We start from the raw sequence: 55,992 nt of genomic DNA, 5'->3' as shown, positions 1-55,992 counted from the left end.
GCCGTCGGCTTCGCGGTACTGCTTGAACGCCGGCAGCGACGCCGCCTTCGCATCGGCCTTGGTCTCGCCCGCGGCCGTCGCGGTCTGCGACAGATCGCGCAGGCCCACCGCTTCGCGCAGACGCTTCATCATGCCCACGCCGTAGCGCTCGCGCACGCGGCGCGCGCCGTCGATCAGGGTCGCTTCGATGTCCTGCGGACGTGCCATCAGGGCTTCGTACTTCTCGCGCAGCGGCGTGATCTCCGCGTCGATGCGCTCGAACAAAGCCTGCTTGGCTTCGCCCCAGGCGATGCCGTCGGCGAAGGCGCGGCGCATCGCCTGCGTTTCTTCCTCGCTGGCGAAGGCCTGGTAAATCTGGAACAGCGCCGAGCCTTCGGTGTCCTTCGGCTCGCCCGGCAAGCGCGAGTCGGTGACGATCGAATAGATCAGCTTCTTGAGCTGATCGCGCGGCGCGAACAGCGGAATCGTGTTGTCGTAGCTCTTGCTCATCTTGCGGCCGTCCAGGCCCGGCAAGGTCGCCACGTTTTCTTCGATCAGGGCCTCGGGCAGGACGAAATGCTCGCCGTACAGATGATTGAAGCGCTGGGCGAAATCGCGCGCCATCTCGATGTGCTGGATCTGGTCGCGGCCGACCGGCACCTTGTGCGCGTTGAACACCAGGATGTCGGCCGACATCAGCACCGGGTACATGAAAAGGCCCGCGTTGATGCCGGCGTCGTCGTCTTCGCCCTCTTCGCGATTCTTGTCGACCGCGGCCTTGTAGGCGTGCGCGCGGTTGAGGATGCCCTTGCCGGCGACGCAGGTCAGGAACCAGGCCAGTTCGGGAATCTCGACGATTTCGCTCTGCCGGTAAAACCACACCGTGGCCGGGTCCAGGCCGCAGGCCAGCCATGCCGCGGCGATTTCCAGGGTCGAGCGCTGCACGCGCTCGGGTTCTTGCACCTTGATCAGCGCGTGCAGATCGGCCAGGAAGTAATAGCTCTCCACCTGCGGGGTCCGGCTGGCGGCGATGGCCGGGCGGATCGCGCCGACGTAGTTGCCGAGGTGCGGGGTGCCGGAGGTGGTGATGCCGGTGAGAACGCGGGTCTGGGTCATGGGGATCGCTGGGCGGAGCGTGATCGGCCAGTTTAAAGGGAAAGCCCGCGCCGGCGCAGGCAGCCGGGCGGCGGCGGGTACGCGCGGTCGGCGGGGCCCGCCGGCCGGCCAACCCGGCCCGCGGGCGCTTAACCCCACCGGCCGCGGCCCGGCGTTTGCAGATTCCGAACCCCAAGGAGATCGCGCCATGTTCCGCTCGCTAGTCCTGCTCGCCGGCGCCGTGCTGACCGCCGGCGCCTGCACCCCGAGCTACGCCCGCCCCCTGGTCGATGTCGCGGTGATCGACCGCGACAACGGCGACTGGCTGCAGAACTGGTCGCACCGCGGCCAGCAATGGATCGCCGGCACGCCCGGCCACCGCTATTCGGTGCGCCTGACCAACAGCAGCGACCAGCGCGTGCTGGTGGTGCTGTCGGTGGACGGCGTCAACGCCGTCAGCGGTCAGACCGCCAGCCCGTCCCAGGCCGGTTACGTGCTCGAAGCCTGGCAATCGACCGAGATCAACGGCTGGCGCAAGTCGATGGACGATGTCGCCCAGTTCGTCTTCACCGACCTGCCCGACAGCTACGCCGCGCGCACCGGCCGGCCGGACAACGTCGGCGTGATCGGCGTGGCGGTGTTTCAGGAACGTCAGGTGTATCGCCCGGTGTACGAGCAACCGCGCCCGTATCCCTCGCCCTATCCGTACCCGCCCTACGCCCGCGGCGAGCGCGAGAGCGACGCCTCGGCGGCCAAGGCCGAGCGCCGCGCCGGCAACGCCGCGGCCGCGCCCGCACCGGCCGGCGCCGCGCGCGAACAGGACATGGCCGCCGACAGCGCCGCCGCGCAATCGATCGGCACCGGCCACGGTGCGCGCGAATGGTCGCCGGTGTCGCAGACCCAGTTCGTCCGCGCGTCGCGTTCGCCGGCGCAGGTGATCCAGTTGCGCTACGACGATTACCCCAACCTGGTCGCGCGCGGCGTGGTGCCGCGTTATCGCGATCCGTACTACTCGCGCAATGTCGAACCGCGCGCGTTCCCGAACGGCTTCGTCGCCGATCCGCCGTCGCGCGGTTGGTAAGCCGCGACCATCGCACGCGCAGAAAAAACGGGCCGGATGCGAATCCGGCCCGTTTCTCTTCACCTACTCCTCGTGCCTCGCCAGCGCGGCGGTCCACACGCCGCGCGGCGATCTTTCCCGATTCACCCGGCCGCGGGCTGCACCGCGGCCGGGGCATCGGTCACCGCGTTCAGTTCAAGGTCTTGCCGAAGTCGCGTACTTCCTTCTCGGCGCGGTCGCGTTCCCAACCGTAGCGTTCCTGCAATTTGCCGGCGAGGTATTCGGAATTGCCCTCGGCGACATCGAACACGTCGTCGGTCAGGTCGCCCCACTTGGCCTTGGCCTTGCCCTTGAGCTGGGTCCACTTGCCGGCAATGATGTCTTTGTTCATCGTAGAACTCCTTCGTTGGGGGATGCGGATTTCGCAAGATGCGCCGATGCGTGCGCGCACTCGCAAGATTCGTGATGGCGAGGATCGGAATCGAAACCCGCCCGCACGTACCCGGCTTGCTGCTTGCCGATATCGCGATGCCAGTGTCGCAACGCTCCCATTCGCATCCGGTCACGATTGCGTTAGCCGCGGCTTGATGTCGATGAACACTTTGAATTCTTCAGCTTGAGGCTGTGCGCGCGATCGCATTGCGCATCGTCGTGCGAAACTTTCAGGCAAAAGAAAAGGCCGGATCGCTCCGGCCTTTTCCTTGCAGCGAAATCGTTGCGACTTATTTGCCGTCGCGTACGTCTTCGGCCTTCTGCTCGACCTTTTCACCGGCCTTCTTCACGTCCTTGCCGGCGCCAGCCACGGTGTTGCAGGCAGTCAGGGTGCCGATCGAGAACAGGGCGAGCAGCAACAGGGCAGTCAAACGCTTCATAGGAACTCCTTGGTCGGTTGCGGGTACCAGATGGGCCGCGCCATTCGTCGCGTCCTGGGCACCGATCAGACGCGAGCGGATGTGAAGCCTGCGTGCAGCGCGCCGCGGAAACCCAACAAAACAAAGGCTTGCGCGGCAATCCCTGGGATCGGCGTCAGCCGCGATTCATCGCCGCGAGCCGATCCACGCATGGCGCTTTCAATCGCGCATCAAGGTCGATTTGCCGAACAGGCTTTCGACCAGATCCACCGACAGCTTCGCGGTGCGGTTGCGCTTGTCGAGGATCGGATTGAGTTCGACGATGTCCAGCGAGGCCAGGCGTCCGTTGTCGGCGATCATCTCCATCACCAACTGCGCCTCGCGATAATTCGGCCCGCCCGGCACCGTGGTGCCCACGCCCGGAGCGATGCTCGGATCGAGGAAGTCCACATCGAAGCTCACGTGCAGATGGGTGTTGTCGTCCACGCCTTCCAGCGCTTCCTCCATCACCCGCTTCATGCCGATCTCGTCGATGTAGCGCATGTCGTAGACATCCAGGCCGTGTTGCTTGATCAGCTGCTTCTCGCCCGGATCGACCGAGCGGATGCCGATCTGGCGGATGTCTTCGGCGCGCATCGCCGGCGCCGGGCCGCCGAGCGTGGTCAGCGCTTCCGGACCGATGCCGCACAGGCACGACACCGGCATGCCGTGGATGTTGCCCGAGGGCGTGACCTGGCTGGTGTTGAAGTCGGCGTGCGCATCGAGCCACAGCACGCGCAGCTGCTTGCCGGTTTCGCGGCAGTGGCGCGCGATCGCGGTGATCGATCCCAGGCCCAGGCAGTGATCGCCGCCGAGCAAGATCGGCATGCGCCCTTCGCGCAGTTCCGCACCGACCGCGTCCATGACCAGGCGATTCCAGGCCACCACTTCGGGCAGATGGCGATAGCCGCCGACCGGTTTCTGCCAGGGATTGCGCGGGCCGTCCAGATTGCCGCGATCGAGCACATCGACGCCGCGCGCGGCCAGGGCCTCGCCCAGGCCGGCGATGCGCAGCGCTTCCGGTCCCAGGCGCGCGCCGCGATGGCCGGCGCCGACGTCGGTGGGGGCGCCGATCAGCGAAACCCGGGGATACGTACGATTCATAAGAATTCCTCTGGCCGCGCTGGCTGACGGATGAGCACGCGGCATCGATAGGTGAACGCGGCGGATGCCCGCGGCATCGCGCGATCGCCGCAACAGGGCCGCGCATTGCGCTGCGGCCGCCGACGATGCGGCCATTCTAGTGCCTAAGCGCGGGGCTGGCCTACATCGGGGCCTCCCAACCGGTTACAGCCGCCGTCTTCACGTACTCGGCAGTTCGATCACGGAAAACATCGAGGACGCTTGCGCACTTCTGAATTGCGTGAAGCCGGCCTCATCGCTGTTGAGGTCGAGGAGCGAGTGCCTGGTGAGTGCGTGAAGACGTCGCGGTCTGCGGCGTGCAGCAAGAAATGCAAACGCGGACATGGCGATCAGGCCAGTGCTCGCACAAGCGCGGGCAAGGTTGATCGAAGCGGGCATTGGCGAAGATTGCAGACAGGCGATCGCAGACCGGGATCGCCCCATCGGGCCAGTACAGCCCGAACGTACGTGGTGCCGCTTGTCCGAATCGAACGGACGACCGCTCGCTTACAAGGCGAGTGCTCTACCAACTGAGCTAAAGCGGCAAGGTACGTATCGCGGCCACGCGGTGGACCGGTGGCGCCGGCGCATTCTATCGCGCCCGGGTCTCATCGCGACAGCGCGACGCGAGCTCGACCGCGCCGGTCAGCCCAGGCCGGCGCAGGAACGGCCGCGCCAGCGCGAGGCGCCGGCGGCGCGCCGCAAGGCCTCGCCGTTGGCGGTGGTGGTGGCGACGTCGATCCAGGTGGCGCCGCTCGCGCTCTCGCCCAGCGCTTCCACGCGCACGGCGAAACCGGCGGCGCTCAGTTCGTTGCCGCGTTTGCGCGCCGATTCCTCGCTGCGGAAACGCCCCAGGGCGATGGCGTTGGCTTCCGCGCCGCTCATCACGAACAGATCGTTGAAGCCGGCCGCGCGGATGCGTTGCGCGGTGGCCTGCGCGGCCTCGGCATTGGCGGTCGGCATATACACGCGCCAACCGCGTGAACTCTTGCTGCTGGCGCCTTCGCTGCGGCTGGCCATTTTTTGTGCCAGCGGCTGCAGTTTCGCCCGCGCCGCATCGGCCGCGGCGGCATCGGCGAAGGGGCCGACGCTGAAGCATTGCGCCTTGGCCGCGGGTTCGGGCGCGGGCAGCGGCGAGGTCGGCGGCACAGTCGCGGCGATGGCCGCGGCGGGCGGCGTGGCCGGCGCGGCCGGTTTTGCTGCCTCGGGTGCCGGCGCGGTGGTCGCGCCCGGAACCGGCGCGCTGTGCGCGGGAGCGCTCGCGACCGGCGGGGCGGCGGCGGTCTGCGCCGCTGGCGCGGCCGAACTCGCCGTCGCGGCCGTGGCCGGGCGCTCGATAAGCCGGTCTTCGCCGACGATCTGCAGACGCGCCACGCCCATCGGCAGTTTTTCTTCGACCGGCGGCGGCGGCGCGGGACGCGCGATCCACCACGCGGCGACGCCGATGTTGAGCGCAAGCAGCAAGACGATGAGGGCGCGGACAAGCATGTGCGGATTCTAGCCTGACGATTCAGCGCGGAGTTTCGACGCCGGCCCAGATCGCGAGGCCTTCCAGCACCAGCGTCGGCGAAGCGATCGGCGTGGGCAGCGCGGCGGCGAGCGCGTCGCTGCCGCCGCCGTGCAACAGCAGGCGCGGCACCGCGCCGAGTTTCAACTTGCCCGCCAGCAGGCTGCGCTCGATCAAGGCCAGGGCGGCGCCGTCGCAGCCCGAGGCCAGCGCGTCCTCGGTGTCGGCGGCGAAGGCCATGCGCTCGCCGCCGAGTTCGGGCAATTGCGGCGCGCGCGCGTGCAGCGCTTCGCGCATCAATGTCGGCGACGGCGCGATCAGGCCGCCGTGGTGCTGGCCGTGGGCGTCGATCAGATCGATGGTCAGTGCGGTGCCGACGCCGCAGATCAGGGCCGCGCCCTGCCCTTGCGCATGCGCGCCGAGCAAGGCGAGAAACCGATCGACGCCCAGCTTGCGCGGCTCGGCATAGGCGATGCGCACCTCGCCGAAACCGGGCAGCGCGAAGCGCGTCTGCGTGCGCGCGATCGAGATCCGCCCGCAGCGCGCGCTCAGCGCCTGCAGCACGGCCATGCGCTGGGCCGGATGGGCGACGCTGGCCAGATAGGCCACGTCGATGGGTTCGCTCGGCAGCGCCTGCGCCAAGGCCGCGGCGATGTCTTCTTCGCGATGCGGCAAGGCCAGCGCCGGGCCGGGACGGCCGTCGGCGCGCAGCGGCGCGCACTTGAGCCGGGTATTGCCCAGGTCGAACAACCATGCGTTCATCGCGCGTCCTCGCCGCTGCGGCGCACGCTGACTTCGCCGGCATGGAAGCGGCGTTCTTCGCCGGAGGGCAGACGCACGCGCAAGGCGCCGTCGTCGGCCAACCCGACCGCGTGGCCTTGGTGTTCGGCGTCGGCGCCGTGCACGCTCACCGCCTGCCCGGCCAATGCATCGAAAGCCGCGTAGCGCTCGATGAAGGGCGCCAGGCCGGCGCTGTCGAATTCGTCCAGCGCCGGCAGCAGCGCATCCAGCAGCGCCGCGGCGACCGCGTTGCGCGACAGCGCGCGCGGGCCCGCCAGGCTCGCCAGATCGCACCAGGGCTGGTCGATCTGCGTGGCCGCGGCGGCCGGCATGCGCACGTTGAGGCCCAGGCCGATCACCGCGCGCGCCGGGCCGGCGTATTCGCCGCCGCCTTCGATCAACAGGCCGCCGAGTTTGCGCAGGCCGGCGCGGTCGAGCACGACCAGATCGTTCGGCCACTTCAGCCGCACCGCATCGAAACCCAGGCCGTGCAGGGCCTGGACCGCGGCGATGCCGGCGACCAGGCTCAATCCGCCCAACCGGGCCAGGCCGCCGCCGAAGGAACGCGCCAGCGACAGATAGACATGCGCCGCCAGCGGCGAGGCCCAGACCCGCCCGCGACGGCCGCGGCCGCCGGTCTGGCGTTCGGCCAGCAGCACCGCCGCGCCCTGCGCGGGCGTGGCCCGGCGCAGCAGTTCGCTGTTGGTGGAATCGATGCTCCAGGCGACGTCGAGTTCGGCCAGCCGTTCGCGCGCGCCGGTGTCCAGGGCCGCGGCGATCGCCTCGGCGTCGAGCAGATCCAGCGGTTGCGACAGCGCGTAGCCGCGGCCGGGTTTGGCTTCGATCGCCACGCCGGCTTCGCGCAGGGCTTCGATCCGCTTCCATACCGCGGCGCGGGTCTGCCCGGCCGCGCTGGCCAGAGCGTCGCCGGTGGCGGGGCCGGCGATCAGGCGTTGCAGCAGCGCGCGATCGTCCATCAGCTCCGGCGCCAACGCTGCAGCAGGCGCGCCCGGGCGAAGCGCGATTCGGTGCCGGCGCGCAGCCGCGCCAGATTGCCGCGATGGGTGAACACGATCAGCGCCGCGGCCGCAAGCGAAAACCACAGCCGCGGCATGCCGGCATCGGTGATCCAGGCCAGCAGCGGCAGACTCAGCGCCGCGATCACCGTGGCCAGGCCGACGTAACCGCTGGCCAAGAGCACCACCGCCCAGATCGCCACCAGCACCGGCAGCGCGAACGGCCACAGCACCGCCAGCCCGCCGACCAGGGTCGCCGCGCCCTTGCCGCCGCGAAAACCGTGCCAGATCGGCCAGACGTGACCGAGCGCCGCGGCGAACGCGGCCAGATAACCGTGCGCGGTCACCGACCAGTTCGCCGCGACCGGCGCGAAACGCAGCGCCAGCCAGGTCGCCAGCACGCCCTTGCCGATATCGATCGCGACCACGCCGAGGGCGAAGCGCAGCCCCTGGGTGCGGAACGCGTTGGTGCCGCCGGCGTTGCCGCTGCCGTGCTGGCGGATGTCCACGCCGCGCAATTTTCCCAGCAGCAGGCTGCCCGACAGCGAACCGATCAAGTAAGCGGCCACCAGCAACAGCACCGACAGCGGCGCCACGGCGGTGGCGACGGACAACGGCGGTGTGAGAGCGGCGAACGGCATGCGCGGATTATGCGGGACGGCACCGGGTTTGCAGCGTCGCGCCGGCGGGACCGGGCATTGCGCGCAAAGGTATTGCGCACCGCGATCGCCCGCTTACGCCGCCGAATCCGCCACCGGCTGCAACGACACCAGCAAGGCGCCGCGCCCGGCATGCGCGCCCAACGCCGGCCCGGTCTCGACCACCCAGGCCTGCTCCAGGTCCATCCGCCGGCGCAGCGCTTCGAGCAAGCGCTCGCCGTCCGCGCGCGCATCGCAATGGCCGACGATCGCGCGCCAGCGCAGCCCGCGCGGACTGCGTTTGGCGATGTAGCGCGCGAACGCTTCCGGCGCGCCGGCCTTGGCGAACAGGCCGCCGCTGACGCCGAGGCGGCCGTCGGGCTTGAGCCTGGCGACCGGGGTCAGGCCGGTGAAACGCACCAGCGGCCCGGCCCAGGGCGGAATGCGGCCGCCGCGCACGGCGTGCGAGATGTCGCGCGCCATCGCCCAGGTGGCGGTCAGCGGGCGCAGGCGTTCGAGTTCGGCAAGGATCGCCGCCAGCTCGATCCCGTCCGCCGCCAGCTCGGCCGCGCGCCAGGCCAGCAAGGCCTGCCCGCCGGCGGCGTTGAAGGTGTCGAACACCTGCACCCGCCCGGCACCGTCGGCGCGCGCGGCGGCCTGTTCGCCCGACTGCAAGGTGCCCGAGACCGCGCGCGACAGGCCCACGTACAACACCTGGGCGCGATGGCCCAGCAGGAATTCGAAGACCCGGCGGAAATCGCCGGGCGGCGGCTGGCTGGTGCGCGGCTGCTCGGCCTGCGGACGGGCGGCGCCGGCGGCCATGCGGCGGTAGAACTCGCCGGTGGCCAAGCCGACCTTGTCCAGGTAATCGCGGCCGTCCACCGACACCCGCACTGGCACGGTGTGCAGGCCGTAGCGTTCGGCCAGTTCCTCCGGCAGATCGGCGGCGCTGTCGGTGACCACCGCCACCCGCTGCACCCGCTCCACGCTGCGTTGCTGCGCCAGCATGTCGTCGGCTTTCATGCCTTCGACCGCACCATGGCCGGCGCACACGTCGAACAAGGCCTGCGGCGAGGCGACGTGGCCGTGCACGCGCAGACGCGTGCTGCCGCCGGCCAGCACCAGCGAGTCGGCGCCGATCGCTTCCAGTGCGTCGCGCAAGGCGTCGCGCGACAGCTCGGTGCCGATCAGCAGGCACTCGCTGCACCAGCGCCGGTGCGGGTCCACCGTGTCGTGCTGGATCGGAATCTGCGCATCGCCGGCGCCGTGCGCATGGCCGGCGCAGGCTTCGTTCGCGGCTCCGGCGGCGCCGTGCACGCGCAGTGCGCGCGGCCCGCCATCGACGAATTCGGCGATGCCTTCGAGCAGATCGACGAAGCCCTGCGCGCCGGCATCGACCACGCCGGCCCTCTGCAGCAAGGCCATCTGCTGGGGCGTGCGCGCCAGGGCGATGCGGGCCCGCGCCAGCGCGGCGACAAAGCCCGGACGCGGGTCGCCGTCGGCGCTGGCCCGGGCGGCCTCGTCCAGGGCGTCGGCGAAGGCGTTGATCACACTCAGGATGGTGCCCTCGACCGGGTGCGCGAGCGCGGCCCGGGCATTGCCGGCGCCGTGGCGCACCGACGCGGCCAGGGTGGTCGCGTCCAGTTCCGGCTGGGCGCGCGCGTGCTCGGCGACCCCGTACAGGAACTGCGCCAGGATCGCCCCGGAATTGCCGCGCGCCCCGTCGATGGCGTCGTCGCCGATGCGCCGCAGCAGTTCGCCGATATGCCGGCTGCGCCGGCTCAACGCCCCGTTCAGCAGGCTGCCGAGGGTGTGCGCGAGGTTGTTGCCGGTGTCGCCGTCGGCGACCGGGAAGACGTTGATCCGATTGAGGGTGTCGCGGCCGGCGATGACCCGGCGGGCGCCCGCGATCAGAGCCCGGCGCAGCGCCGGGGCGGTCAGCGGAAGACGGGCGGTCGGCATGGCCGCAGTCTGGCGCAAACCTGAGCAGGCCCTTGCTGCGCCGCAGCACGTCCGGCCCGGCCGAGTCGCCGGATTCGGTATGCAATTCGCGTTATAGTCGGCAATCGCTCACGGCCTGTCGGGCCGCGCCGACCCCCAAGGATTCCGCCATGTTACGGATCTGCATGTGCCTGCTGTTCGCTTTCGCCAGCCTGGCCATTACCGAGGTCAGTGCGCGCGAGGTCAACAAGCTCAGCCCCAACGACGCCTGCTCCGACAGCGCCGCCTCCCGCAAGGACACGGCGGTACGCAGCACCGGCCGCAACACCGCTCCGGCGACGGCGCGCGACACCAAGGCCAAGCCGAGCATGCACAGCGACTCCGACAACACCAATCGCTTGCAGTCGCCGCGCTGGCACAATTTCCTGCCGGGCATGTTCCGCTGATCGACCGGCCTTAAGCAAACCGGCCCGCCCGTCTCCACCAACGCGCTTCGCAGATTCCCTTGTTCGAGTTCCTGCGCCGTCTGCGGCGCCCTCCCGCACCTGTCGACGACACCGTCTGGCGCGACGCCGTCGCCGCCGTGCCGTGGGCGCAAGCGCTGGATGAAACCCGCCGCGAACGCCTGCGCGCGCTGACCGCGCGATTCGTGCACGAGAAGACCATCAGCCCGATCGGCGAACTGGAACTGGGCCCGGCCCAGCGCGCCCAGCTCGCCATGTTGTGCTGCCTGCCGCTGCTGGAATTCGGCGAAGAAGGTTTGCGCGGCTGGTCGCAGTTGATCGTTTATCCCGATGCGTTCCGGGTCAATCGCAGCCACACCGACGCGGCCGGGGTTCTGCACGAATGGCAGGACGAACTGATCGGCGAATCCTGGGACGCCGGGCCGTTGATCCTGTCCTGGGCCGATGTCCAGGCCGACTGCGAAGACCCGCGCGCGGGCTTCTGCGTGGCCGCGCACGAGATGGCGCACAAGCTCGATGTGCTCGATGGCGTGTTGGACGGCACCCCGCCCTTGCCGCGTCCGTGGCAGCGCGAATGGGCGCGGGATTTCCAGCGCGCTTACGACGATTTCATCGAACGGGTGGACGATCGGCGCGAAACGCTGATCGATCCTTACGCCGCCGAAGCGCCGGAAGAATTCTTCGCCGTGGTCACCGAGTACCACTTCAGCGATCCGGCGGCGCTGCGCGAGCAGATGCCGACGATCGCCGGGCATTTGCAGCGCTTTTATGGGCCGTCGCCGTTCGCTTGATCGGCATCGCGCACGCCACAAGGACTTTTGTGGGAGGGCAACTTTTGTGGGAGGGGCTTCAGCCCCGATGCTTTTCGATCAGGCCTGTGGAAAGTTCAAAGCGAACTGAGAGAAAAGCATCGGGGCTGAAGCCCCTCCCACAAAGGCAGCGCCAGCGCGCAGAGGTTCTTACAACCCCGGCGGCAACTTCACTTCGAACCGCGTGCCACCCAGTTCCTGCGACGGCGTGACATCCAAAGTGCCGCGGTAACCGCGCACCAAGTCCTGCACGATCGCCAGACCGATGCCGTGACCCTGCACGCGCTCATCGCCGCGCACGCCGCGCTGCAGGATCGAGGCGACTTTCTCCGGAGCGATGCCCGGGCCGTCGTCGTCCACCGCCAGCAGCAGGCCGGGACGGCGGTTAGCCGCGACTTCGCCGGGCTTCACCGTCAGCAGCACCCGCGAGTTCGCCCACTTGAACGCATTCTCCAGCAGGTTGCCGAGCAGTTCCTGCAGATCGCCCGGCTCGCCGTGGAATTGCACGCCGTCGGCCAGGTCGAATTCGCACAGGATGCCCTTGGGCGCGTAGACCTTCTCCAGGCCGCGCACGATCTCTTCCGCATGCGGCTCGATCGCCACGGGCGCGGCGAACAAGGCGTGACCGCCGGAGGCCGCGCGCGCGAGCTGGTAAGACACCAGATCGTTCATGCGCCGCAGCTGGATATCGACGTCTTCGCGCAGCTCCGGATCGATCGGCACCGGGCCGTTCTGATCGTCCAGGCGCGCGCGCAGCACCGCCAGCGGGGTTTTCAGGCTGTGGGCGAGATCGGCCAGGGTGTTGCGCTGGCGGTCGAGGTTTTCGCGCTCGCTCTCGATGAAAGCGTTGATGCTCTCGGTCAGCGGCTCCAGCTCGCGCGGGTGACGCTCGCTCATGCGCGAGGCCAAGCCGCGCTGCACGCGCTTGAGTTCCTCGATCACGCGCTTCAGCGGACGCAGGCTCCACTGCATGATCAAGGCCTGCAGCAACAGCAGGATCACGCCGGCGCCGCCCAGATAGCGCCACAGCGCCTGGCGGAACACCGCGACCTGATGGCGCAGCGCGCTGGTGTCTTCGAGGATGTAGATCGTGTACTGGAACTCGGACTTGGAATCGCCGTCCACGCTCCAGATCAGGCCGCGGCCGTAGCGGTAAGCCTCGCCGGAACGGCCGCTGATCTCGGTCAGCGGCAGCGGGCCGTCGAAGGTTTCCTGCGTCGGCTTGAGCATGCCGCCGTCGGGCAGCACCGGGCCTTGGGCCGAGACCGAGTCCCAGTGGTCGTTGGGCAGGATCACTTCGGCGTACAAGCCGCTGCCGGGCCGGTCGAAGCGCGGATCGGGCGGGTCGTAGGGCGGGATGATTTCGCCGCCGCGGCCGAAATCGGTGTCGGCGGCGTAGGCCAGCGCGTAACTGGTCAGGCGCTGGCGCAGGTTGTTTTCCGCGGTTTCCAGGAAGGCGCGGTCCAGCGCGACGCCGGCCAGGGCCAGGAACGCGAGCAGGCCGAGGCTGGCGGCCAGCAACTGGCGCGCGCGCAACGACCGGGGCTGTCCCCAGCTCATGGCGTCGGGCGGGCCGTCCGGCCCGCATCGGTGGGAGGCGCGGGCCTCATGGATCGGTGGAACTCCTGGAAAACGCTCGCCGCGGGGGGATGCGGCCTAGTAGATCGCCGCCGCGCGAACGCTGTCAAACCTCATCGGCGGCGACGGCCGAGGCTCAGTCGCCGCTGCGCGGGATGGCGAAACGGTAGCCGCGGCCGCGCACGGTCTCGATCGGCTTGAGCGCGCCGTCCGGGTCGAGCTTCTTGCGCAGACGGCCGATGAAGACTTCCAGCACGTTGGAGTCGCGGTCGAAGTCCTGCTGGTAGATGTGCTCGGTGAGGTCGGCCTTCGAGACCAGCTCGCCGGCGTGCATCATCAGGTACTCCAGCACCTTGTACTCATAGCTGGTCAGATCGACGTTGCCGCCGTTGACGCTGACCGTCTGCGCGGCCAGATCCAGCATCACCGGGCCGCATTCCAGGGTGGGCTTGCTCCAGCCGGCGGCGCGGCGGACCAGCGCGTTGAGGCGGGCGAGCAGTTCTTCGACGTGGAAGGGCTTGACCAGGTAATCGTCGGCGCCCTGCTTGAGGCCTTCGACCTTGTCCTGCCAGCTCGAGCGCGCGGTGAGGATCAGCACCGGGAATTTCTTGCCCTCATCGCGCAGGGCCTTGATCAGTTCCATGCCGGACATCTTCGGCAGGCCCAGATCGATGATACCCAGGTCGAACGGCACCTCGCGGCCCATGTACAGGCCTTCCTCGCCGTCTTGCGCGGCATCGACCGCGAAGCCCTCGCGCTTCAGGCGCGCGGCCAGGGTCTCGCGCAACGGCGCTTCGTCTTCGACCAGCAGAATTCGCATGGGCACTCCCTTGATGATATGCAGCCCGACAGGATCGTTTTGTGGACTGTCGGTGCGAAGGTTAGTCGTTGTCGTTGTCTTCGCGGCGTGTAGGACGGTCGTCGTCGCGGCGTCCCCGCTGCTGCGGGTCGTCCATATAGATCTTGACCCGGCCGGTGGAGTCCACCACCTTGACCCGGTTTACGTCGCGACCGTCGAAAGGGATGCGTTCGGCGCTGAGCACCTGGCCGCCGCCGCTTTCGCGCTCGAACCGGCGGACCGAGTTGGACAGCGAGCTGCGGTCCTCGCGGCGCTCGTGGCCGCGCCAGGGGCGGCCGCCGTCGTCGTGCTGCGCCCAGGCGCCGCCGGCCGCCGCCGCGCAGGCGACAAGCAGCAACAACGACAGGACGCGGGCGGACCGGATGCTCATGACGTTCTAGGATGACCCCAGCGGAACAATAATGTGGCGAAGTTGCAGCGTGCAGGCATTTTCGAAACGTTGCGGTGAATCCGATCTGAACTTTTCCGCCTCATCCCAGCCGCCATTCAGGCCGGCCGGACCCCGGTCACACGTTGCGACCGCGGCCGCCGAGGCGATGGGTCCCTCAAAAGATCTCGCCGACGCAGCAGCGCAGCGAGCCGCCGCCGGCCTCGATGGCGTCGAGCTCGACCGTGGACACCGCGAACCCGGCGCGGGCCAGCGCCGCGCGCGTGGGCTCGCTCAGCGCCCGCCCGGCGGCGGCGCTCATCCACAGGCCATAGGTCGATAAAGCGATCGAATTGGCGACGAAGGCCGCATGTTCGGCCGCCGACAGAACGATGCCGTTGGGCGCGTAGAACCCGGCGATGGCCTCGGCCACGGCCGGATCGGCGAATCCGCCCGGGCATACCAGCGCGGCGCGCCCGGCCAGCACCGCCAGGATCACGTTGGTGTGGTACTCGCCCGGCGCCAGCTCGAACATCAGGGTCGCGCGCAGGCCCAGGGCGCGGTGCATCAGCCGCGCGCCCTGCTCGTCGCAGCGCTCCGACAAGCCGGCGAAGCCCAGGCCGCGGGCACGGTCGATCACCAGCGCGCCGGTGAGTTCGCAGGCATGCGGCTGCGTGGACAGGTCCACTTCCGGGTAGCCCAGCACCTCGCCGAAGAAGGCGCGGATGTCCTCGCGCCCGGCTTCGCGCTCACGCACCGGATGGCGCATGCGCCCGACCACGTAGCGTGGTTGCGCGCCGACGGCGGCGTCGCCGCGGCCGGTGGCGAAGACGTTGTTCGGGAACAGCGCGTCCGGGGTGTCCGGGTCGCCGGCGAAACAGATCGTCGGCAGCGACAGCGACAAGGCGCGGTGCAGATCGCGGTGCTGGGCGCTGGCGCGACCGGGGTCGAAGGCGGCGGCCTGGGCCATGTAGCGGTTGTCGCCGGCCGACTGCTCGGCGCGGGCGAAGCCGTCGGGCGCGACCAGGAACGCCGCGCGCGCGGTGGCGGGGCCGAAATCCGAGGTCAGCGTGCGGGCATGGTCGAAGAAGCTGGGCAGGTCGCGGGTGATCATCGGCTTCGGCTCATGCGCAGGGGCGACAGGCGCCGCCGCGGCGGCCCTGGCGATCGCGGTGGGACGGCGGGGTTGCGGCAACAGTAGTGAAACAACGATCGCAATGCGGGCTCGCGCCCGCCGCCAAGCCTGCGGGCGCGGCCTCAGGCCGCATCGCGCGCGGCGAAGGATTCGGTCACCGCCAGCGCCTGCTCGATCAGCGCCCAGTCCGCGCCGGGCTTGTGCGCGCCTTCGCTGAGCACCTGCCGGAAGGCGCGGCCGCCGCGCTCGCCGTGAAACAGGCCGAGCATGTGCCGGGTCATGTGCTTGAGGAACACGCCGCGTTCGAGCTGGCTTTCCACGTAGGGCCGCAGCGAACGCAGTAGCTCGGCGCGACTGCGCAACTCGCCGCCGAACCAGGCGGTATCGAGCCGGTGCAGCACGTAGGGCTCGTGATACGCGGCGCGGCCCAGCATCGCGCCGTCGGCGTGATCCAGGTGCGAGGCGGCCTCTTCCGGCGTGGCGATGCCGCCGTTGACGATCACTTGCAAATGCGGACGTTCGCGCTTGAGCCGGTAGGCCCAGTCGTAGCGCAGCGGCGGCACTTCGCGGTTTTCCTTCGGCGACAGGCCCTTGAGCCAGGCGTTGCGGGCGTGCACGACGAACATGCCGCAGCCGGCCGCGGCGACCTCGTCGATGAAGGCGAGGAAGCCTTCGAAGCGATGATCGTCGTCCACGCCGAGCCGGCACTTCACCGTCACCGGCACGTCGCAGGCCGCGACCATCGCCGCGACCGACGCGGCCACCAGCGCCGGTTCGCGCATCAGGCAGGCGCCGAAGCGTCCGGCCTGGACCCGGTCGGAGGGGCAGCCGCAATTGAGGTTGATCTCATCGAAACCGCGCTCGGCGCCGATCCGCGCCGCCTGCGCCAGCAACGCCGGCTCGCTGCCGCCGAGCTGCAGCGCCACCGGATGCTCGACCGGGTCCATTGCCAGCAAGCGCGCGCGATCGCCGTGGATGACCGCGTTGGCGTGGACCATTTCGGTATACAGCCGCGCATGCGGGGCCAGGACGCGGTGGAAGACGCGGCAGTGGGAATCGGTCCAGTCCATCATGGGGGCCACCGACAGGCGCTCGAACACGGCCTGACGCGGCGGCTGGGAGATAGATGGATCGGGAGCGGTCATGGAGGCGGGAGTGACGCGTGGAGGCTAATTCTCGCCGATAACGGGCTAAGGCGCCTGCTCGAAAGTGAATCGGCCCCGTTTCTGATCGTGGTCGGTGCCGGCACGGACGGCCGACATGCGCCGGTGATCGCCCGGGCCGATCTGGTGGGTTTTACGCAAGCTGTTCCGACAAACCCCGCTCGCCGGCCGGCCATGAAACGCCCGCCTCCGCCGTACGTGAGCTGCGCACCTGCCGGGTCGTCGGCAAGTCCAAGGAGCGTCAGCGACGCGTCTGTGGCAATGAAGAGCAGGCATGGCTCCAGCACTTTGCAGTCCGCGACATCCGCGCCGAGATCCCCATGGCGGACATCATCCGCTTCGCTCTCCTGACCGCACGGCGCCAGGAAGAGATCACCGGTATTAAGTGAGCGGATCTGGACCGCGACAAGGACATCGCCTGGCTCAACGACGTGAAGCATCCCCGCAAGAAGATCGGCAACCGCCGCGCGTTCCGCCTGCTATCCGAAGTTTGGCAAATTATGGCCGGAGACAACCAATAACTACCTCCGTCCCCAGTTCCCTGCGGCGGGCGCGCAGCGGCCTGTTTCCCGGTGCTCCTGCCGAGCTCTTCGGCAGCACCGACAACGGCGCGAACTGGACGCAGTTGCCTGGCGAATTCGACGGCGCCGAGCGGCTCTCGCAGATGCCCGATGGTCGCCTGTTCGCGACCTGCCCCTTCGAATTCAGGCCTCCAGTGATCAGGGCGCGAGTTGGAAGATCCTGCATTCCAGCCGCCAGTAGACCCTGGAACCACCCCACCCCACCGACGACCCGCCGCCACCTTCCGGTTACAGTCCTCGCCTTGACCACCCAGGCGACACCCAGGTAATGGAGATCTTCAGCCTCGCCATCGCTGGCTTCTCGATCGTCATCGCGGCGGTGCTTTGGCTGACCTACGTGGCGTTCCTCGAGATCCCCGGCAAGTCGGCCCACTCGATCCTGTCGTGCACCGTCCTGCTGGGCGCGCTGGTCGCACTGCAACTGGGACACCTGCTCTATTTCACCGGCGGGCCGGCGCCGCTGGCCACCGTCGCGTACCGGACCGCGCTGTTCGTGGCGCCGACGTCCTTCTTTTTCTTCGGGCGCTGGGCGCTTCTGCCGGACGAGCCGTTCCGGCCGGCGATGTTGCTGCACCTGTTGCCGATCGCACTGCTGCTGATCCCGCGGCTGGACGTGTCGCTGCCGATGCTCTTCGCGGTCGGCGCGGGCTACGCGCTGTGGCTGGGCCGCCTGGTCTACGGTCTGCGCGCCCGGCGCAAGCAGTTCCGCTTCGAGTTCTTCTGGTTCGGCGTCATGTCCGCCTTCGGCGTCGGGGTGCTGGTGCTCGGCTTCGCCATCCCCTACATCGACCAGGCTTGGTTCTATCACTTCTACTGCAACGCTATCGGCGCGGCGTTCGCGATCATGGTTGTCGCGCTGATCGCCAACCCGGACCTTATCGCCGACCTCAGCGAAGCGGCGCGGCTGCGCTACGGCAAGTCGACGCTGCGGGACGTGGACGTCGACGGCCTGCTCGCCCGGCTGGCCGGGCAGATGGCCGATCCGAAGGTCTACCGGAATGAGGCTCTTACGCTGAGCACGCTGGCCGCGGATCTCGGCGTCTCCGGCCACCAGTTGTCCGAGCTGGTGAACACGCGGCTGGGCATGAGTTTCCCGCGCTACATGCGCGAGCACCGGGTGGCGGCGGCCAAGTTGATGCTCGTGGCAGAGCCAACCGCGTCGATCCTCGCGATCGGCATGGACACCGGCTTCAAGTCGTCGTCGACGTTCTATGCCGCCTTCAAGGAAGTGACCGGGCAGTCCCCCGGCGACTACCGCAAGGCGAACGCAAAGGACTCCTGACGATGCCGTACTCCCTCCCTCCGGCAGGAGAGGGCCGGGGAGAGGACTCCGGGCTCCTGGATGATCTTCCAGGAACCCGGCAAGTCGTTGACGGCAAAGGAGCATTGGAACGTTCTGCTCCGGACTGATCAGCCCGGAAGCCAGCCCACGCGCGGGCCCGCCAGCCTTGCTCCATCGTCCCGCCGATGGAGCTTCCCATGTCTCTCCCCGCCCGTTACGCCGCCCGCGACGGCATCAAGGCCTACACCCGGCTGGGCTTGCGCCTGTATGACCCGCTGATAGTCGGCCTGTTGGCCCGCCATGTCTGGCAGTGCCCGGCCGAGGCCTTCATCGCCAATTACCGCACGCACCTGCGGGCCAACCACGCCGACATCGGCGTCGGCACCGGCTACTGCCTGGACCGGTGCGGATTCGACGGGCCGGCCCCCCGCCTGGCGCTGATCGACCTGCAGCCCAACTGCCTGGCGTTCACCGCCCGGCGGCTGTCCCGTTACCGTCCCGAGACCTACCTGCGCGATGCACGCCAGCCTCTCGTCGGCATCCCCGCGTTCGATTCGGTGGCCCTCGGTGGCCTCCTGCATTGCCTGCCCGGCGACATGCACGAGAAAGCTGCGGTGTTTGATGCCCTGCGGCCGATCTGCAACCCCGGCGCGACGATCTTCGGCTTCACGCTGGTCAACGACGCCATCGCCGCCACGCCACGCCGCCGGCTCGCCTGGCGCGCCTTGAACGACCTGCGCGTCGTTAATTGCCGCGACGACACGGCCGATGGCCTGGGCCACGAACTCGCCGCGCGCTTCCGCGACTGCACCGTCGAGATGACCGGCTGCTTCGCTTTCTTCAGCGCCCGCACCCACTGACCGCCCACTTGCTCCAGGAGACCGCCCCAATGAAGGTATCGCACGGCACTGCCGAAACCACCCGACGGATCGCCTGCCGCGCCGAAGACGCGTGGAACACGGTGTGCTTCTACGAACACATCCGCCGCAAACCCTCGTTGTTCCTGCGCAGCGTGCTGCCGGTGCCGATGCGCACGACCGGCTGCCACGGCAATGTCGGCGACACGTCGCGCTGCCTCTACAGCGACGGCGGCTACCTCGCCAAGCAGATCACCGGCGTGATCCCGGGAGAGCGCATCGAATTCGACGTTATCGAACACAGCATCCGCTACTGCCGCAGCATCGCCCTCAAGGGCGGCAGCATCAGCGTCATCGCCTGCAACGACGGCGCTTGCTCGGTGCACATGCTCACCCGCTACGAACTGCAGTCGCGCTGGCTCCGGCCGCTGCGCCCCTTCATCGAATTCACGATCTCGGCGATGCACCGGATCGTGATGCGGGACATGCAGGAGCGGCTCGAGGCGCGGGCCGCGAACTGGCTCTACGCGAGCGGACCGTCGGCCTAAACCACGAATAATTCTCGCCGATAACGGGCGAAGGCGCCTGCTCGAAAGTGGACCGGTCTCGTTTCTGGTCGTGGTCGGTGCCGACAGAGACTGCCAATATGCGGCGATGGTCACCGGGGCCGATCGTGCAGATTCGGTGGGTCTTTCGACCTTTTGGAAGCTGTTACGACCAAGCCCACTCGCCGGCCGGACATGAAACGCTCGCTTCAGCCGTACGCCGGAATCCCTCCGGTCAGCGCCGCCCTTCGATCGCTATCGGCGCGGTGCACACCACGCGCTGCAGCTTGACCAGGGCCGGATCGTGATACGTCGCCACGCCGCCATCGGCTTGTCGCGTGCTGTGCGGAAACCGTGCGTCGGCATCGATTACGCCGATGCATACGCGCACGGTCGCCGGCGTGGCGATATCGGCCGCGGACCGATACGGTTCGAAGCTGCGCAACGGCAAGGCGACGTGCGCCTTGCCTTGCAGGCGTTGACCGGGGGCGAGCGGTTTGGCGCCGATCCTGTCCTGCGCCGCGACCGCGCCGTCGGCGGCGAACGCGCGCAGCGCGAACACGACCGCGCCGTCTTCGCCACGGCTCACGTAGATGGTCTGTTTTCCGGCGGACTCGTCGTGTTTGAGCGGTTCGACCAGCGCCAGCAACGGCCGTTGCCCGCGATTGAGCAGCGACCATTCGATGTCCAGCCGGGTATTGGCGTCGCGTACCGTGGCGCTGATTTCGACTGCGTCCTCGCTCATCGCTTTCCCCGCGCTGCAGGCGCTCGCCGCGAATATCTGCGCCACCGCCAATAACGCCATCGCCCAACCTCGCGCGCCTCGCCCGACGGCGCGCGCGCGGCGCGGCGTCGGGCCATCGGCGTTACCGCAACCGGTATCGATACCGGTGCATGTCGTCATCGCGATCGGCGCATGCTCATCAGCGATAGTCATTGCGCGGACCATAGCCCATTTCCTCACGGATCGCATTTTCCGTCAGGGCGGCGGGCGTGTCCGGCGCGGGCACGGCGGCGGTCTTGGGATCGTTGTCGTGATCCACGGGCAGACCGACGGCCTGACGCTCGGCGTTCTCGATGCCGTCGTCGGACTGATTCGGATCGGCGTTGTCGTGATACTGGCCATTCACCCAGTTATCGCTCATCGACGCGCGCGCGTGAGCCAGCTCGTGATACAGCACGGTGATCGGCGGCACCCGGCCGTCGTCGTCGTCGAGATGGAAGGCCGGGTTGATCTCGGCGAAACCGTCGCCGCCGGACCGGCCGCCGCCCTTGCCGTTTTCGATGTCCAATTCACGAATGGTGAGCTTGTTGTCGTCGTCGAACCACAGGAACCCGCCGTCGTTGCCTTGCTTGTCCAGATCCTTGAGCATCTGCTGTCCGGTCGGCGAGGCGGCCAGGGTTTCCAGATCCGCGCGCATGCGCGCCTGGAATTCCGGCGAGCCTTCGATCTGGATCGTGTCGGGCACGCCGATGATTTCCACGGTCACGGTCTTGGCGTTGTTGCGCGTGGCGTCGTTGACCGAGAGATTGTCCTCGCCCTGGTAATAGACCGCGTTGGTTCCATCGAAGTCGCCGACGAAATCGCGGCCGGCGCCGGTGTAGATCACATCGTTGCCCTTGTCGCCGAACAGGGTGTCCTCGCCCTGTCCGCCGGAGAGCACGTCCTTGCCGTCGCCGCCGGAGATGCTGTCGTTGCCGAGATAGCCGTCGAGGTAATCGTCGCCTTCGCCGCCATCGACGTTGTCGTCGCCCTCGCCGCCGTAAATGGTGTCGGCGCCCGCGCCGCCCTTGAGCTGATCGTGGCCGGTGAAGCCGTCGAGGTAATCGTCGCCCTCGCCGCCGTCGATCTGATCGTGGCCCGCGCCGCCTTGAATGCGATCGTCGCCAGCGCCGCCTGCGACCACGTCCTGGCCGTCGCCGGCATCGATCTTGTCGTCGTCGGCGCCGCCGTCGATCGTGTCGTCGCCGCTGCCGGCCTTGATGGTGTCGATGCCGTCGCCGCCTTCGATCACATCGTTGCCGCCGCCGCTGCGCGGCACGATGCCGCGGGACAACAGGCTGATATCCAGCAGGCTGGAGGAATCGCCGAGATTATCGCTGCCGCTGCCGCCGATGATGCGATCGCTGCCGAGACCGCCGATGATGCGGTCGTCGCCGGCGCCGCCGTCGAGCGTGTCCGCGCCCGCGCCGCCGGCGATGATGTCGTTGCCGTCGCCGCCTTCGACGCTGAAGTTAACCTGCATGTCCGGCGCCACGCCGATCACGTCGTTGCCGCCGTGAGTGCGAATGGTGATGTGCTCGGCCTGCGCAGCGCTGTAGCGATGTTCCTGACCGTTGACGTTGACCGTGACATCGCCGGTCTGCGCATCGCGGCTGACGCGCACGTTGTCGTCGTTGTCGCTGGTTTCAACCGTGACCTGATTGCCCTTCTGGGTGACGCTGCCGCCGGGGCTCTGCCGTGCGTAGTCCTCGCGCACGGTCGCGCTGGCGTGCGACTCCACCGCCTGCTTGACCGAGTCCTTGCCGAACACCGGTTCCAGCTTGGTCAGTTGCGGCGCTTCGAGTTTTTCGGCCAGGCCGTTGATGAGATGTTCGCGCTCGGCGACCGGGAGTTTGTCGACTTCGGTCTTGAGCGCCTTCTGGCCGTCGGGCGTGAGCGCGTCGATCTGCTGGCGCGCCTGTTCGGGCGTGGCGGTTTCCAGTTGCTTGACGGTCGGCGGCGCCGGTTCGCGCGTTACCGGCGGCGAGGGGGGCGACGGCGGCGGAAGATCGGGGATGGCCATGCCTGCGTCCTTGGGTCATGAGGGGGATGCGCCTGTAATACGCGCGCCGTCGGGGCCGCACAATCTCGGGACGACCCTACGTAAAGCGATGCTTTGCCCTCGGTCTGCGAGACAGAAGCTGTCGGATCGCGTTTTGTTTCATGACCGCATGTGTCGAGGCCGCAGCAATGTACCGAGGCCGTCTGAAATCGGCATAAAACGCTGATTAAAAACGATAAAAGTGGAACGCCGCCCAATTCATGAATTCAGCCAGCGCCGGCGTGGTTGGCGCGCGCGAACGGCAGCCATCGACGCGAGAAACCGTGCCCGCGGACCAGGGCGTCAAGGCCGATCCGTCGTGTTCGATCAACGCGGAACCTTGCGCGAAATCGGGCATATGCTGCTGGAAGGCATGGATCTGGATGAGTTCGCGCGGCAGCGGCCGGCCGTTGAAATTGCGCCCGAATTCTTCCATGGTCGCGGCCGGACACTCCTGTAAACGTCCGCGGACTATGCCGTTCGAGTGCGCGGATCATCGCCGCGACCGATACCGTCACCGACCACCGGAGAGCCATCGCCATGCAGATCCACTATCTCGAAATCGTGACCAAGCACGTCGATGCCGTATGCGCGGCCTACGCGGCGGCGAACGCGGTGCAGTTCGGCGAGCCCGATGCCGGTCTCGGCAATGCGCGGACCGCGATCATGGCCGGCGGCGGACTGGTGGGCGTGCGCGCGCCCCTGCGCACGACCGAGGAGCCGGTGGTCCGGCCGTATTGGCTGGTGAAGGACATCGAAGCCGCGGTCGCGGCAGTGGTGCAGGCCGGCGGCACGGTCGCGGTCGAGCCCACGCCGATACCCGGCCACGGAACCTTCGCGATTTATCTTCAGGGTGGCAACGATCACGGCTTGTGGCAGCTCTAGCCGGTTGCGCGCCTGCATGGGCGCTGGCCGCTCTTGCCCGCCGCTGCGGTGGCGGGCTGAACCTTCTTCCAAGCCGGGCCGGTCGCGGGGCCGTCGTCAATTCAGAAAACCTGGAGCGCTGAGTCCCGGCACCTCGCGGCACACCGCCTCTGACGCGACTACCCGCCGTCTTTCACCCGCCCGGACGATCCGATTTGCGACCCAGCCCCCGGATCGGGATTTATCCGCACACTTAAATCACTCTCTTTACCCAAATTTCATCCCCTTAGGCCGATGTTGATGCCGTGCCGGAGCGCGTCCATTGGGGGACGCCGGCGTCCGTTGGGGATCGACATGTTGATATCGCATCGTGGCCTTCGTGCCGGCTTTCCGGCACTTACGATTCTGGCCGCGGCGGCGTTGTGCATGTCCAGCGCCCAGGCCCAGTTCAAGGTCACCTCGCCGTTCCGCAACAACACCGAGACCGGCTGGACCATCACCGGCACCAACAACGCCGGCACCAACGACAGCGGCATCCTCACCGGCGGCTATGGCGCCATCCCCAACAACGTCAACGACGCCAACGGCAGCGGCTGGCTGCGGCTGAGCACCAACAACAACAACCAGCAAGGCTTGGCCCTGTACACCGGCGGCTCGTTCCCGTCCTCGCAGGGCGTGATCGTCGAGTTCGACTACGTCAACTGGGGCGGCAACGGCGCCGACGGCACCACCTTCTTCCTCTACGACGCCACCGGCACCATGGCCGGCGCCCAGCCCGGCGGCAGCCTGGGTTATTGCGGCGGCAACGGCGGTTACCTGGGCATCGGCCTGGACGAATTCGGCAACTTCTCCGGCTCGCTGCCCGGCGTGGTCGGCGGCTGTCCGGCCAACAGCAGCAGCCCCGGCAGTCAGGCCGACCGGGTGGTGTTGCGCGGCCCGCTCAGCGACAACAACCGCTGGCTCTCCAGCGGCGCGGTCACCGGCGGCATCGACACGCCCACCGTGACGACCCGCCCGACCGGCGACCGCCTGCGCGTGGCGCTGCTGCCGAACACGCCGTCGCCGGGCTACACCGTGACCGTCTCGCTCGGCCTGGACGGCACCACGCCGACGGTGCTGCTCAACAACGTCAACTTCCCATACACCGCGCCGGCCAACCTGCGCATGGGCTACGCCGGCTCGACCGGCGGCCTCAACAACATCCACGAAGTGCGCAACTTCATCGCCTCGGTGCCGGCCAACGTCGGCATCACCAAGACCGTCTCGGCGCCGCGCGTGCGCCGCGGCCAGCCGGTGACCTACACCGTCGTGGTCAGCAATCTCGACATCAACCCGGTCGTCGCCGGCAATCAGGCGCCGACTATTCCCGGCACCGACGCGCCGGACATCGCCGACGCCCTGCCCGCGCAAGTCACCGGCGCGACCTGGACCTGCGCCGCCAGCGCCGGCTCGACCTGCCCCGCGGCCACCGGCACCGGCAACCTCAGCTTCACCGGCGGCTATTCGCTCGCGCCCGGCGGCACGCTGACCTTCACCGTCACCGGCAACGTCGCCAACAACGCGGTGTGCAACGCCACCGTGCCCAATACCGCCACCGTCGATTTCTCCGCGACCGACCGCTTCGGCGACATCGATCCGACCAACAACACCGCCAGCGTCAATTTCGCGGTGGACTGCATCAACCTGGCGATCGACAAGACCACGCCACAGACCCAGTTCACCGCCGGCAGCACCGGCACCTACAACATCGCGGTCAGCAACAGCGGCACCATCGCCACGATCGGCCAGCTCACCGTCACCGACACCTTGCCGGCCGGCCTCACCGTTCCCGACGGCACGGTCGCCCTGAGCGGCGCCAACGCCGCCAACTGGGCCTGCACCGCGGCTTCCAACACGCTGACGTGCATCAGCAACACCGCGATCGCGGCGGCGGCCAGCTCCACCTTCGGCTTCACCGTCAACGTCGATTTCGCCGCCTCCGGCAACATGGTCAACACCGCGCGCGTGGGCGGCGGCGGCGACGCCAACTGCCCGATCGCCACGCCGTGCCCCGACCCGACACCGCCGAGCACGCCGGTGGTGCGCCCCGCGGTGAGCCTGCGCATCAGCAAGGCCGACGTACCCACCACGTATACGCCCGGCGGCAGCACGACGTATGTCATCACCGCCTGCAACCAGACCGGACCGGACGCGGCCAACGGCGCCACCATCACCGACCCCCTGCCGCCCGGCGTGACCCTGAGCGGCCCATGGAGCTGCGCCGGCAGCGGCCCCACGCTCGGCACCTGCCCGGCCAGCGGCGGCGCGGCCGGCGGCAACGCAGTGTCGGTCACGGGCGTGGTCCTGCCGGTGGGCGGCTGCGTGAGCGTCAGTGTGCCGGTGACTTTCAGTTCGAATCCGGCGGATTATTGATCGGCTTCGGCCGCAACACGGCGATTCGCGCGCGCGCCGAACCGCCCGGAAGATCGCCGCGATCTTCTGGGCGGATGGCCTTCAAGAGCTGACCTTCACCCGCCAGCAACGCTTCTCGACCTGCACCCAATCGATCTCCACCGGCAGGAACTTCTCGATCAGCCGCGCATTGCTGGACAAGTGATCGCTGATGAAGGCGGTGGTGAACTCGCCGCCGCCGGCCAGCGCCATCGGCAACAGCAACTGGTCCGACAGGTGCTCGCCGACCGCGGCGCTGGAGGCCAGATAGTTCTCGACCTTCTTGACCACGCCGATGGCGACCTGTTCGGCGCTGATCCCGCGTTCGCCGAGCGCGTCGAACAACTCGGTGTGCTGCCCATCGCCGCTCACGCGCAGCATCAGTACGTTGCCGGGGCTTTGCGCATCGGCGGCGCGGCGCAGGTGCAGGGCGTCCTCGCCCAGGCTCAGGCGCTCGCCGATCAGCTGCAGTTCGCGATAGCCGATCTGGTCGTGCAAGGCCGACAACAACGCCGTCGCCTCCAGGCGCGGCGCCGGGTCGCGCTGATCGAACGCGCACTGGCCCAGCTGGGCGCCGCCCGACACACGCAGTTGCACGCTGCCACCGCCGGCGGGGAAGAAACCGTGGCGCTGCAACGCGAACGTGGTGTCCACGCCCATGCGGCGCAGCGCCGGCAGATAGGCCTGCGCGATGAAGTCCGCGCTCGGCGCGAGCGGATTATGGGTGCCGCCTTCCACGATCAGCTCCGAAGCTTGCGCGCAAGACCACAGCGCCGGCAGCACGGTCTGCAGCACCAGCGTCGCCGAACCGGCGGTGCCGATCGAGAAACGATAGCGCCCGGCTTGCACCTGGCCGGGGACGAAGCGCAGCGTGGTCGCGCCCAGTTGCGCGCCATCGACGTGGGCGCGGCCGATCTGCGCCGCCGCGCCGACCGCGGTCAGATGCTGGCGCATCAGGCCCGGGCGCGAACGCTTGGCGCGGATGTGCTGCATCTCGAACGCGGTGCCGGTGCACAGGCTCAGGCTCAATGCGGTGCGCAGCAGCTGTCCGCCGCCTTCCTGCCCGCTGATTTCGATCAATTCCATCTTGCGATCCATGACAGTGAGCGGCCTTGCGGCCGCCCGTACTCCTTTCCTGTGCGAACGGTCCGTGCCGTTACCTGATTTCGATTGCCGCGCAGTGCGTTGCGAAAAGCGATCGCCGAGGCGCCGCCGCTCAACCCTTCACGCACACCACCTGACGCAGGGTATGCACGATCTCGACCAGGTCGCTCTGCGCGGCCATAACCGCGTCGATCGACTTGTACGCGGCCGGCGACTCGTCCACGACGTCGGCGTCCTTGCGGCATTCCACGTGCGCGGTCGCCTTGGCATGGTCGTCCAGGCTGATGCGCTTCTTCGCCTCGGTGCGGCTCATCACGCGGCCGGCGCCGTGGCTGCAGCTATGGAAGCTGTCCGCATTGCCCAGGCCGCGGACGATGAAGCTCTTCGCGCCCATGCTGCCCGGAATGATGCCCAGCTCGCCCTTGCGCGCGCTCACCGCGCCCTTGCGCGTCACCAATACGTCCTTGCCGAAATGATGCTCGCGGTTGACGTAGTTGTGATGGCAGTTGACCGCCTCGGCCTGGGCCTGGAACGGCTTGGCGATCACCGTGCGCACCGCTTCGACCACGTGCTGCATCATGATCTGGCGATTATTGCGGGCGAATTGCTGCGCCCACTCGACCGCGAACACGTAGTCGTCGTAGTGCTCGCTGCCTTCGGGCAGATACGCCAGGTCCTGGTCCGGCAGATTGATCATCCAGCGGCGCATGTCCTGCTTGGCCAGCTCGATGAAGTGGCTGCCGATCGCGTTGCCGACGCCGCGCGAACCGGAGTGCAGCATGAACCACACGCGGTTCTCCTCGTCCAGGCAGACCTCGACGAAGTGATTGCCGGTGCCGAGCGTACCCAGATGGCTCAAGTGGTTGCTGCGCTCCAGCTTCGGATGCTTGGCGATGATGCGGTCGAACCCCTCGTGCAGCCCGGCCCAACGCTGCAACGAGGCCTCGGGCGGATTCGCCCAGGCGCCCTTGTCGCGCTGCCCGCGGCCGACGGTGCGGCCATGCGGCACGGCCTTCTCGATCGCCGCGCGCACTGCGCCGAGCTGGTCCGGCAGATCCTCGGCCATCAGCGTGGTGCGCACCGCGATCATGCCGCAGCCGATGTCCACGCCGACCGCCGCCGGCACGATCGCGCCCACCGTCGGCACCACCGAACCCACGGTCGCGCCCTTGCCCAGGTGCACGTCGGGCATCACCGCGACCCAGCGGTGGATGAAGGGCAGCTTGGCGATGTTCTGCAGCTGACGGCGCGCCTCGTCTTCCAGCGGCACGCCGCGGGTCCAGTGCTTGATCGGCACCGCGCCCGGCTCGTTGATGACGTCGTAATGGACTTCGGCGTTGCTATTGGCGTTCATGGTCTTACTCTCTGTGTTGCGGGCCTTGCGGCCCTGCCTCCCGCCGGCGCTCGCGGCCGGCGGGAAAGTGAAGGATGCAGCGTTGCGGTGCGCGCGGCCAGCGCTGTTCAGCGCACGGGGCGTTGCGACCGCTCGCGGCGGTAAAGGGCGTGGCACGATGCGACCAGTAAAAGCGGAACGTGGGACGTTGGAGGTTGTAGTTCCGCCCGCATTCGCGTCGTGACGCGCTTGAAACAAAAACCGATGCATCGCGACCAGGGTGATGCGGAACATTCTGTGCTCTACCGACTGAGCTACCGTCTCGCAACGGGCGGGATTCGAACCCACGACACCAGGATTAAATGTAGTTCCACAAGCATTCGCGATACAGCGGCGAAACGATGAGCGCACGGCTCGAACAACATGAAACCGGCGCGCTGCGACAAGTCTTTCCGCGAAACGACTTACCTACCGTTCTACCCGGCTGAACTACCGCCTCGCGGCGGGCGGGATTCGAACCCGCGCCTGTAAGTCCCGATGTAGTTTCGCAAGCATTCGCAGTACGACGGCCGGGCCGATCCAGTCCGACCCGAACCCACTCGCAAACCCGATGTCCTTGCATTGCGACAAAAGGCGACGAAACGTTTTCCCGCTCTATCCGACTGAGCTACCGACCTTGCGGGCGGGCGGGACTCGAACCCGCGACCTGGCACGTGATAGGCGTAGTTTCGCCAAGCATTCGCAATACAACGACAAACTCAAATCCTTCGAAGCCGGCCGGCGGACCCCATTGTCCGCCGGCCGCATCCTGTGCCGCCTCGCACCTGCCTGGCGCGTGCGGCGGACGGGCATCCTCTCCCGTCCTCGCGAACGCGCTCCCTGCGTTCGCGTCGCGGCGCGTCCTTGCGCCGCGGCGGCGCGATCCCTGCGCCGCCTTACAACGGTATCGATCCGATCCGCTCGACCCAGCGCGCGGCATCGCTGCCCTGCGCCGCGTAGACCGCCAACAGATCGAACACCGCATCGCTGAAGCCGCCGATATGCAACACGTCCGGCGACTCGACCGTCTGGCTGGTCGCGGTCGGCTGCAAGTCGATGCAAACCAGCCGCGCATCCGGGCAACGCGCCTTGATCTGCGCCCACTCGCGCATCGTCGCGGTCGCGCCGCCGCTGCGGGTATCACGCCAGCTCTCGTTGTCGGACACCATCACCAGCAGATCGACCTTGGCCTTCTCCCGGTTCAACTGCGCCAGCGGTGCGCTCACCGCGGTACCGCCGCCGCACAACGACGCCAACTGCGCCGCCTGAGTGGTGACGCTGTCGCGCGGGTTCAGCCGCAACCCACGCACCTCGGTGTCGAACGGCATCACCCGCGCGGCCGCATGATTGCGCTGGATGCACGCCGCGATCAGCGCCGCCACGTCCACGCATCGCACCTTGCTGGTCGCGCCCTTGCGGTAACCGGTGATCGGCGACCCCATCGAACCCGACACGTCCACCGTGACCACCACCTCGCCCTGCAGCGCCGGCACCTGGCCAGTCGCGATCTCCATCGCGTCCTGCAGGGCGGCGATGATCGGCGCCGGCAATTCGCCGCCGGCGTGATACGCGCTCAACAACTGGTACGGGAACACGCGGGCATTGCGGATTTCATCGGCGTCGGCCAGACGCGCGGCGATCTCGGTCACCACCGCCGGGTCGGCGAACACTCCGTGACGCTGAAAGGTGTTGAGGTTCATGCGCAACGTCTGCCACGACACCGTGCGCGCCAACTGGGTCCAGTGCGCCACGCTCAACGGCAGCGAGGTGAAGTACTGGAACGGCAGCTTCGGCATCGGCGCATCGGTCGAGCGCTTGAAGGCCTCGAATGCGCGCACCTTGGCCGGCAGCGCCGCTTCGTCGAACGGCTTGCCGATCAGCCACGCATACAGCGCCGCGCGCCCGGCATCGGCCGGCTTGGGGTGGACCATCTTGATCACGTCCGCCAGCGAGGGCTGCTGGCCGATCGCCGCGGCCAGCAACTGCTCCACCGAGGCGTTGTCCAACCACTGCCGCACCAGGCGCTTGGGCTGCGAACCCAGCGACTTGCGACCGATCCGGCCGCTGCGCACGATCTGGACGAACGTGCGCAACACGCGGCCGTTGTCGATCACCCGGCCGAACGCGCGCTCGAACGCGGCGCCGTCGCGGGTGGTCAGGCTGGCCAGCAACAGCGCCGGCATGTCCTTCATATGGCCGCGCTGGCGGGTGTGGATCGCGGTCTTGGCGACGAAGGCCGGCTCGACCTGCGCGCACAAACTCAGCACGTGATCGAGCTGCTCCTCGGCGCTGGCGTAGTAGGTGTTGTTCAAGCAACCGGTGGCCGCGTACAGCGCCAGCGCCGTCTGCGGGCGACGCGCATAGGCCAAGCCGCCGGCCTCGTTGCGCGAGGTGGCCGCCGGCGCCGAAGCGCCGCGGGCGGAAGCGAAGAGATTGAAGTTGGCCATCGGGGCATTCCGGTTGGGGACTTGCCTGTACCAGAGCAAGTGCCGTGCCAACTTCGAAGGCGGAGCATCATCATATTGATTTAAAACGAATTTAACTGAATATCCAGATTCCGGTCGCCTTTCTCAGTCTTAAAATATCTATACTTAAGGATAAGAATCTATCCAATCGGATCACCATGAAACGCCAAGTAGTGATCGGCATGCTCGGCACCCAGCTCGATGCGGCCGGCTATGGCCCGGGCCGCTGGGAGAAGTGGCGGCCGACGGTGTCGCTGGGCATGCACGAGGATTTCCTGCTCGACCGGCTGGAGCTGCTGGTCGATGAGCGCCGCTTTGCTCAACTCGCCCATCAGGTCGGCGAGGATCTGGCCCAGGTCTCGCCGGAGACCCGCGTCCGTCGCCACGACACCTTCCTCGCCGATCCGTGGGATTTCGAAGCCGTCTACGGCGTGCTCGACGACTTCGTGCGCGGTTACGACTTCCACCCCGAGGAAGAGGACTACTACGTCCACATCACCACCGGCACCCACGTCAGCCAGATCTGCTGGTTCCTGCTCACCGAAAGCCGCCTGTTCCCCGGTCGCCTGCTGCAGACCGCGCCGCCGCGCAAACAAAAAGGCACCGACCCGGGTTCGTACGCCCTCATCGATCTGGACTTGTCGCGCTACGACCGCATCGCCCAGCGTTTCGCCGAGCAGCGCCTGCACGATCGCGACCTGCTCAAGAGCGGCATCGCCACGCGCAATCCCGCGTTCAACCGCATGATCGAGCAGATCGAAACGGTGGCCACGCGCTCGAAGTCGCCGATGCTGCTGATGGGCCCGACCGGCGCCGGCAAGAGCCAGCTGGCGCGGCGGGTGTTCGATCTGAAGAAGCAGAAGCATCAACTGCCGGGGCGTTTCGTCGAGGTCAACTGCGCGACGCTGCGCGGCGACGGCGCGATGAGCACCTTGTTCGGCCATATCAAGGGCGCCTACACCGGCGCTTCGGCCGATCGCGCCGGTCTGCTGCGTTCGGCGCACCAGGGCCTGCTGTTCCTGGACGAAATCGGCGAACTGGGCCTGGACGAACAGGCCATGCTGCTGCGCGCGCTGGAGGAGAAACGCTTCCTGCCGGTCGGCGGCGACAAGGAAGTCGAAAGCGATTTCCAGTTGATCGCCGGCACCAACCGAGACTTGCAGGTGTCGGTGCTGGAAGGCCGTTTCCGCGAGGACTTGCTGGCGCGGCTGAATCTGTGGACCTACCGCCTGCCCGGCCTGGCCGAGCGCGCGGAAGACATCGAGCCCAATCTGGATTTCGAACTCGAACGGCATTCGCGCGAGAACCACCAGCGGGTCATGTTCAACAAGGAAGCGCGCGAACGTTATCTCGCCTTCGCCCGCGGCGGCGAGGCCAGCTGGAGCGGCAACTTCCGCGATCTGGGCGCATCGGTGATGCGTCTGGCGACCCTGGCCGAAGGCGGACGCATCCGCATCGATCTGGTCGAAGAGGAGATCGCGCGCCTGCGCCGGCAATGGCACGGCGCGCCGACGCAGGCCTCGGCGCTGGAACGCGTGCTCGGCGAAGACGCCGCGCGCCTGGACCGTTTCGAGCGCGTGCAACTGGAGGACGTGCTGCGCGTATGCGCTCAGGCCAAGAACCTGTCGCAAGCCGGCCGCGAATTGTTCGCGGTGTCGCGCGCAAGCAAGGCCAGCAGCAACGATGCCGACCGGCTGCGCAAGTATCTGGCGCGGTTCGGGCTGGATTGGGAGCGGGTGAAGGCGCGGGACTGAGGCGACGGCGCGGATCGTCCGCGCCGCCGTTCGCGTGCGGGTTGTTTTAGAGCGCGCCGCCGTTGCGCAACTCGGCCGCCGCCAACACCGCCGCGGCGTTGCGCGGCAGACTGCGCGGCCCGGTCACGCAGCTGACGAAGACGAAGCGGCGGCTGCCGCGATCGATCTGGCCGACCTGCCAACTGATGGCTTCATTGCCGACCACCAGCGAAGCGCTCTTGCCGATCACCGAGGTGTCGCCGATCCGCGGGACGCGCACGACCGCCACGCCGTTGCGGCCGACCATCACTTCCGGCGGCGGGCCCAGCATGGACTGCACTTCGGTCATGGCCTGACGGCTGGCCGGCAATTCGTTGCGGAACAGACGGCTCAGGAAATGCATCTGTTCGCTGGGCGAAATTTCCAGCGAGCCGCCGTTCCAGTACTCGCCGCCGCTGCGGGTGTCGGCGTTGCCGTAGGTGAATCGGCTCAGGTACTCGCCCATGCGGCCGGCGCCCAGGTTCTGCACCAGTTCGCGCGCATCGCCCGGCGGCGCATAGCCCAGGGCCGCTTCCAGGTTCTGCGCGCCGCGGGTCGCGGCGTTGCCGCGCACCGTGCCCGCGTCCAGGCCGGCCAGATTGGCGGCGATCTCGAAGGTCTCTCCCGGCGCGACCCGGCGCGCGCAGCCTTGCGCGGGCGAACGCCGGACTTCGCCGCCGTTGACGTCGAACAGCAGGAAGCAGGCGCTGAGCGAGGGCTCCTTCGGCAGCGCGGCCGGATCGGGAAAGACCTCGAAGTCGCCCGGCGGGCGCATCTGTTGCGGCGCGGCGGCGACCGCACCGATCCACAGCGTCACCACGGACATCACGGCGGCGAATCCGCCTTTCACGGCTGTCATGCCTGCATTGCTCCTTGCTCGGATACGGCTGATCGACTGCGGTTGGTTCCAGTCACCGCCCCGGCGGCCATGCCGGCGCGGCGGATCGCACAAGCGCGGCGCCTTGCGGCGGCGCGCGGCCGCGCCCAGGATGCCATGCCTCGCCCGCGCTTTTCGAGCGCGCCGCCGCGGTCGCGCCGCTTTCGGCTTGACCGCAAGCGCGCTTGAGGTTCTATCCTCAGCCGCCACCGCCCGCCAAGGACCGCATGACCGCCATCCCGCCCGTCCAGACGCCCGCCGCCGACAATCCCACCGACGGGGCCGCGCCGGTCGCGCGCGCCAGCGAGCGGCGCAGCGAATGGTCGGTGATCGCCTCGCTGCTGCCGTACCTGCGGCCCTACGTGGGCCGGATCGCGCTGGCGCTGGCGATGGTGCTTGCGGCCAAGCTGGTCAATCTGTACGTGCCGCTGGCGCTCAAGCATCTGATCGACCGCCTCAACGTGCCGGTGACCCCGCTGCTGCTGCCGGTCGGCCTGCTGCTGTCCTACGGCATCGCGCGCATCGGCGTGACCTTGTTCACCGAACTGCGCCAGGTGGTGTTCGCGCGGGTCATGGCGCGCACCTCGCGCCAGGTGACCTTGCAGGTGTTCAGGCATCTGCATGGGCTGAGCCTGAAATTCCACCTCGCCCGCCGCACCGGCGGCGTCGCCCGCGATGTCGAGCGCGGCGGCAGCTCGATCGCCGATCTGCTGGACTGGACCATCTACACCATCGTCCCGGTGCTGCTGGAAGTGACGATGGTAACCACGGTGCTGGTGTGGATCTACGACTGGCGCTTCGGCGCGGTCGCTGTCGGCACCCTGGTGCTCTACGGCGCGTGGACGTTCTCGGTGACCGAATGGCGCACGCGTTATTACCGCGCGCAGGTCGAGGCCGATACCCGCGCCAACGAACGCGCGGTGGATTCGCTGCTCAACTACGAGACGGTGAAGTACTTCAACAACGAAGAACACGAAGCGCGCCGCTACGACGACAACCTGCGCCATGTGGAAAATTCCATGGTGATGTCGATCAAGACCCTGGCGGTGCTCAATCTCGGCCAGAGCCTTGTGGTCGCGCTGGGCGTGACGGCGATGATGTGGCTGGCCGCGCACGGCGTGGTCGAGGGCACGATGACGGTCGGCGACTTGGTGCTGGTCAACGCTTACTTGCTGCAGCTGTCGGCGCCGTTATTCATGCTCGGCATGATGTACCGCGAAGTGAAGCAGGCCCTGACCAACATGGAGCGATTGTTCGGCCTGCTCGACGAACGCCAGGACGTGCGCGATGCGCCCGACGCGCAGACGCTGACCGCGGCGCAGCCCAGCGTGGCGTTCCGCGATGTGCATTTCAGCTACGACACCCGCCGCGAAATCCTGCGCGGCATCGATTTCGAGATTCCCGCCGGCGCCACCGTCGCGGTGGTCGGCCATTCGGGCTCGGGCAAATCGACGCTGGCGCGGTTGCTGTACCGCTTCTACGACATCGACAGCGGCGCGATCGATATCGACGGCCGCGATCTGCGCGCGCTGACCCAGTCCTCGCTGCGCGGCGCGATCGGCATCGTTCCGCAGGACACGGTGCTGTTCAACGACACCATCGGCTACAACATCCGCTACGGCCGGCCCGAAGCGCAGGACGCCGACGTCGAAGCGGCGGCGCGCGCCGCGCACATCCACGATTTCATCGTCGGCCTGCCCGACGGTTACGAAACCCCGGTCGGCGAACGCGGCCTCAAGTTGTCGGGCGGCGAGAAGCAGCGCGTGGCGATCGCGCGCGCGTTGCTGAAGAACCCCTCGATCCTGATCTTCGACGAAGCCACCTCGGCCCTGGATTCCAAGTCCGAACGCGCGATCCAGGACGAACTGGACCGGCTCGCGGTGGGCCGCACGACCCTGGTGATCGCCCATCGCCTATCGACGGTGATGGATGCGGACCAGATCCTGGTGATGGACGCCGGCCGCATCCTCGAACGCGGCACCCACAGCCAGCTGCTGGCGATGGACGGGGTGTATGCGCAGATGTGGGATCTGCAGCAGCGGCAGGAAGACGAAGTGGTCGCCTGAGCCGTATCAATCCGGCAACTGTCGCGGCGAGTCACTTCGCCGAGTCGGGTTCCCAGATCATGTACACATCGGCGCGCTGGTAATGCGAGCCCGGCCGCGGCGCCGGGTGATGGCGGAAGCCCACGCTTTCGTACAGCTTCAGCGCCGGCCCGAGTTTCTTGCTCGATTCCAGGAACAGCTCGCGCCCGCCCATCTGCACGAACGCTTCGATCGCCCCGTGCATCAGCTTGCGGCCGATGCCGCCGCCGCGCAGCGCCGGTTCCACCGCCATCTTGGTCAGCTCGACCAGGCCGTCGTCGTGACGCAGCAGGGCGACGGTGCCGAGCACGCGATCGCTGCCGTCCACCGCGAACAACACCCGGCCGCCGCCGTCGAGCAGATGAGTCTGCGGATCGCCGAGCACTTCGCGATCGACCGGTTCGACCTTGAACCAGCGCTCCAGCCATTCGATGTTGAGGCGGGCGAAATCCTCGCGCCAGCGCGGATGGAAGCCGACGATGCGCACCTCGCCGACGATCTCGATCGGGGTGGGGTTGGCGGAAGAGGAGGAGTCGTTCATGGGGCGATGATAGCCGCCGGGCGGCGCGCCGGCGCCACCTGGGCGCGCGAACTTTCGCGCCGGGCAAACGCGCGAACAAAAACGGCGACCTCGCGGCCGCCGTCATCCGGAATCACGTCAACCGCCGCGCTCAGCCCTGCCCCGGCGCCTTGCCGTGGCCGCGATTGCCCGGCTTGGCCTTGTCCTTATCCTTGCCGCCGTGGGCTTTGTCGCCGCCGTCCTTGCCGGCCTTGCCCTTGACCGGCGCGGCATCGGCGTAATCGCGATACGGGCGATTGGGGAAATCGCGGCGCAATTCGCTGTCGATGACGATCGGCCGGCCCCAGCGGTCGTAGGTCGGCACGAAGCCGCGCTTGAGCTTGTGGAACTCGTTCGAACCGGGCTTCACCCCGAGCCGCAGCGCCACCCCGCCCCAGCCTTCGACATGATCGCGGTCCCACTCGTCCACCACGTAGCGGCAGGGACGGCCCAGCACCTGGGCGATCGCGCAGGCGTAGTAGACATCGCCCGGCGTCCAGTGGCGGCGGTCGAGCAGATCGCTGACCAACTCGCGCGGCGCGCCGTAGTAGCGAACCATCTCGTCCACGAACGGTTCGCGATAACGCGCGCCGTAGCGGCTGATGTCGCCCAACCACGCATCGACCCAGCCGTCGCCGCTGCGCGGGTCCCAGCCCGCCGGCAGGTCCTGCGCATGCGCGGACGCGCCCAGCAAGGCCACTACGGACGCGGTCAGGGCGAAGAAACGGGTCTTGAGTTTGTCGGTCATGGCGGGCTCCCTCGGACCGTCGGTCCTATGGCGTCTGCGATCGCGCAGCGGGCGGTGGCTATCGACTCAACCAAGTACTAGATCGGGGGCGATGCGCCCGGATCAAACCGCCGGGCGCGCGCGCGTTCATCCGCCAGCCACCGAGCGCGCCGCGTCAGCGCGAAATCGTGAACTTGCCGAAAGCCACGCCCAGATCCCAGCCCTGGCCGGTGCCGGCCAAGGCCAGCGAGACCTCGCCCTTGGTCATGACCTGGGCCTTGCTCGATTTGGACGCGCCGGCATGCGCTTCGGCGGTGGCGTAGTTGCCCAGGGTGTCGCTGATGCCGTGCACGCCGGAGAACTCGCCGGTGCCGTGGTCGATGCGCGACTTGCCGACCGTCAGGCCGCCGCCCTTGGCGCTGATCTTCACCGCCATGCTCTGGCCGTTGCTGCAGCTGATGGTGCCGCGGCCGGAGGAGGTCTTGTAGAACACCGACCAGCCGGACATGGAGAACTTGAGCTTGCAGGTGATGGTGCCGTGCGCCGAGGCCGCGCCCGGCACCGCGATCGCCGCCAGCAACAGCGCCGCGAGCAGCGCGCGCGGCGCGCGGCGGGTGGAAACGGTACGGATGGCGGAACCTTCGCTATCGATGCGCATGGCGAACCTCACAGGATCTGAGCTCATGGTGGGAACGCTGCCGCGAACGGCGGCAGCAACGGAAGCGCAGGCTACCACCGCGCGATGACCGCGACGCCTGCCGGTTCCGACAGTGGCGGCGGCGCCGGCCCGACCATCCGGCCGAACGCGCCGACCGAAACGGCGACGGCGCCGTGGGGCGCCGTCGCGGGGTTGAGGGTGACGGCCGGAGCGATTCGGCCAGCGCTCGGATCACGGGCGTGAATCACACGCCCGATCGGACGCCTGAATCAATCGTCGTGGCGCCAATGGCCGTTACCGCGGCCGTTGCCGTGACCGCGTCCGTCATGACGGTCGTAGTAGCGATTGTCGTAACGGTTGTCGTAGCGATTGTCGTAACGGGCGTCGTAGTACGTGCTGCGGCACTTGCCGTGGCGGTTGCAGTCGCGGTCGTAATAGCCGCGATGGTCGTCGTAGCGGTTGTAGCCGTAGTAACGCGGCTGCGGCGCCGGGCGGTAGCGGTAATCGACGTAGCGCGGGACGTTGCGGTAATAGGTCGGGCGGCCCCAGCGGTCGCGGACCACTACCAGGCGGTCGGCGTAACCGTAGTTGCCGTAACGGTAGTAGGGGGTGTTGTTGCGCACGATCACGTCGGCGATATCGACGATCACGCGGGCCAGCTGATCGTCGGCACGGGCCGGCGCCGGCAACGCCGTCGCCACCGCGCCGAAACCGGCGGCGAGTACGGCGGGTGCAAGCCAGCGAGAGAAAGCGGTCATGGCGGGGCTCCTGGGACGCCTGCATCGTCGGCAGGCACGGTGCGACTGTGAGCCCGCGACAGTGAACCGGTTTTTAACGATTCCGCCCCGGAAGGCGCCGCCGTCGGATTGTGTGAGCGGCCGTTCAGTTCGCCGCGATCGCGGCCAGCTCGCGCACCGTCTGCGGCAGCTGCGCCGCCTGCTCCACCCGGCGCAGGCGCGGCGCGTCGGCGGCGATGTCCGCCTCGTTCTCGTGCGCCCAGGTGGTGTGATACGGGACATGAATGCCCCATCCGCCCAGCGCCAGCACCGGCGCGATGTCCGACCGCAGCGAATTGCCGACCATGACGAACTGCGAGGCCGGCAGCTCGAACTCGCGCAGCAGGCGCGCGTAGGTTTCCACGTCCTTCTCGCTGACGATCTCGATGCGCCGGAACAGATCGGCCAGCCCGCACTGCCTGACCTTGGCTTCCTGATGGAACAGATCGCCCTTGGTGATCAGCACCACCTCGAACTCGGCCGCGATGGCCGTCACCGCTTCGGGAATGCCCGGCAGGATCTCCACCGGATGGCGCAGCAAGTCCTTGCCCAGCTCGACGATGCGATGCAGATCGGCCGCGCTGATGCGCTGGGAGGTGATCTCCACCGCCGCCTCGATCATCGACAAGGTCATGCCTTTGACGCCGTAGCCGAACACGCCGATGTTGCTTTTCTCGATGGCGTACAGGCGCTCGTGCAGGCGCGAGTCGTGCAGATCGACGTAGGCGCCGACGATGCGCTCGAAATCGAGCTGGGCCTGGTCGAAGTAATCCTGGCTGCGCCAGAGGGTGTCGTCGGCGTCGAAGCCGACCATGCGGATGGGGGAAGCGCTCATGCCGGCATTATCCCGCATCGCCGCGCGCGCGGACAAAAAAAGGGCGGCCGAAGCCGCCCTTCACACAACGCAGGAACTCCTGCACCCCAAGGGTGCGGCCCGGAATCAGCCGCCCTTCTTGCCGCCGCCGTTGGATTGGACCTTGGCGACGTAATTCTTGTATTCGTCCGGCGTCAGCGAGCCGTTGGCGTCGGAGTCGGCCTGATCGAACACCTGACCCAGCGCCGGTACCGCGGCGGCCTCGGTCTTGCTCAGATTGCCGTCCTTGTCGCCGTCCACATCGGCCCAGCTCTTCTTCTGCGGAGCCGCCGCCGGCTGCGCGGCGGTGGCAGCGCCGGCGTCCTGCGCCGCGCTGGCCGCGGTCGCCGCATCGCTGCTCGGCGGCGCCTGTTCGCCGGCCGATTGCGCGAAGGCGAGCGGCGCCGACAAGGTGGCGGCCAGAGCCATCGCGAGGATCATCGGCTTGCGGGACTTATGCTTGAAATTCATGTCGGTTCTCCTGGAATGAATGTGCTGAGCCGCGCGGTTGCGTTACCTGGGACTGGTTCGGCTTGTTCGCGCAGTGAGGCTTACCGCACGGCCCCAACCTTGCCCTCGCGCTTCTGAACGAAACGGAGCGCGCGGGTGTTAAAGCTACGTTCGCTTAACCACAGCGCGGCGCGCGCGCGTTAGGCCGGCCGCCGCTTCGCCGCGCAGAGGCCGCAAAACGTGACCTGCGCCGGCAATTGCACGGCGCGCGGCCGGCGCGAATTCGCTGAACGCAACACAACGTTTACGAATGCGCCGGTCAACGGCCTTCGATGCGCTGCGGTATGTGCCGCGGCGGCCGGCTTCGAATGTTCGCCGGATCGGATGTCGACTGCGTCCGGACAGTTTCGCCGCGCGCGGTTACTTGTGCACCGCCGCGAACCGCACCTCGCGCCGCGCCTGCTCCGGCGCGGCCACGCGCAGGCAATCCTCGGCCTCGCGTTCCAGGGCGGCGCGGTCGGCCGCGCTCAGGCGCTTGAACGGGGTGATCGTCAAGGTCGCCGCGGCGGCCTCGCGCTGCAGTTTCCACACGCCGCCAACGAAACCGTCGATCAGCACGGTCGCGGCGACCAGCCCGTTGCGGGTGAACACCGAGGCGCGCCGCGCTTCGGGCAGGATCCGCGCCCGCTGCGCATACGCCAGCAGCACGTTGTCGAATTCCGGCAACAGCCGCGGCGGCACCGGGGTGTCTTCGTGCGGGCGCGGCGCATCAGGCAGATCGAACAGCTCGGTGCCGTCTTCGTCATGGAACACGCGCAATCGCGGACGCAGCCGCTGCAGATGCTGACGCGTCGCGGTCAACCCCGACCACACGGCGGCGTCGCGCGCGCTGGCCGGGCCGAATGCGCCCAGGTAACGCAGCAGCATCGTCTCGATCGCGGCATCGCCGGCTTCGTCGGCAATGGCCGCGCCGAGCCAGTCCTGTGCGGTGGCGAAGCTGGCCGCCTTGTGCGAATCCCAGATCCCGGCCGGCGGCACGTGCACCAGCGGTTCGACACTGCGCACCAACAGCGCGAGTTCGTTGCAGTCGTGCGCCGGCCAATGCGCGCTCAGGGCCGCGCCCAGCGCGGTCGCGCTGAGCGGCCGCTCGCGCAAAGCATCGGCGCCGGCCTTGCGCACCGCCGCCAGGTCGAGACCGTTGAGGGCCTTGGCGTGCGCGCTTTGCATCGACAGACGCCGCAGCACCGGCTGCAGCACCGGACGCAAGGCGCGGTAATCGTCCGCGCTGACCAGATGCAAGGTGCCGCGCATCATCGTCGCGCGCACGATCCGGCGCGCGTGCATGGCCTGCGACAAATCGTCCAGCGAAAATTTCCGCAGGCGCGTCCACAGCCCCAGGTACGGAGGATTCGGCGCCTGCGCCTGCAGGCCGATCAAGCGCTCGATCATCTGCAACGGCGATTGCGCGCTGCGTTCGAGCAAGCACTGCCGCGCCAGCAAAGCGCGATTGAGCGCGCGCACGCGCAAGACCTCGCCCTCGCCGCCTGATGCCGCGGCGGCGCGCGGTTTGACCGGCATCGTCCGCGGCCTCAGCGCGGCCGCGGGCAGCGCGGCGGCCAATTGGCGTCGCCGTGGCCGTCGCGCCACAGGAACAGCTCGCCCGACTGCTTACCCTTGAGATCGCGCGCGAACAGCATCGAATGCCCGTCCGGCGACAGCAGCGCGCCGATCTCGCTGCCGCTGGCGTCGATGTCCGGGCCCAGCTTGACCCGCGGCGACCAACCTTTCGCAGTGCGCTTGCTTTCGTACAGGCCGTCGCCGGCCATCAGCACCATGCGCTGGCCGTCGGCCGATACCAGCGGCTCGTATTCGTCGCCGGGCGTGTTGAGGTTGGGGCCGAGGTTCTCCACCCGCCACCGGCCGCGCTTGTCCTGGCGCGCGCGCCAGATGTCGGTCATGCCCAGGCCGCCGGGCCGGTTGGTGGAACCGAAGTACAGCCAGCCGTCCGGAGCGGGACGCGGAAACCATTCCGCGCCCTTCGAATTCACAGGTTCGGGCAAACGCTGCGGACGGCCCCAACGGCCTTTCGCATCGCGATCCACCCGCCACAGATCCAGGTCCTTGCGCTTGGCGCCGGCCGCGGGCGGCTTGCCGTCGGGGCTGCGCGAGGAAATGAAATACAAGGTGCGGCCGTCGGCGCTGAACCACGGATCGGCTTCGACGCCGTCGCCGGCGAAGGGCGGCTCGACCGGCTCGGACCAGCCGTCGCTGCCGCAATGGCTCATCAGGATGCGCCAGCCGCTGAAATCCGGACGGCTGCGCACGAAGTACAGATCGCCGTTGCGCGGGTCGAAGGCCGGATGCGATTCGAACTGATCGCTGGCGATGCGAGGCGGGCTCCATTGCTCGACGCTGGCGGCGGCGTGAGCCGCGAATGCGCTGGCGAATACGGCCAACGCGAGCGCAGAAAAATACATGCGCGCAGGCCTCATGCCTCGTCCTCGCCGAACACGTCCACACGCGGCTCGCCGTCCTCGTCCAGGCTGACCGCGACCACGATCGGGCGGCAGCACACCTGGCAATCTTCGATATAACGCTGATCGCCGGCGGAGTCGTCGATGATCAGTTCGATCGGTTCGCCGCAATACGGGCAGAAGACTTCGGCGCTCGGCAACATGGCGGACTCCGGCAGCGGTGGCTGGCGCAGGATGCGGCGCGAAACCGGCCGCGTCCAGTGACGTTCTTCATGCCTGGCGGTCAGGGCGAAAATCCGCGGCGCGACGGAAAATCCGGGCGGCGATACGGCGCCGCGCGCAGTCGCGTGAGCCGCCGCATTCCCACCCTGCCCGCACGCCGGCGCCGCCGGTCGCGACAAGCGTCGCGCCGTTCACCCGGCACTAACCCGCCCGGGCGGACGCTGAGCGACATGGCCCGGGCTGGCACCAGCCGCCGTGCCCCTCCGGTGCGAACGGCGCTGACCGACGGCGCCCACGGCGGCCGCGCGCGGAGAGCAAGCATGAAAACCCGCCATGTGTTCAGCACCCCCGATCTGGCCACTGCGCAAGCGGCGATGGACGCCGCGCGCGAGGCCGGCGTGCACGACAACGACATTCTTCTGATCGCGCGTGCGGACATCGAACTCGAATCGATTCCCAACGAACGCCGCGAAGCCGACACCGACCTCATGCCCGCCGCGGTGCGCGGCGCCGGTTACGGCGGCGCCGCCGGTCTGCTGGCCGGATTGCTGGCGGTGGTGATCGCGCCGATCGGCCTGACCATCGCCGGCGCCGCCGCGGCGACCGTGGCCGGCGCGATGGTCGGATGCTGGGCTTCGGCGCTGGTGGGTTCTTCCCTGCCCGATCCGATCCGGCGCAAGTTCGACGCGCATATCCAGGCCGGCCGCATCCTGGTGGTGATCGACGGCGATCGCGAAGTGCTCACCCACGCCGAAGCGCGCATGCTCGCCAACACCATCGGCGCGGAAATCCTGCCGTTCGATTCGTTGGCCGCGTTCGCTTAGCGCAGCGGCATAGATCGCGTGATGCCAGTGCAGCATCGATGTGGCCGCGTTCGCGGCGCGATCTCGCATGCTTACGATTTCCTAGCGCGCAAGCCTCATTGCGCGCGTGATCGCGGTTGAAGATCGCGGGCGGTGCACGCCCGTGCGCCGCGAACTGCCGAGCCGGTCGCAAGAACGCTCCGGCTTCGATGGCACTCTCGGCCCGGCTTCACCCCCATGCTCAAGCCGGAGAACCGCAATGAAACGCTCGACGCTCTCCCTGCTGTGTTCCAGCGCGCTGCTGGCCGCGTTCGCCGCGCCGGCGGCGCAAGCACGCGACGATGCCGCAACCGCGCAGGCCGCCAAGGCCAATCCGTTCACCGCGACCGAAGTCGCGCGCTTCAACGAACCCTGGGCGATGACCTTCCTGCCCAACGGCCGCCTGCTGGTCACCGAAAAACGCGGCGTGCTCAAAGTGCTGACCATCGGCGGCACCGCGCAGACCATCACCGGCGTGCCGGCGGTGGCCTACGGCGGCCAGGGCGGTTTCGGCGATGTGATCCTGCATCCGTCCTACGCCACCAACGGCCTGATCTACATCAGCTATGCCGAGAAAGGCAGCACCAGCGGCACCGCCGGCGCCACCGTCGCGCGCGCCAAGCTCACCCTCACCAGCAGCGGCGGTTCGCTGAGCAATCTGCAGGTGCTGTGGCGCCAACCCAAGGTCACCGGCAGCAATCACTACGGCCATCGCCTCGCTTTCGGTCCTGACCGCAAGCTGTGGATCACCTCCAGCGAGCGGCAGAAATTCGATCCGGCGCAGGATCTGAATTCGCCGCTGGGCAAGGTGATCCGTCTCAACGACGACGGCAGCGTGCCCAGCGACAATCCCTTCTACAGCCGCGGCGGCGTCGCCGCGACGGTGTGGTCCTACGGCCACCGCAATCTGCTCGGCATCGCCTTCGATGCGCAGAACAAGCTGTGGATCCACGAGATGGGGCCGATGGGCGGCGACGAACTCAACCTGATCGAACGCGGCTCCAACTACGGCTGGCCGCTGGTGTCGCAGGGCGATCACTACGACGGCACGCCGATCCCGCGCCACAGCACACGTCCGGATCTCAACGCGCCCGAAGCGTGGTGGAACCCGGTGATCGCGCCGGCCGGCTTCGTCATCTATTCGGGCACGCGCTTCCCCAACTGGAGCGGCAGCGGCCTGATCGGCGGCCTGGCTTCGCAGGCACTGGTGCGGGTGCGCTTCAACGGCAACACCGCCGCCGAAGCCGAGCGCTATCCGATGGGCAAGCGCATTCGCGAAGTCGAGCAAGGGCCCAACGGCGATGTCTGGCTGCTTGAAGACGGGACCAATGCGCGGCTGTTGCGGTTAACGCCGATTTGAAGCAGGAACGAGTGGAGAGGAGTGAGGAGTGAGTTAAGGCGGATAAGACGCTTCGGCCGCCACCTCCATCCCCCAAATAAAAAAGCGGGCTTCGGCCCGCTTTTTTCCCGACCACAATAAAACCGCCCCGCTTCAACTCACTCCTCACTCCTCTCCACTCTTTTCTGCTTCACTGCGCCGCCCGCAACTCAGGCTTACGCGTCCCCATCGCCAGCTGATAGCGCTGATGCAGCGCCTGCACCTTGGCGATGTATTCCTGCGTTTCCCGATACGGCGGCACGCCGCCGAAGCGCGCGACCGTGCCGATGCCGGCGTTGTAGGCGGCCGCGACCAGGGTCAGGTCGTTGTGATAGCGGCGCATCAGCGACTTGATGTGGCGCGCGCCGGCGTTGATGGATTCGGCCGAGGAGAACGGATCGGCGACGCCGTATTCCTTCGCCGTGTCCGGCATCAACTGCATCACCCCTTGCGCGCCCTTGTTCGACACCGCCTTGGCGTCGAAGCCGCTTTCGGCGTGCGCGATCGCGCGCAGCCAGGCATCGTCCAGGCCGTTGGCCTTGGCGGCGCTTCGGAACTGCGCGGGAAATTTGTCCAGTTGCGGCTTGCCGACCTTGCCCAGGCCCGGATGCGCCGGTTCGCCCGGCGGGGTTTCCACGGTGAAGCCCATCACCCGCACCGAGCCCGGCAGCTTGCGCGTGCTGTAGACGGTCTTGCCGTCCTGCTGGCGCTCGTACAGATTGCCGTTGATCACGCCCATCTCGCCCCACAGATTGGGCAGCTTCACGGCGTTGTCGTCGATCTCTTTCGGCGTGCAGCGCGAACCGGGTTCCGGCGCGGTCGCAAGGCTGACGGTGCCGTCGCGCACGCAGCGATACACGGTGCGCGCCTGCGCACCGGCGCTCAGCGCCAGCAGCACGAGGGCGGCGGCGATGCGCAGGGCGGGACGGGGCGGGCGCGCGTTCATGAGCCGCGATTTTAGGGCGGCGCGGCCGCTACACCAGCGCCACAGGTCAGGGTCGCGGCGTGGCGTTCACGTAGGCGGCCGGCGCGTTCAGGCGGCGGCGCTTTTCGTTCAGGGCCGGCGGGTGGAAAGGCGCGCCAGAGCGGATAAACGACGGGCGGCCCCATGGCCGCCCGGGTGATGCGACGACGGCGGCGCGAGGAGCGGGCGCAGGCCCGATCCTCGCGCCGCCTGCCAGGCCTCAGCCGCCGGAACCGCCGCCGTTCGACGGCGGCGTGGCGGTGGCGTCTGCGGGCGCGGCGTCGGTCGCCGGTGGCGCGGTGGACGCGGCCGGCGCGTCGGTGGTCCCGCCCTTGCTCGCGCAGGCGGCGAGCGAAAGCGTGGCCACGGCGGCCGTTACGTACAGCGCGTTGCGGATGTCGATCTTCATCAGAGCGGTTACCTCCAGGAATGGGCCGGGTTCGCGGGGCCGAACGGCGGCCGGACTGCCAGTCGCGGCGACGGCGGACGCGGTGCGGGGGAACACCGGGATCGCCCGGCCGCTCGCCGGTTACGCGTGCCGGGGGAAGCGACGGCACGCGCTGCACACTGCCGTCATCGGCATGAACGCGAACGGATGCGAAGCCGGCGTCCGCTACGTTTCCTTAACCCGGTGCGCGCCGACTTGCGTTAGCCGCGCGGCATGAACAGCGCGAAAGCGTGAACCATGCCTCGTTTGCGCGCATCGCGCGGCGGCGCGTGCGGCTGAACAAAACAAAACGTTTACGTACACAGCGCTGTGCGGTGGTTTCCGGATGACGGCGGTGGCTCGCGTCGTCGCGGAACGCTCGCTTGGCGTTCGCACCGCGCGTGGGGCGATGCCGAAGCCACACCGCGGCGGACGCGATGCTCGCAACGATCGAACGCCGCGATCACCTTCGCCGCATCCGCGCCGAACCGCCGCGCGCACTCGCCTCGCCACCACCCGAACCCACCGCCCTCGCCGCCACGCCCACGCCCGGCTTATATCGCCATGCCGCGCTGCGGATTGAAACCCGCCGCCGACTCGGCCTATGGTGCGATCACAGCGGCGCCGCGCGCCGCACGCCATCGAGCGAGGGGAACCACCTTTTGAGCCAGCCGCCGAGCCAGCCGACGCCGTCGCGCGCGTCCGTTCCGTCCTCCCGTCCCGAAACCTCGGCCGATCATCCCAACACCCTGCGCGCCGTCAGCCGTTGGCAGATCGTCGGTCTGTCGATCAACGACGTCATCGGCAGCGGCATCTATCTGTTGCCGGCCACCGCCGCGCTGCTGCTCGGCCCGTCCAGCCTGTGGGCGGTGCTGCTGGCAGGCTTCGCGGTCGCGCTGCTGGTGCTGTGCTACGCCCAGGCCGCGAGCTATTTCGACCAACCCGGCGGCGGCTATCTGTATGCACGCGAAGCCTTCGGCCCGTTCGCCGGTTTCGAAGTGGGCTGGATGCTGCTGGTCACGCGCATCTCCACCGCCGCTTCGCTGAGCAACGGCCTGGCCGAGGCGGTGGCGCTGTTCTGGCCGGCGGCCAAGGGCGGGCCGGCGCGGTTGTTCGTGGTCGCCGGTTCCCTGGGCCTGCTGGTGCTGATCAACGTGTGGGGCGTGCGTACCGCGGCGCGCGCGGGCGTGGCGCTGGCGATCGGCAAGCTGGTGCCGCTGGTGTTGTTCGTCGCCATCGGCGCGTTCTACTTCGATCCCACGCTGCTGCATTCCGATGCGCCGCTGAAGATGGAAAATCTCGGCGAGGCCGCGTTGCTGCTGCTGTTCGCCTACGCCGGGTTCGAGAATCTGCCGGCGGCGGCGGGCGAGTACCGCAATCCGCGCCGCGACGTGCCGTTCGCGTTGCTGACGATGATCACCTTGGTCACGATCATTTACTTCACCGTGCAGCTCGTCGCGCTGGGGACGCTGCCTGATATTGCGACATCGTCCAGTCCTTTGGCCGAAGCCGCCGCCCACTTCAGCGGCACCGGCCTGGCGCTGGTGCTGACCATCGGCGCGGCGATCTCGATCCTGGGCACCAACAGCAACACGGTGATGATGGGGCCGCGTTATCTGCTGGCCTTGTCGCAGGACGGCTACGGCCCGCGCTGGCTCGGCGCGATCCATCCGCGCTTCCACACACCGGCGCGGGCGGTGCTGTTCATCGGCGTGATCGCGCTGGTGCTGGCGCTGACTGGCTCGTTCCAGCAACTGGCGCTGTTGTCGGTGGTCGCGCGCCTGTGCACCTACATCGGCACCGCGGTGTCGGTGCTGGTGCTGCAAAAGCGTCATCGCGATCGCGAAGGCGCCTTGCACCTGCCCGGCGGCCCGCTGATTCCGGTCGCCGCGATCGTGCTGTCGCTGGGCTTGTTGGCCAGCGCCAGCGCGAAGAATCTGATCGCCGGCGCGGTCGCGCTGCTGGTCGGCGCGGTGATCTACAAGCTGCGGCGCAAGCCGGACGCGGCCTGAGCGTTAGGCGATGCGGGCCGCTGCGGCGGCCCGCCCGGATGCCTGGCGGATAACACGATCGCGCGCCGATGCCGCCCGCGCGGGCGGGGCTGGCTTGACCTCAATCAAACTTGAGGTCGTAGCCTGCCCGCTTCTTCATCTGCGAGCGATCGCCATGACTTCTCCCCTACGGCTCGCGCTGATCCTTGGCAGCGCGCGCGAAGGCCGCTTCTGCGACGTGGTCGCCGAATGGGCGCGGCGGCGCGTCGTGCGCCACGGCGGTTTCGAGATCGACCGCATCGATCCGCTCGACTGGCCGCTGTCGGGCCGCATCAACCGCAGCGACGAAGCGCAGTTGCAGCAACTGCGCGAACGCCTGCACGCGGCCGATGCGTTCCTGGTGATCACGCCCGAGTACAACCACGGCTATCCGGCCGCGCTCAAGGCCTTGATCGACGCGTGCTACGAACCCTGGCGCGCCAAGCCGGTGGCGTTCGTCAGCTACGGCGCCAGTTCCGGCGGCCTGCGCGCGATCGAGCAACTGCGCCAGGTGTACGGCGAGCTGCACGCGGCGACCTTGCGCGATTGCGTCAACTTGGTCCATGCCTGGCGCCAGTTCGGCGCCGACGGCGAATTGCGCGAGCCGCAGGCCGCGCATCAGGCCATGACCACCACGCTCTCGCGCCTGAGCTGGTGGGCGTGGGCGCTGCGCGACGCGCGCACGGCGATGCCGTACGAAGCCGCCGCTTGATCAACGCAACGGCGGCGCGGCCGGCGGCGTCGGCGCGCCTTCGGGCAACGCCATCAATTGCCGTTGCAGGTCGTAGAGGATCTCGGCATCGCCCGGTTGCCATTCGCGCGCTTCGTTGCCGCGGAAGTGACGATGGAACGCGGCCAGCGCCGCGCCGGGTTCGCGCAAGTCGTAACCGACCATGCGCAACGCCGCCCAGGCATCGAAGCCCGGCGGCGGTGCAGGCCGGTCGTCGCGCGGCCACAGGCCGAAACCGGCCTGGGCCAGACGCGCCCACGGGAACAACACGCTGGGATCGGTCTTGCGCGTGGGCGCGATGTCGCCGTGGGCGACGATCATGTAACGCGGAATGCTCAGCCGCGTGGTGATGTCGCCGAGCAGTTTCAACAGGCTTTGAATTTGCGGCTCGGCGAACGGCTCGCTGCCGTCGTTGTCGATCTCGATGCCGATGGAAGTCGAGTTCAAATCCCAGATATCGCCCCAGCGGCCGGCGCCTGCGTGCCAGGCGCGCTGATCTTCGGCGACCAGTTGATAGATGCGGCCGTCCTCGCCGATCAGATAGTGCGCGCTGACCTGCCCTTGCGAGTTACGCGTGCGCAAGGTCAACAGCGAACGCTCGACGCTGTCCTGCTGGGTGTGGTGCAGCACGATCAACTGCGCGCGGCGTTCGTTGTAGTTCGGCGAGGGATACCACTGCGCCAGCGGATTGTGCGGCGGCGCGCTGGCGCAACCGGCCGCGGCAAGCACGCTGACGGCCAGCGCGAAGGCCAGCGGATGCAAGGAACGGAATGGGAACGTCATGCGACTGCGCTCGTGCTGCGATCGAGCGGTCAGTGTAGAGGATGCCGCGGCGGCTGAATGCGGCATGCGCCGATGCAGGCCGCGAACATTCGTTGTCGCCGGCCTGTACGCGCCGCATCGTTACAACTGTCACCCGGCGCGGCTTTGGTGACGCGCTGGACAGTTCGGCCGACTCGGCGGACCTACAGTGCCGCCGACGCGGGCCCCTGCCCGCGCGCCGGCGACCGCGCCCAGCCGATCGTATCTCGTCGATCGCGCGGCCTCCGGACATGTCGCCACGACAGGAGGATCGCGTATGAAACGCAAGTCTTACGGCTATCTGGCCGCGTTCGCGTTGGCCGCTTTCGGATTCGGATTCGGCGTGCAAGCCGCGGGTTCCGCCCCGCCAGACAAGGCGCTGTGCAGCATCAAGGTCTGCCAGGACCGCTGCGGCGGCATGCCGGGCTGGAGCCCGGGCAACGGCCAGCCTTGCCGTTGCTGCGATTGATCGTTGTCAGTGGCCGGCGCTGTTGAAGCCGGCCCATCGAAACCCATCGCGTTGATATCCGACGCCGCGCGGGCCTGACCCGCGCGGCGCCGCTTGGCGTCAGTTGCGAACGCCGGGCGTGTCCAGCTTGGGATCGACGCGGTTCTTCTGGTCGTCGCGACGCTGCGATGCGCTCTTGCACACGCGCTCGACGCGGTTGCTGCCGATCGCGCGCACGCGTTCGCAGGTGACCCGGTCTTCGACCTTGTCCGCGCCGGCCGACTGGATCCAGCTCAGATCCTGATGGGCCTGCTCGCGATCGCCGGCGCTGAGGTCTTCGTAGCGATGGCCGTCGAGCAGCTTGCTCAGACGATCCTGGCGCGAACGCAGTTCCTGGCGCGTGGCCGCATTCAATTTGCCGTAGTTGCCGCGACCGGCGTCGATGTCGCCGCGGATCTGCTTCTGCTGCTCCAGCACCGCCGTCGCATCGAACGGCGCGGGCGTGTCGGAGGCGATCGCCGCGGCGCAGGCCGTGGCGAGGATCAGGCTCAGTAACGTCTTGCTCAACGAAAACTCGATTTTGCGCATGGTTCCTTATGCCTCGTCGGTGCGGCCGCGAACGCCGCAGGTACGGACCGAACGGGTCCGCTCGCCTTCCATAGGTGCCGGGTGTGCAACCGGGCCGGCTTCGCGGACGATCCCCATCGTGGCCGGCGTCCCGATCCTAATCGAGACGCCGGCCACACTCCATGGACTTTCGACCTATGCGGGCGGGTACGACCTTGCCGACTTAGGCGATAAGACATACGTGTGCGAGGCGAGCGGCACACCGTGCGGGTGCGCCGCTCGCTTCAGCGCGGCAGGATCAGGGTTTGATCCAGTTATTCGACACCGCCAGCATCGACAACAGCTTGACGCTGTCGCCGTAGTAATCGCCGGGCGCGCCGGTGGCCATGTAGGTCCACAGCTTGTCGAGCCAGGCCTGCGCATCGGGATCGACGGTAGCGGCCACAGCGAACGGCGCGGTGAAGAACACTTCGTTGTAGTTGTCGATTACCGAGCCGTCGAGCTTGTAACCGGCCTTTACGTTGTTGGGATTGTTCCCGGCCTTGACCCGGATCCATTGGCTGAGCTTGCGCGCGGCGGTGCGCGAACGCGTGTCGCCGCTGACCGCCGCATCGATGCCGATGCGCCACGGCACCCGACCGGCGTTCCACGAATACGCGCCGTCGTAGTCGGACTCGAGGAAATTCGGCGGCGCCGGCTTGGCGGTGGTGTTGGTGTTGACGATGAAGTCCGGCAGCAGGCCGGTGTTCGGCGCGTAGGTGCTCTGCATCTTGGTGATCAGGTTCTGGTGCGCGTCGAGCACGCCGGTCCAGTAGCTGTCGCCGAGCTTGGCGCCGAACGCGCGGAAGTGGCCGAGCATCCAGTCCGAGCTGCGGGTGGAGTTGTAATGCGTCGGCGAACTGCTATCGACCCAGTCGCCCAGATTCACCAGCTTGGTGGTGGGATGCACGTTGCTGCGGCGGATCGCGGCGATCACCTTGCGCGCTTCGCTGAGGTAGTTGATCGAGCCGGCCGAGCCCCATTGCGCATCGGCCAGCAGCAAGGCGTAGGCGATATCGAGATCGCCATCGGTGGCCGAGTCGGCGCCGACCACGTTCTTGCAGTTCACGTCCTGCGCCCAGGCCAGCAGGTCGGCGTCGTTGACGCTGGGATGGCCGCGGTTGTAGCGGTGCAGACCGTCGAAATACGTCTGCGCCTGCGGATCGTTGCCGGCCATCATCACCGTGATCAGCATGCCGTAGCCCTGGCCCTCGGAGACCACGTAGGCATCGCCGGTGTCGGCCTTGATCCGGTATTCGCCGGACTTGCACGCGGTCTTGAGATAGCGCTGTTTCCAGCTGTTGTAGAACGAAGCGGTGGACTGATCGGCCGAGGCGCGGCCGACGCTCGGACTGAGCGTGCCGCTGACATAGGCCTGACGATGACTGCCGAAGGGATAGTTCGGCGCGGCCTGCGCGGCGCCGATGAAGGCGGTGGTGGCGGCGGCCAGGGCGAGCCATTGCAGGCCGCGGCGTACCAGGGTGCGATGCGTGGATTTCGTGACGATAGCCATTGGGTATCTCCGAAGTGGGGAACGACAAACGGACAAGGCCGCGCGCGCACCCGCCCGCTTCACGCGCATGAAAGCGCATGTGGGAGAGGATCGATTCGACGAAACAAGGTCGGTGCGAAAGCGGCGAAGGATGCAGCCGTGCTCGCGCATGCTCGAGCACGGACTGCCTGCGCAGGCTAGCGCGACGCGAGGGAAGACACCGTTGTCATTCGTGACCGCACGTGTGAAAGCGGCATGCGCCGGCTCTCAATTAGACCAATGTCTTAGATCATAAGTAGCTCAACCAGCGGTCGCGATGACGTCTTTTGACTCCTGCGAACCAGCGAGACAACGGATACAGGATCGCCAGGACCAGCAGCCACATGCCGAACACGGCCGGCAATCCCATGCCCCAGCCCGCTTCCAGTAGGCGCTGGCCGTTGCCGATGATGCCGGGGAACGCCGACGCCGGAATGCCGCCGGCGACGCCGATCGCCACGGCCAATCCGTGCGCCAGGTAGATGTGCAGCAGGTAGGTGAACAACGGCGTGCGGCCGTAGGCGAGCAGCACCGGACGCAACGGGCCGCGCAATCGCTCCAGGGCGAGCATCAGCAGCAACGACACGCCCAATGTCGCCAGGACATATTGCAACGACGGCGGATATTTGGAGACGTTGATAAACGACATCGCATCGAAGAGCGGATCGGCCATGCGCCGCCACGGCCTGGGATCGCCGAACGCCAACACGCCGCGCAGGATCGCGAACGTCGCCAACAACGCCAGCGCCAGCGCCGCGATCGCGCGCCGGCGCCGCCCGGCTTCGAGCAAAAACATCGGCCCCAGGCCGTAGCCGATCAGCATCACGCCGGTCCACGGCAGCGCCGGATAGGCGACGAAACTCTCGATGCCCGGCAACGGGCCCGGCCGCATCAGCACGGTCCACAGCGGCGCCCACGCGCCCAGCGACTGCGCATCGAACCCGGCCAGGAAGCCGTGCCCGGCGACGATCAGCGCACCCAGCGCCAACACCGCCTGGCGCGGCAGCCACAGCAACGCGGACATCGCGATCATGGAAAAGCCGATCGCCCAGATCACCTGCAGGAACACGAACGGCCACAGGAACTGGAAGCCGAAGCCGACCACGGTCAGTTCCAGCAGCACCAGCCAGGCGCCGCGCGAGAGTGTGAAGCGCGACAGTTCGGCGCGGCTCTTGCCGCCGACGCCCTGCAGGTAGATCGACACGCCGGCGAGGAAGACGAAACTCGGCGCGCACAGATGCGTGACCCAGCGCGTGGCGAACAGCGCGGGCGTGGTCTGATCCAGATCGGTGGGGCTGAACTGCAGCGCCTGGCGATGGAAGAAGTCGCGGACGTGGTCGAGCACCATCAGGGCGATCACCAGACCGCGCAAGGTGTCGATCATGTCCAGCCGCGCCGCGCCCAGGCGGGTCAGGCCGGGTGCGTCGGCAGCGCTCGCGGCCGGCGCGGAAACGGCCGTGTCGGCCGGGATCGATGACGGCGGCGATGGCATGGACATGCGCGGGCCCGTAAGCGCCGCCGGATGCGCGGCTGGCCGCGAGCATAGCGCGGCCGCCGCGACGCGCGCCGGGCTCACCGCCCGGTGGCGTCAATTCATTCCTTGCGGATCGCGTGCCCGCCGAACTCGTTGCGCATCGCCGCGAGCAGTTTGTCCGCGAAGGAATCCTTGTCGCGCGAGCGCAGGCGTTCGAGCAAGGACGCGGTGATCACCGGCGCGGAGACGTTGAGGTCGATCGCCTCGGCCACGGTCCAGCGGCCTTCGCCGGAGTCCTCGACGTAAGGGGCGATGCCGTCCAGGCTCGGGTTCTTGCCGAGCGCGTCCGAGCTCAGGTCCAGCAGCCAGGAACGCACGACGCTGCCGTGGCGCCAGATTTCGGCGATCTGGTGCAGGTCCAGGCCGAAGTCGGCCTTGTGGCCCATGATCGCGAAGCCTTCCGCGTAGGCCTGCATCAGGCCGTACTCGATGCCGTTGTGGACCATCTTGGTGAAGTGTCCGGCGCCGCTGGGCCCGACCCGACCCCAACCGCGATCGGCCGCCGGCGCCAGGGTTTCGAAGATCGGCCGCAGGCGTTCGACCGCGGCTTCTTCGCCGCCGATCATCAGGCTGTAGCCTTCCTTCAATCCCCATACGCCGCCGCTGGTGCCCGAATCGACGTAGTGCAGGCCGTGTCCGGCCAGCTCCGCGGCGCGGCGCATGGTGTCTTTGTAGTTGGAGTTGCCGCCGTCGATGATCGTGTCGCCGGGCGCGAGCAGCGGCAGCAGTTCGGCGATGGTCGCATCGACCACCTTGCCGGCCGGCACCATCAGCCACAGCGCGCGCGGCGCCGGCAGCGCGGCGACCAGTTCGGCCAGCGACGCGGGCGTGCCCACGCCGCGCGCGGCGGCCTGCTCGCGCGCCGCCGGACCGGGATCGTAACCGCTGACCTTGTGTCCGCCGCGCACCAATCGCTCGGCCATATTGGCGCCCATGCGCCCGAGGCCGACCATGCCCAGTTCCATGCTGACTCCTTCGTGTTTATGCATTCGAATGCGGTGACGCGGCGGGCGCTGACTGCGGCGCCGCGAAGTTGCCGATATTCCGGCTTGTCGCGGTAAAGAAGTGTGAGCGTGTTGGCGTTGGGCAAGGGGTGCGTGGGTGTGACGGTATATTCCATCTTGGCGTGGTTGGCGTCCGATTTACTCCAGCGTTCCTACCTACCGTCATTCCCGCGAAGGCGGGAATCCAGTGACTTCAAGCGTTCTCGCACGAAAGGCCCTGGATTCCCGCCTTCGCGGGAATGACGGGCTTGAGGGGCATCGGGGCCACCTCGCAAATAACCGCGCGGGTTCGGTGCTTTTTTCTCACGTGGGGGATTGGCGATGCGGCCACCCCACTGACTCAAGCGTTCTTACCTACCGTCATTCCCGCGAAGGCGGAAATCCAGCGACTTCAAGCGCTCTCGCACGAAAGGCCCTGGATTCCCGCCTTCGCGGGAATGACGGCCGGTGGGAACAGAGCGGAACGATGTTGAGGCGATACCGAATACCTTTCGCCAGCCCTCAGCCCCCTACCGCCCTTCACCCCGCTTGCGCATCTGTATCGCCTCGAACACCGCAATAGCTGGCGCCGCGGGCTGATCGCCGGGAATATCGTGCGAGCTGTTGGCGATGGTCACCCGCTTGGCCAGCCGCGAGGTCGCGATCAACGCCATGTGCGTCTGTTCGCGCGCATCGGTCAGCGCCTTGAGATCGTCCGGCGGCGCGCCCGCGTACGGCTGGTCGGCGCTGAGCACGATCACCGGTTTGCCGTCGTGGCGCTCGCTCTTGGGCACGGCGCTGCCGTACATCGACAGGCGGTCCTGCGAGCCGGAAATCATGGTCTGCCAGAACGCCGGCTTGGAGCGCCAGGCGCGGATGGCGGCGTTCAATTTGTCGCTGTAGTTCGGGTTCGGCCCGCGCAGGCAGTTGCGCAGGTCGGACGGCGGCTTGGCCGCGCTCAGCCGGCCGTCCTTCGCGCCCTGCTCGCAGGCGGCGTACAGCGCCAGCATCTTCGGCGCGATCGCGGCCTCGGTCTTGGCGTAGGCGGCGGAAAACTCGCCGACGTTCTGCTCCGGCGGATCCACCAGCACCAGCGCGGCGACCTGCTTGGGATAGAGCTCGTCGAAGCGGCGCACGATCTGGCTGCCGTAGGAATGGCCGACCAGGATCAGCGGCGTTTCCAGGTCGGCCGCGTCGATCAGCGCGCGCAGGTCGGCGATATCGGCCTGCAGGTCGCGCGGCAGTGGGCCGGCGTCGCTGTGACCCAGGCCGGCGCGGTCGTAGGAGCACACCCGGTTCTGCAGCGCGATCTGCGGCTGCGACTTGGCCCAGGCCAATGAGTCGGCGCCGAAGCCCGACTCCAGCAGCACGGTCGGTTCGCCCTGACCGGAGCAGCGCAGGTTGAGCCGGCGGTCATCATGGCGGCCCACTCGCCATAGTTGTCGACGCGCCGCAGCTCCAGGTAGCGATCGAAGCTCAAGCTGTCCATCTGCAGCGCCAGCGAATCGGTCTGCCTGAGGATCATGGTATGCAGCGATTCCTCAAGACGTTTCCACACG

53 protein-coding genes and 1 tRNA gene (1 of these 54 only partly in view) are annotated in these 55,992 nt (G+C 68.1%); 16 read left to right on the top strand and 38 right to left on the bottom strand.

The window, feature by feature from the left end; translation table 11 throughout:
- Positions 1-1,095, bottom strand: the 5' portion of a protein-coding gene (locus AB4Y92_RS21975) for a tryptophan--tRNA ligase (RefSeq protein WP_441821594.1). It extends 258 nt beyond the left edge of the window; the window shows 1,095 of its 1,353 coding nt (coding positions 1-1,095); its start codon is at positions 1,093-1,095; the stop codon falls past the left edge of the window.
- A 187-nt stretch (positions 1,096-1,282) separates the two neighbouring features.
- On the opposite strand from AB4Y92_RS21975, the gene AB4Y92_RS21970 reads away from it, so the two are divergent.
- On the top strand, positions 1,283-2,155 hold the full coding sequence (locus tag AB4Y92_RS21970) for a hypothetical protein (protein WP_441821593.1): 873 nt from the start codon (positions 1,283-1,285) through the stop codon (positions 2,153-2,155).
- Positions 2,156-2,324: 169 nt separating this feature from the next.
- Here the strand turns inward: AB4Y92_RS21970 and AB4Y92_RS21965 are convergent, their stop codons facing one another.
- From AB4Y92_RS21965 to AB4Y92_RS21925, 9 genes are all read right to left on the bottom strand, one after another.
- Positions 2,325-2,525, bottom strand: a complete 201-nt coding sequence (locus AB4Y92_RS21965) for a CsbD family protein (protein WP_441821592.1) — start codon at positions 2,523-2,525, stop codon at positions 2,325-2,327.
- A 331-nt stretch (positions 2,526-2,856) separates the two neighbouring features.
- Positions 2,857-3,006: an entericidin A/B family lipoprotein gene (locus AB4Y92_RS21960; protein WP_215057048.1), complete on the bottom strand. Its 150-nt coding sequence runs from the start codon at positions 3,004-3,006 to the stop codon at positions 2,857-2,859.
- 198 nt (positions 3,007-3,204) lie between these two features.
- On the bottom strand, positions 3,205-4,128 hold the full coding sequence (gene rocF, locus AB4Y92_RS21955; RefSeq protein ID WP_441821591.1) for an arginase: 924 nt from the start codon (positions 4,126-4,128) through the stop codon (positions 3,205-3,207).
- Positions 4,129-4,615: 487 nt separating this feature from the next.
- A tRNA-Thr gene (locus AB4Y92_RS21950) sits at positions 4,616-4,691 on the bottom strand.
- Positions 4,692-4,791: 100 nt separating this feature from the next.
- Positions 4,792-5,634: an SPOR domain-containing protein gene (locus AB4Y92_RS21945; RefSeq protein WP_441821590.1), complete on the bottom strand. Its 843-nt coding sequence runs from the start codon at positions 5,632-5,634 to the stop codon at positions 4,792-4,794.
- Between the two features lie 22 nt (positions 5,635-5,656).
- Positions 5,657-6,415: a type III pantothenate kinase gene (locus AB4Y92_RS21940; protein WP_441821589.1), complete on the bottom strand. Its 759-nt coding sequence runs from the start codon at positions 6,413-6,415 to the stop codon at positions 5,657-5,659.
- On the bottom strand, positions 6,412-7,410 hold the full coding sequence (gene birA / locus AB4Y92_RS21935; RefSeq protein ID WP_441821588.1) for a bifunctional biotin--[acetyl-CoA-carboxylase] ligase/biotin operon repressor BirA: 999 nt from the start codon (positions 7,408-7,410) through the stop codon (positions 6,412-6,414). Before birA ends, AB4Y92_RS21940 begins: the two co-directional genes overlap by 4 nt.
- Positions 7,410-8,090, bottom strand: coding sequence for a glycerol-3-phosphate 1-O-acyltransferase PlsY (gene plsY / locus AB4Y92_RS21930; protein ID WP_441821587.1), 681 nt, complete (start codon positions 8,088-8,090; stop codon positions 7,410-7,412). The genes birA and plsY overlap by 1 nt, the downstream gene beginning before the upstream one ends.
- 93 nt (positions 8,091-8,183) lie before the next feature.
- Positions 8,184-10,049 carry a DegV family protein gene (locus tag AB4Y92_RS21925; RefSeq protein WP_441821586.1) on the bottom strand — a complete coding sequence of 622 codons (1,866 nt, stop codon included), beginning with the start codon at positions 10,047-10,049 and terminating at the stop codon, positions 8,184-8,186.
- Positions 10,050-10,198: 149 nt separating this feature from the next.
- On the opposite strand from AB4Y92_RS21925, the gene AB4Y92_RS21920 reads away from it, so the two are divergent.
- Positions 10,199-10,474 carry a hypothetical protein gene (locus AB4Y92_RS21920; RefSeq protein ID WP_441821585.1) on the top strand — a complete coding sequence of 92 codons (276 nt, stop codon included), beginning with the start codon at positions 10,199-10,201 and terminating at the stop codon, positions 10,472-10,474.
- A 59-nt stretch (positions 10,475-10,533) separates the two neighbouring features.
- On the top strand, positions 10,534-11,283 hold the full coding sequence (locus tag AB4Y92_RS21915) for a zinc-dependent peptidase (RefSeq protein ID WP_441821584.1): 750 nt from the start codon (positions 10,534-10,536) through the stop codon (positions 11,281-11,283).
- Between the two features lie 168 nt (positions 11,284-11,451).
- On the opposite strand, the gene AB4Y92_RS21910 is transcribed toward AB4Y92_RS21915, so the two are convergent.
- From AB4Y92_RS21910 to dusA, 5 genes are all read right to left on the bottom strand, one after another.
- Complete coding sequence (locus AB4Y92_RS21910) at positions 11,452-12,861, bottom strand: ATP-binding protein (protein ID WP_057944273.1); 1,410 nt, start codon at positions 12,859-12,861, stop codon at positions 11,452-11,454.
- Between the two features lie 154 nt (positions 12,862-13,015).
- Positions 13,016-13,699, bottom strand: coding sequence for a response regulator transcription factor (locus AB4Y92_RS21905; protein ID WP_031372686.1), 684 nt, complete (start codon positions 13,697-13,699; stop codon positions 13,016-13,018).
- A 61-nt stretch (positions 13,700-13,760) separates the two neighbouring features.
- Positions 13,761-14,108: a hypothetical protein gene (locus AB4Y92_RS21900; RefSeq protein ID WP_057944274.1), complete on the bottom strand. Its 348-nt coding sequence runs from the start codon at positions 14,106-14,108 to the stop codon at positions 13,761-13,763.
- Positions 14,109-14,283: 175 nt separating this feature from the next.
- Positions 14,284-15,219, bottom strand: coding sequence for an arginine deiminase-related protein (locus tag AB4Y92_RS21895; RefSeq protein WP_441821583.1), 936 nt, complete (start codon positions 15,217-15,219; stop codon positions 14,284-14,286).
- A 143-nt stretch (positions 15,220-15,362) separates the two neighbouring features.
- Positions 15,363-16,385, bottom strand: a complete 1,023-nt coding sequence (gene dusA, locus AB4Y92_RS21890; RefSeq protein WP_441821582.1) for a tRNA dihydrouridine(20/20a) synthase DusA — start codon at positions 16,383-16,385, stop codon at positions 15,363-15,365.
- An 867-nt stretch (positions 16,386-17,252) separates the two neighbouring features.
- On the opposite strand from dusA, the gene AB4Y92_RS21885 reads away from it, so the two are divergent.
- The 3 genes from AB4Y92_RS21885 to AB4Y92_RS21875 all read left to right on the top strand — a co-directional run bounded on the left by AB4Y92_RS21885 (position 17,253) and on the right by AB4Y92_RS21875 (position 19,671).
- Positions 17,253-18,266, top strand: coding sequence for a helix-turn-helix domain-containing protein (locus AB4Y92_RS21885; RefSeq protein WP_441821581.1), 1,014 nt, complete (start codon positions 17,253-17,255; stop codon positions 18,264-18,266).
- 197 nt (positions 18,267-18,463) lie between these two features.
- On the top strand, positions 18,464-19,126 hold the full coding sequence (locus tag AB4Y92_RS21880; protein ID WP_441821580.1) for a class I SAM-dependent methyltransferase: 663 nt from the start codon (positions 18,464-18,466) through the stop codon (positions 19,124-19,126).
- A gap of 8 nt (positions 19,127-19,134) precedes the next feature.
- On the top strand, positions 19,135-19,671 hold the full coding sequence (locus AB4Y92_RS21875; RefSeq protein WP_441821579.1) for a hypothetical protein: 537 nt from the start codon (positions 19,135-19,137) through the stop codon (positions 19,669-19,671).
- Positions 19,672-19,903: 232 nt separating this feature from the next.
- On the opposite strand, the gene AB4Y92_RS21870 is transcribed toward AB4Y92_RS21875, so the two are convergent.
- Together AB4Y92_RS21870 and AB4Y92_RS21865 are read right to left on the bottom strand one after the other, a co-directional pair.
- Entirely contained in the window at positions 19,904-20,413 is a 510-nt protein-coding gene (locus AB4Y92_RS21870; protein WP_441821578.1) for a hypothetical protein, read from the bottom strand.
- Positions 20,414-20,591: 178 nt separating this feature from the next.
- Positions 20,592-22,454 (bottom strand): M91 family zinc metallopeptidase, encoded by a 1,863-nt coding sequence (locus tag AB4Y92_RS21865; RefSeq protein ID WP_441821577.1) that lies wholly within the window; start codon positions 22,452-22,454, stop codon positions 20,592-20,594.
- Between the two features lie 337 nt (positions 22,455-22,791).
- Here AB4Y92_RS21865 and AB4Y92_RS21860 point away from each other — a divergent pair, with 337 nt between their 5' ends.
- From AB4Y92_RS21860 to AB4Y92_RS21850, 3 genes are all read left to right on the top strand, one after another.
- On the top strand, positions 22,792-22,932 hold the full coding sequence (locus AB4Y92_RS21860) for a hypothetical protein (protein WP_441821576.1): 141 nt from the start codon (positions 22,792-22,794) through the stop codon (positions 22,930-22,932).
- An 80-nt stretch (positions 22,933-23,012) separates the two neighbouring features.
- Positions 23,013-23,357 carry a hydroxylase gene (locus AB4Y92_RS21855; protein WP_441821575.1) on the top strand — a complete coding sequence of 115 codons (345 nt, stop codon included), beginning with the start codon at positions 23,013-23,015 and terminating at the stop codon, positions 23,355-23,357.
- Between the two features lie 405 nt (positions 23,358-23,762).
- Positions 23,763-25,748 (top strand): DUF7933 domain-containing protein, encoded by a 1,986-nt coding sequence (locus AB4Y92_RS21850; RefSeq protein ID WP_441821574.1) that lies wholly within the window; start codon positions 23,763-23,765, stop codon positions 25,746-25,748.
- A gap of 81 nt (positions 25,749-25,829) precedes the next feature.
- Here the strand turns inward: AB4Y92_RS21850 and rtcA are convergent, their stop codons facing one another.
- The 3 genes from rtcA to AB4Y92_RS21835 all read right to left on the bottom strand — a co-directional run bounded on the left by rtcA (position 25,830) and on the right by AB4Y92_RS21835 (position 30,689).
- The gene (rtcA, locus tag AB4Y92_RS21845; protein ID WP_441821573.1) at positions 25,830-26,852 is read right to left on the bottom strand and encodes an RNA 3'-terminal phosphate cyclase; all 1,023 of its coding nucleotides are present in this window, start codon (positions 26,850-26,852) and stop codon (positions 25,830-25,832) included.
- 130 nt (positions 26,853-26,982) lie between these two features.
- Complete coding sequence (locus AB4Y92_RS21840) at positions 26,983-28,224, bottom strand: RtcB family protein (protein ID WP_441821572.1); 1,242 nt, start codon at positions 28,222-28,224, stop codon at positions 26,983-26,985.
- A 914-nt stretch (positions 28,225-29,138) separates the two neighbouring features.
- Complete coding sequence (locus tag AB4Y92_RS21835) at positions 29,139-30,689, bottom strand: TROVE domain-containing protein (protein ID WP_441821571.1); 1,551 nt, start codon at positions 30,687-30,689, stop codon at positions 29,139-29,141.
- A gap of 176 nt (positions 30,690-30,865) precedes the next feature.
- Between AB4Y92_RS21835 and rtcR the strand changes: the two genes are divergently transcribed.
- Positions 30,866-32,461: an RNA repair transcriptional activator RtcR gene (gene rtcR, locus AB4Y92_RS21830; protein WP_441821570.1), complete on the top strand. Its 1,596-nt coding sequence runs from the start codon at positions 30,866-30,868 to the stop codon at positions 32,459-32,461.
- 46 nt (positions 32,462-32,507) lie between these two features.
- Here rtcR and AB4Y92_RS21825 read toward each other — a convergent pair whose 3' ends face one another.
- Positions 32,508-33,338 carry a penicillin-binding transpeptidase domain-containing protein gene (locus tag AB4Y92_RS21825; RefSeq protein ID WP_441821569.1) on the bottom strand — a complete coding sequence of 277 codons (831 nt, stop codon included), beginning with the start codon at positions 33,336-33,338 and terminating at the stop codon, positions 32,508-32,510.
- Positions 33,339-33,583: 245 nt separating this feature from the next.
- Between AB4Y92_RS21825 and AB4Y92_RS21820 the strand changes: the two genes are divergently transcribed.
- The gene (locus tag AB4Y92_RS21820) at positions 33,584-35,422 is read left to right on the top strand and encodes an ABCB family ABC transporter ATP-binding protein/permease (RefSeq protein WP_441821568.1); all 1,839 of its coding nucleotides are present in this window, start codon (positions 33,584-33,586) and stop codon (positions 35,420-35,422) included.
- A gap of 31 nt (positions 35,423-35,453) precedes the next feature.
- On the opposite strand, the gene AB4Y92_RS21815 is transcribed toward AB4Y92_RS21820, so the two are convergent.
- The 9 genes from AB4Y92_RS21815 to AB4Y92_RS21775 all read right to left on the bottom strand — a co-directional run bounded on the left by AB4Y92_RS21815 (position 35,454) and on the right by AB4Y92_RS21775 (position 42,140).
- The gene (locus AB4Y92_RS21815; RefSeq protein ID WP_441821567.1) at positions 35,454-35,981 is read right to left on the bottom strand and encodes a GNAT family N-acetyltransferase; all 528 of its coding nucleotides are present in this window, start codon (positions 35,979-35,981) and stop codon (positions 35,454-35,456) included.
- A 130-nt stretch (positions 35,982-36,111) separates the two neighbouring features.
- Positions 36,112-36,747, bottom strand: coding sequence for a hypothetical protein (locus AB4Y92_RS21810; protein ID WP_441821566.1), 636 nt, complete (start codon positions 36,745-36,747; stop codon positions 36,112-36,114).
- Positions 36,748-36,901: 154 nt separating this feature from the next.
- On the bottom strand, positions 36,902-37,384 hold the full coding sequence (locus AB4Y92_RS21805; protein ID WP_057944289.1) for a hypothetical protein: 483 nt from the start codon (positions 37,382-37,384) through the stop codon (positions 36,902-36,904).
- Between the two features lie 269 nt (positions 37,385-37,653).
- Complete coding sequence (locus AB4Y92_RS21800) at positions 37,654-38,142, bottom strand: hypothetical protein (protein WP_441821565.1); 489 nt, start codon at positions 38,140-38,142, stop codon at positions 37,654-37,656.
- 124 nt (positions 38,143-38,266) lie between these two features.
- Positions 38,267-39,013 (bottom strand): HAD family hydrolase, encoded by a 747-nt coding sequence (locus AB4Y92_RS21795; RefSeq protein WP_441821564.1) that lies wholly within the window; start codon positions 39,011-39,013, stop codon positions 38,267-38,269.
- An 87-nt stretch (positions 39,014-39,100) separates the two neighbouring features.
- Positions 39,101-39,484, bottom strand: a complete 384-nt coding sequence (locus AB4Y92_RS21790; protein WP_441821563.1) for an EF-hand domain-containing protein — start codon at positions 39,482-39,484, stop codon at positions 39,101-39,103.
- Between the two features lie 399 nt (positions 39,485-39,883).
- Complete coding sequence (locus AB4Y92_RS21785) at positions 39,884-41,041, bottom strand: winged helix DNA-binding domain-containing protein (RefSeq protein WP_441821562.1); 1,158 nt, start codon at positions 41,039-41,041, stop codon at positions 39,884-39,886.
- Positions 41,042-41,052: 11 nt separating this feature from the next.
- A complete protein-coding gene (locus AB4Y92_RS21780) occupies positions 41,053-41,955 on the bottom strand; it encodes a TolB family protein (protein ID WP_441821561.1) in 903 nt (300 codons plus the stop codon).
- Positions 41,952-42,140 carry a CPXCG motif-containing cysteine-rich protein gene (locus AB4Y92_RS21775; RefSeq protein WP_057944293.1) on the bottom strand — a complete coding sequence of 63 codons (189 nt, stop codon included), beginning with the start codon at positions 42,138-42,140 and terminating at the stop codon, positions 41,952-41,954. Before AB4Y92_RS21775 ends, AB4Y92_RS21780 begins: the two co-directional genes overlap by 4 nt.
- A gap of 339 nt (positions 42,141-42,479) precedes the next feature.
- Here AB4Y92_RS21775 and AB4Y92_RS21770 point away from each other — a divergent pair, with 339 nt between their 5' ends.
- The gene (locus tag AB4Y92_RS21770; RefSeq protein WP_441821560.1) at positions 42,480-42,983 is read left to right on the top strand and encodes a hypothetical protein; all 504 of its coding nucleotides are present in this window, start codon (positions 42,480-42,482) and stop codon (positions 42,981-42,983) included.
- A 238-nt stretch (positions 42,984-43,221) separates the two neighbouring features.
- Positions 43,222-44,361 (top strand): PQQ-dependent sugar dehydrogenase, encoded by a 1,140-nt coding sequence (locus AB4Y92_RS21765; protein WP_441821559.1) that lies wholly within the window; start codon positions 43,222-43,224, stop codon positions 44,359-44,361.
- A gap of 169 nt (positions 44,362-44,530) precedes the next feature.
- Here AB4Y92_RS21765 and AB4Y92_RS21760 read toward each other — a convergent pair whose 3' ends face one another.
- Positions 44,531-45,325 (bottom strand): lytic transglycosylase domain-containing protein, encoded by a 795-nt coding sequence (locus AB4Y92_RS21760; RefSeq protein WP_441821558.1) that lies wholly within the window; start codon positions 45,323-45,325, stop codon positions 44,531-44,533.
- A 238-nt stretch (positions 45,326-45,563) separates the two neighbouring features.
- Positions 45,564-45,752: a hypothetical protein gene (locus AB4Y92_RS21755; protein WP_441821557.1), complete on the bottom strand. Its 189-nt coding sequence runs from the start codon at positions 45,750-45,752 to the stop codon at positions 45,564-45,566.
- A 767-nt stretch (positions 45,753-46,519) separates the two neighbouring features.
- On the opposite strand from AB4Y92_RS21755, the gene AB4Y92_RS21750 reads away from it, so the two are divergent.
- Both AB4Y92_RS21750 and AB4Y92_RS21745 read left to right on the top strand, forming a co-directional pair.
- Positions 46,520-47,782 carry an APC family permease gene (locus AB4Y92_RS21750; RefSeq protein ID WP_441821608.1) on the top strand — a complete coding sequence of 421 codons (1,263 nt, stop codon included), beginning with the start codon at positions 46,520-46,522 and terminating at the stop codon, positions 47,780-47,782.
- A gap of 154 nt (positions 47,783-47,936) precedes the next feature.
- Positions 47,937-48,512: an NADPH-dependent FMN reductase gene (locus AB4Y92_RS21745; RefSeq protein WP_441821556.1), complete on the top strand. Its 576-nt coding sequence runs from the start codon at positions 47,937-47,939 to the stop codon at positions 48,510-48,512.
- Here the strand turns inward: AB4Y92_RS21745 and AB4Y92_RS21740 are convergent, their stop codons facing one another.
- Positions 48,513-49,313 (bottom strand): N-acetylmuramoyl-L-alanine amidase, encoded by an 801-nt coding sequence (locus AB4Y92_RS21740; protein WP_441821555.1) that lies wholly within the window; start codon positions 49,311-49,313, stop codon positions 48,513-48,515.
- 295 nt (positions 49,314-49,608) lie between these two features.
- Here AB4Y92_RS21740 and AB4Y92_RS21735 point away from each other — a divergent pair, with 295 nt between their 5' ends.
- A complete protein-coding gene (locus AB4Y92_RS21735; RefSeq protein WP_441821554.1) occupies positions 49,609-49,800 on the top strand; it encodes a hypothetical protein in 192 nt (63 codons plus the stop codon).
- Positions 49,801-49,899: 99 nt separating this feature from the next.
- On the opposite strand, the gene AB4Y92_RS21730 is transcribed toward AB4Y92_RS21735, so the two are convergent.
- The 5 genes from AB4Y92_RS21730 to AB4Y92_RS21710 all read right to left on the bottom strand — a co-directional run bounded on the left by AB4Y92_RS21730 (position 49,900) and on the right by AB4Y92_RS21710 (position 55,863).
- A complete protein-coding gene (locus AB4Y92_RS21730) occupies positions 49,900-50,346 on the bottom strand; it encodes a hypothetical protein (RefSeq protein WP_441821553.1) in 447 nt (148 codons plus the stop codon).
- A gap of 298 nt (positions 50,347-50,644) precedes the next feature.
- Positions 50,645-51,898: a glycosyl hydrolase family 8 gene (locus tag AB4Y92_RS21725; protein ID WP_441821552.1), complete on the bottom strand. Its 1,254-nt coding sequence runs from the start codon at positions 51,896-51,898 to the stop codon at positions 50,645-50,647.
- A 268-nt stretch (positions 51,899-52,166) separates the two neighbouring features.
- Complete coding sequence (locus AB4Y92_RS21720) at positions 52,167-53,414, bottom strand: DUF1624 domain-containing protein (protein WP_441821551.1); 1,248 nt, start codon at positions 53,412-53,414, stop codon at positions 52,167-52,169.
- 95 nt (positions 53,415-53,509) lie between these two features.
- The gene (gnd, locus tag AB4Y92_RS21715; RefSeq protein ID WP_441821550.1) at positions 53,510-54,415 is read right to left on the bottom strand and encodes a phosphogluconate dehydrogenase (NAD(+)-dependent, decarboxylating); all 906 of its coding nucleotides are present in this window, start codon (positions 54,413-54,415) and stop codon (positions 53,510-53,512) included.
- Positions 54,416-54,963: 548 nt separating this feature from the next.
- Complete coding sequence (locus AB4Y92_RS21710) at positions 54,964-55,863, bottom strand: alpha/beta fold hydrolase (protein WP_441821549.1); 900 nt, start codon at positions 55,861-55,863, stop codon at positions 54,964-54,966.
- Positions 55,864-55,992: the final 129 nt, after the last annotated feature.

Source organism: Lysobacter sp. TAB13 (assembly GCF_052113885.1).
Lineage (GTDB): Bacteria > Pseudomonadota > Gammaproteobacteria > Xanthomonadales > Xanthomonadaceae > Lysobacter > Lysobacter gummosus.
The sequence above is the reverse complement of the archived record's forward strand: the minus strand, read 5'-3'. Positions and strand labels throughout refer to the sequence as shown.

Coding starts and splice junctions, on each gene's coding strand:
- AB4Y92_RS21970 (WP_441821593.1), top strand. CDS start 1,283: ATGTTCCGCTCGCTAGTCCTGCTCGCCGGCGCCGTGCTGACCGCCGGC.
- AB4Y92_RS21965 (WP_441821592.1), bottom strand. CDS start 2,525: ATGAACAAAGACATCATTGCCGGCAAGTGGACCCAGCTCAAGGGCAAG.
- AB4Y92_RS21960 (WP_215057048.1), bottom strand. CDS start 3,006: ATGAAGCGTTTGACTGCCCTGTTGCTGCTCGCCCTGTTCTCGATCGGC.
- rocF (WP_441821591.1), bottom strand. CDS start 4,128: ATGAATCGTACGTATCCCCGGGTTTCGCTGATCGGCGCCCCCACCGAC.
- AB4Y92_RS21945 (WP_441821590.1), bottom strand. CDS start 5,634: ATGCTTGTCCGCGCCCTCATCGTCTTGCTGCTTGCGCTCAACATCGGC.
- AB4Y92_RS21940 (WP_441821589.1), bottom strand. CDS start 6,415: ATGAACGCATGGTTGTTCGACCTGGGCAATACCCGGCTCAAGTGCGCG.
- birA (WP_441821588.1), bottom strand. CDS start 7,410: ATGGACGATCGCGCGCTGCTGCAACGCCTGATCGCCGGCCCCGCCACC.
- plsY (WP_441821587.1), bottom strand. CDS start 8,090: ATGCCGTTCGCCGCTCTCACACCGCCGTTGTCCGTCGCCACCGCCGTG.
- AB4Y92_RS21925 (WP_441821586.1), bottom strand. CDS start 10,049: ATGCCGACCGCCCGTCTTCCGCTGACCGCCCCGGCGCTGCGCCGGGCT.
- AB4Y92_RS21920 (WP_441821585.1), top strand. CDS start 10,199: ATGTTACGGATCTGCATGTGCCTGCTGTTCGCTTTCGCCAGCCTGGCC.
- AB4Y92_RS21910 (WP_057944273.1), bottom strand. CDS start 12,861: ATGAGCTGGGGACAGCCCCGGTCGTTGCGCGCGCGCCAGTTGCTGGCC.
- AB4Y92_RS21905 (WP_031372686.1), bottom strand. CDS start 13,699: ATGCGAATTCTGCTGGTCGAAGACGAAGCGCCGTTGCGCGAGACCCTG.
- AB4Y92_RS21900 (WP_057944274.1), bottom strand. CDS start 14,108: ATGAGCATCCGGTCCGCCCGCGTCCTGTCGTTGTTGCTGCTTGTCGCC.
- AB4Y92_RS21895 (WP_441821583.1), bottom strand. CDS start 15,219: ATGATCACCCGCGACCTGCCCAGCTTCTTCGACCATGCCCGCACGCTG.
- dusA (WP_441821582.1), bottom strand. CDS start 16,385: ATGACCGCTCCCGATCCATCTATCTCCCAGCCGCCGCGTCAGGCCGTG.
- AB4Y92_RS21885 (WP_441821581.1), top strand. CDS start 17,253: ATGGAGATCTTCAGCCTCGCCATCGCTGGCTTCTCGATCGTCATCGCG.
- AB4Y92_RS21880 (WP_441821580.1), top strand. CDS start 18,464: ATGTCTCTCCCCGCCCGTTACGCCGCCCGCGACGGCATCAAGGCCTAC.
- AB4Y92_RS21870 (WP_441821578.1), bottom strand. CDS start 20,413: ATGAGCGAGGACGCAGTCGAAATCAGCGCCACGGTACGCGACGCCAAT.
- AB4Y92_RS21865 (WP_441821577.1), bottom strand. CDS start 22,454: ATGGCCATCCCCGATCTTCCGCCGCCGTCGCCCCCCTCGCCGCCGGTA.
- AB4Y92_RS21855 (WP_441821575.1), top strand. CDS start 23,013: ATGCAGATCCACTATCTCGAAATCGTGACCAAGCACGTCGATGCCGTA.
- AB4Y92_RS21850 (WP_441821574.1), top strand. CDS start 23,763: ATGTCCAGCGCCCAGGCCCAGTTCAAGGTCACCTCGCCGTTCCGCAAC.
- rtcA (WP_441821573.1), bottom strand. CDS start 26,852: ATGGAATTGATCGAAATCAGCGGGCAGGAAGGCGGCGGACAGCTGCTG.
- AB4Y92_RS21840 (WP_441821572.1), bottom strand. CDS start 28,224: ATGAACGCCAATAGCAACGCCGAAGTCCATTACGACGTCATCAACGAG.
- AB4Y92_RS21835 (WP_441821571.1), bottom strand. CDS start 30,689: ATGGCCAACTTCAATCTCTTCGCTTCCGCCCGCGGCGCTTCGGCGCCG.
- rtcR (WP_441821570.1), top strand. CDS start 30,866: ATGAAACGCCAAGTAGTGATCGGCATGCTCGGCACCCAGCTCGATGCG.
- AB4Y92_RS21825 (WP_441821569.1), bottom strand. CDS start 33,338: ATGACAGCCGTGAAAGGCGGATTCGCCGCCGTGATGTCCGTGGTGACG.
- AB4Y92_RS21820 (WP_441821568.1), top strand. CDS start 33,584: ATGACCGCCATCCCGCCCGTCCAGACGCCCGCCGCCGACAATCCCACC.
- AB4Y92_RS21815 (WP_441821567.1), bottom strand. CDS start 35,981: ATGAACGACTCCTCCTCTTCCGCCAACCCCACCCCGATCGAGATCGTC.
- AB4Y92_RS21810 (WP_441821566.1), bottom strand. CDS start 36,747: ATGACCGACAAACTCAAGACCCGTTTCTTCGCCCTGACCGCGTCCGTA.
- AB4Y92_RS21805 (WP_057944289.1), bottom strand. CDS start 37,384: ATGCGCATCGATAGCGAAGGTTCCGCCATCCGTACCGTTTCCACCCGC.
- AB4Y92_RS21800 (WP_441821565.1), bottom strand. CDS start 38,142: ATGACCGCTTTCTCTCGCTGGCTTGCACCCGCCGTACTCGCCGCCGGT.
- AB4Y92_RS21795 (WP_441821564.1), bottom strand. CDS start 39,013: ATGCGGGATAATGCCGGCATGAGCGCTTCCCCCATCCGCATGGTCGGC.
- AB4Y92_RS21790 (WP_441821563.1), bottom strand. CDS start 39,484: ATGAATTTCAAGCATAAGTCCCGCAAGCCGATGATCCTCGCGATGGCT.
- AB4Y92_RS21785 (WP_441821562.1), bottom strand. CDS start 41,041: ATGCCGGTCAAACCGCGCGCCGCCGCGGCATCAGGCGGCGAGGGCGAG.
- AB4Y92_RS21780 (WP_441821561.1), bottom strand. CDS start 41,955: ATGAGGCCTGCGCGCATGTATTTTTCTGCGCTCGCGTTGGCCGTATTC.
- AB4Y92_RS21775 (WP_057944293.1), bottom strand. CDS start 42,140: ATGTTGCCGAGCGCCGAAGTCTTCTGCCCGTATTGCGGCGAACCGATC.
- AB4Y92_RS21770 (WP_441821560.1), top strand. CDS start 42,480: ATGAAAACCCGCCATGTGTTCAGCACCCCCGATCTGGCCACTGCGCAA.
- AB4Y92_RS21765 (WP_441821559.1), top strand. CDS start 43,222: ATGAAACGCTCGACGCTCTCCCTGCTGTGTTCCAGCGCGCTGCTGGCC.
- AB4Y92_RS21760 (WP_441821558.1), bottom strand. CDS start 45,325: ATGAACGCGCGCCCGCCCCGTCCCGCCCTGCGCATCGCCGCCGCCCTC.
- AB4Y92_RS21755 (WP_441821557.1), bottom strand. CDS start 45,752: ATGAAGATCGACATCCGCAACGCGCTGTACGTAACGGCCGCCGTGGCC.
- AB4Y92_RS21745 (WP_441821556.1), top strand. CDS start 47,937: ATGACTTCTCCCCTACGGCTCGCGCTGATCCTTGGCAGCGCGCGCGAA.
- AB4Y92_RS21740 (WP_441821555.1), bottom strand. CDS start 49,313: ATGACGTTCCCATTCCGTTCCTTGCATCCGCTGGCCTTCGCGCTGGCC.
- AB4Y92_RS21735 (WP_441821554.1), top strand. CDS start 49,609: ATGAAACGCAAGTCTTACGGCTATCTGGCCGCGTTCGCGTTGGCCGCT.
- AB4Y92_RS21725 (WP_441821552.1), bottom strand. CDS start 51,898: ATGGCTATCGTCACGAAATCCACGCATCGCACCCTGGTACGCCGCGGC.
- AB4Y92_RS21720 (WP_441821551.1), bottom strand. CDS start 53,414: ATGTCCATGCCATCGCCGCCGTCATCGATCCCGGCCGACACGGCCGTT.
- gnd (WP_441821550.1), bottom strand. CDS start 54,415: ATGGAACTGGGCATGGTCGGCCTCGGGCGCATGGGCGCCAATATGGCC.